The sequence below is a fragment of the Phenylobacterium sp. genome (assembly GCF_035309685.1).
Classification (GTDB): Bacteria; Pseudomonadota; Alphaproteobacteria; order Caulobacterales; family Caulobacteraceae; genus Phenylobacterium.
Map to the genome: position 1 here is coordinate 1 of NZ_DATGEX010000041.1, position 49,424 is coordinate 49,424.

Here is a 49,424-nt window from a genome sequence, read left to right on the forward strand (position 1 = left end):
CGGGCCAGCCTGCCGGTGCTGCTGCGCACCCTGGAGGACGTCGTCGCCGACGCCGCGGCGCTCCCCGGTCCTGAGCCGGCGGCGCTCCCGACCCTGCGCGAACTTCTGGCGCACATGGCGCCGGGATCGCCCGCAAAGACATCCCCGACGCGACCCAAGACGGACCTGCGCGTCAAACTCGCCGGCTCCGGCGCCGCCGTGACGCTTCAGCTGGCCCGGAGGCCCGCAAAGGTTCCCGCCGGCCTTGCTGTGCGCCGCGCGACAGGGCCTCCACGGTCGCCTGACGGCTGAGAGGTGAGCGCCCCGCTCCCGAATCCGCTCAGCCAGTCTGGACACGAAGACCACGAAGACCACGAAGGGGCCGCGCCACCCGCGAGCGCAGCGAGCTCTCTCGCCATGCCGATTTCAAGATTCGCCTGCGGCGGCTCCGCGGGCAGGACGCCTTCGTGTTCTTCGTGACCTTTGTGGTCTTCGTGTTCAAAGGCCTGAGCCTCCGCTTTCGCGGAGTCTCAAAGCGCGAACACGTTCGTGTGGTTCGTGGACTAATAAATGACCACGCTACGGATGCTCTCGCCGGCGTGCATCAGGTCGAAGGCGTCGTTGATCTTCTCCAGCGGCATGGTGTGGGTGATCATCGGGTCGATCTGGATCTTGCCGTCCATGTACCAGTCGACGATCTCCGGCACGTCGGTGCGCCCCCGCGCGCCGCCGAACGCGGTGCCCTTCCAGACGCGCCCGGTGACCAGCTGGAAGGGCCGCGTGGCGATCTCCTTGCCGGCCTCGGCCACGCCGATGATGATGCTCTCGCCCCAGCCGCGGTGGCAGGCCTCCAGCGCCTGGCGCATGACCGTGGTGTTGCCGGTGCAGTCGAAGGTGTAGTCGGCGCCGCCGTCGGTCAGCTGGACCAGATGCGCGACCAGATCGCCCTCCATCTCCTTCGGATTGACGAAGTGGGTCATGCCGAACCGCCGGCCCCAGTCCTCGCGCGCGGGATTGATGTCGACGCCGACGATCATCGAGGCCCCGACCATCCTGGCGCCCTGGATGACGTTGAGCCCAATGCCGCCCAGGCCAAAGACCACGACGTTGGCGCCCGGCTCGACGCCGGCGGTGTTGACGACCGCGCCGACCCCGGTGGTCACCCCGCAGCCGATGTAGCAGGCCTTGTCGAACGGCGCGTCGGCGCGGATCTTCGCCACCGCGATCTCCGGCAGCACCGTGTAGTTCGAGAAGGTTGAGCAGCCCATGTAGTGGAAGACGGTCTCGCCCTTGTAGGAGAACCGGCTGGTCCCGTCGGGCATCAGCCCCTTGCCCTGGGTCGCGCGGATCGCCGTGCAGAGGTTGGTCTTGCGCGACAGGCAGCTTTTGCACTGCCGGCATTCCGGCGTGTAGAGCGGGATCACGTGGTCGCCCGGCTTCACGCTGGTGACGCCCGGCCCCACCTCGACCACCACGCCCGCGCCCTCGTGGCCCAGGATCGCGGGGAACAGGCCCTCCGAATCCAGGCCGTCCAGGGTGTAGGCGTCGGTGTGGCAGATCCCCGTCGCCTTGATCTCCACCAGCACCTCGCCGGCCTTGGGCCCCTCCAGGTCCAGTTCGACGATTTCCAGCGGCCGCTTGGCCTCGAACGCAACGGCGGCACGGGTCTTCATTTAGGATCCTCTCAGGCTTGATTTGGCGGCGCGACCCTTTCCCATTCGCACGCGGTTGTGAAGGCCCAGAACCGGCCGGCGGGGCGGCTTATGGCGCCGCTTGCGCAACAGAGACGCCCGATCGGCGTTACGCCAGCATGAGCGAGCCGCAAGACCTCAACCCGGACGAGCGCAACATCCTGTTGACCGCCCTGCGCGCGCCGCTGTTCGACAGCGATCCGGGGGTGATGGGCGTGTGCCTTCGGCTCTGCGGCCGCAAGCTGCTGCAGCGGGCCGGCGGCGTGGCCGTCGCCAACGGCTGGCGAGGTTCGCCGCACGCCTTCGTGCTCACCCGCGAGGGCTGGAGCCTGGTGAACGCGGAACGCCGCCGCGTCCCGGTCCTGCGGACCGGCTGACGTCCAGAGCAAACGGAGACTTCATGACCCTGCGACCCCTGCGACCGGCCCTGGCGGCCTCGATCGCCGCGATCTGCGCCGCCGGCCTGTTGAGCGCCGGCTGCTCGAAGAAGGACGATGTCGCCGCCACGACGACAACCACCTCCACGACGGTCACGGGGCCGGCGAACACCGGCGGCGACGTGGTCGCCGGCGCGCTCAGCCCGGCCACGGCGGGCGGCGCCACCCAGGTTCCCAGCGCCGGCGGCGCCAGCGACCTTGGCCAGACCGCGGCCGTCTCGCCGCCGGCCAATTCGAACGGCACGACCCCGGCCAGTCCGGGCGTGGGCCTGGCCGGCGGCCTGGCGCCCGGCGTCGCAGCCCGTCAGGGGCTGACCAGCTCGGGAACCGGCGTCGCGGCCGCCACGACGAGCGGGGCGGTCCCCGCCGCGGCCGGCGCGACCAACGCCAGCGCCCGCGGCGCCGTCACGCCGGTGGGCGGCGTGCTCGGCCCGAGCGGCGCCGGCGCGGTTGGCGGCGCGGCTGGCGGCTCTGGAGCCGGCGCGGCGGTCGCGCCCGGGGCCGTGGCGAGCGGCGCGCCGCCCCGCGAATAAGGTTCTTTCACTTTTTCGGGAACAAGCCGGCGCGGTAGCGGTTGAAGGGTCTCACCTGGTCTTTTTCCCGAGGGAGCCACTCCATGACATCCATCACCTGGCGTTCGAGCCTGATCGCAACCGCTGCGGTGCTCGCCGCCTCCAGCTTCGCCCTGGGCGCCTGCACCAAGAAGGCCGACTCGCCGGACGCTTCCACGACCACGAGCACGACGTCGACCTCGACGGACGCCTCGGCCGCCACCTCCACCCCGCCGGCGACCGATCCGTCCGCCGCCCCGGCGCCCGGCACGCCTGGCACCACGACCACGACCAATCCGGACGGCTCGCAGGGGACCGCCCCGACCACGCCGCCGACCACGACGACCAAGTCGACCACCACCACGACCACGCCGCCGAAGTAGGCCGCGCGGCGCCAGATCAGGGGCCGGTCCGTTCCGCGGACCGGCCCTTTTTCGTTCGGCTTGGGCGCAGGGCGCCGGCGTTGTATGCCGCGCCCATGGCCTCGCCGGACCATCCGCCTGAAATCCTCGTCGACGCCCGCGGGCATCGCTGCCCGGTGCCGACGCTGCGGCTGCGCAAGGCGCTGGAGGCCGCGCCGGCCGGGACCGTCGTGCGGCTGCTGGCGGACGATCCGATGGCGCGGATCGACGTGCCGCACTTCACCGCCGAGATCGGCGCCGAGATCCTGAACCGGCGCGATCTGGAGGTCGGTTTCAGCTTTCTGGTTGTGAAGCGATAGGCCGCTCGCCGCGCTGGTCCGCCAGCGCCGGGCGGCCGGCATGTTCGTCGATCGCCAGTTCGATCTCGGTCGCCAGCGCGCCGCCGAAGAAGATCGCGTTCACGTTCCAGGAAAGCCAGATCAGGAAGACCACCACGGTGGCGATCGAGCCATAGGTCGCGCCAAGGCTGGCGATCTGCTCGACGTAGAAGGCGATGGCCCAGGACGCGAACAGGCAGAGCACCGCGGCGCTGAACCCGCCGGCCAGCGAGGCCCGCCAGTCCACCGGCCGGCTGGACATGGCCCAGCGGTAGATTAGGCTCATGCCGAGCGTCATCAGGCCGGTCGCCCAGGTCCATTCGCTGTAGAGCCAGGAGACGCCGCGCAACGGCCGCAGGTCGAACGCCGCGCCCATCACCCGCAGGCCGAAGAACAGCGCCGAGACGAATCCCAGCAGGGCGAAGGTCGCCACCAGCACCACCAGGGCCATGACGTTGAAGCCGACGAAGCCGCGTGGCTCGTCCTCATCATGGATGAACGACAATCCCGCCAGCATGGCCTTGAACCCGCGGTGCGAGGCGTAAAGGCCGATCAGCACGGCAAACGCGCCCTGGGCGGTCATCGCCACGTGCGGGGCGTGGGCCAGGCGCACCAGCTCCTGCTGCACGATGCTGCGCGCGCCCTCGGGAATCACCAGGGCCAGCAGCTCGCCCTCGCGCTCGGCCTGCAAGGGGCTCGACAGCAGGCTGTAGAGGGTCACCAGGATCGCCAGCGCCGGGAAGATCGCCAGCAGGCTGAAGAACGAGACGCCGCCGGTGTAGAGCATCACGTCGCGGCCCCAGAGCCGCGCCAGCGCCCGCCAGAGCGTAAGCACCCACAGCCGTGGGTCCCAAGGAACGGCCCGCAGTCGCGACATGATCCGGATGGCCGTCATCGGGCGGAAGGTGCTGAGGAATGGCGCCGTTCGCAAGGCGCGGCGTGCAACAATTCCGTTCGATCTGTCGGGTGCGGGCGCCATGGTTCGTCGTTACAGGCAGAAGCCGGGCGAAGCGCCCACGCCAGCGAACGGATGGAGCGAGAGCAATGCGGGTCATGGTGATCGTGAAGGCCAACCAGGACTCGGAGGCCGGCGGCCTGCCGACGCCCGAGTACATCGCGCGAATGGGCGCCTATAACGACGAACTGATCGCCGCGGGCGTCATGCTCGACGCGGGCGGCCTCGCCCCAAGCGCCCGCGGCGCGCGCGTCAGCCTGCGCCGGGGCCAAGCCACCGTCACCGACGGCCCCTTCACCGAAACCAAGGAGCTGCTGGGCGGCTATTGGATCTGGCAGGTGGCGTCGCTGCAGGAGGCCATCGACTGGGCGCGGAAGGCGCCGACGGATGGCGACCGGGAATTCAATCTCGAGCTCCGGCCGTTCATGGAGCCGGAAGACTTCGCCGAGGTCGCCTCGCCGGAACTGATCGCCCAGGAACAAGGATGGCGCGACGAGCAGGCCAGCAAGGCGCCCAGGGCGCCGGCCTGAACCTTCCCTGGAAACGCAGGACGCCGCCATCTGCCGAAGATGGCGGCGCCTGACGTCTGATCGGTCGCCGAAGGTTAGGCGGCGACGAGCATCGAGCGGCGGCGGCGCAGCAGAGCGCCGGCGCTGCCGAAGCCGATGATCATCAGCGCCCAGGAAGCCGGTTCCGGCACCCCGCCCGCGATCGGCGCGAAGTTCACCGTGCCGCCGAACGACGCCGCGGGACCGCCCGAACCCTTCACGATCAGCTCTTGCTGATGGCCCGAGGTCACGAACTGCGCCGTGATGCCCGCACTCGGGAGACCCGCCGGCGTCGGCCCGATCATCCCGCTCACGCCGTTGAACGTGAAGCCAGTGAACACAAGGTTGTTCTTCGTGTCGCTCGACGTCACGGACGAACCCACGGTGCCGGTCGGCAGCGTAAAGTTGAAGGTGTCGGTGAAATCGGTCGTCGACGGATTGTAGGACTGGGTCGAAACGCCCTGGCTCGATGAGCTGCCCCCGGCGACGCCGAGGCCGGTGTCGCCGATTACAACGGAGATCGCCCCCGTCGTGGTGTTGGTTGTCCAGGTGTCGATAAAGGTCGCCGCGCTCGCGGCGCCGGCGAACGCCAAGGCCGCGGCAACCGTCGCCACGCCGAGTTTGCTTCGAATGTTCATAGGCCCAGCCCTTCTGAGGTCACATCATCTGCACCGAAGCCGTTAGTGGCGCGGGTCAGCTGACCTAGAAACTGAGATCGCCCGGCACAGTTCCGCCCTATTTGAAATTTTTTCAGTATCGGGGATCTGCCCTACTTTGTTATGGCCACGCTTTCTGCTGCAACGCGTGCGCTCGCCCTCCCCTTACTCATTCAATGTAAGTCGGATAGGCGACAAAAGCTTTGCGTTACAGTAGAGCTTCGGCGCCAGATGAGGCTCAAATGGAAACGGCCCGCCACCGGTGAGGGTGGCGGGCCGCCGATGGGCGTGTCGTTCCATCAGATCGTTCGCCGCTTCGAGGGACGGGAGAGCGCGACGAACAACCTCGCGCAAGATTGTGACCCGGCGGCTGAACCCAACCTGAACGGGACCTTCAGGAAACAGGCGCCGCGGCCGGAGCGCTCGCGCCGTTCAGCGCGTCGACCTCACCCTTTGAGAAGCCCCAATCCAGCAGGGCCTCGCTGTTGTGCGCCCCGATCGCCGGGGGCGGCCCCTGGATCGCGCCGGGCGTGGCGGAGAAGCGCGGCGCGGGCGCGGGCTGCACGACCCCGGCGATCTCGACGAAGGTCTGGCGCGCGGCGTTGTGCGGATGTTTGGGCGCCTCGCCAAGGTCCAGGACCGGCGCGAAACAGACGTCGGTGCCATCCATGATCTCGCACCACTGCGCCTGAGTCTTGCCGGCGATCTTAGCGGCGAGCTTCTCGCGCAGCTGCGGCCAAGCCGAGCGGTCCATCTGGCGGGCGAACGCCGGATCGGCGATCCCGGTCTTCTCCAGCAGGAGCGCATAGAACTGCGGCTCGATGGAGCCGATGGATATCCATTTGCCGTCTGCGCACTGGTAGGTGTCGTAGAAGTGAGCGCCGCCGTCGAGTAGGTTGGAGCGCCGGGTCTCCTGCCACATGCCTGACGCCTTGAAGCCGTAGAACATGGCCATCAACGAGGCCGCGCCGTCGCTCATGGCGCAGTCAATCACCTGACCCTTGCCGGTCTCGCGAGCCTGGATCACGCCGGCCAGCAGGCCGAACGCCAGATAGAGCGCCCCGCCGCCGAAATCGCCCACCAGGTTCAGCGGCGGCACAGGCTTGTCGTCCGTGCCGATGGCGTGCAGGGCGCCGGTGATGGCGATGTAGTTCATGTCGTGGCCGGCGGCGTTGGCGTAGGGGCCGGTCTGGCCCCAGCCGGTCATGCGGCCGAACACCAGCTTCGGATTGCGCTTCAGGGCGACGTCGGGGCCCAGGCCCAGCCGCTCCATGACGCCCGGCCGGAAGCCTTCCAGGATCGCGTCCGCCCTTTCCATCAGCTTCAGGCAGGCCTCGATAGCCTCGGGCTGCTTCAGGTCCAGGGCGACCGAGCGGCGGCCGCGGGACGTGATGTCGGTCGGCGCGCCGCCGCGGCCACCACCCTTGCGATCGATCCGCACCACGTCCGCGCCAAGATCCGAGAGCAGCATGCCGCAGAACGGACCAGGTCCGATCCCGGCGAACTCCACCACCTTCAGCCCGGTCAGCGGTCCCTGGCGCATCGTCGTCACTCCCTATGGCTTACGTGCAAGTAAAGCGCCCTGCCCCTCAGTAAGCCAAGTGGGGGTAAGCCAAGTGGCCTAGCCGCCGCCCGGCAGGGTCTGACCGTCGTCGATGATGAACAGGCTGCCGGTGATCGCCTTGCCCGCTGGCCCCGCCAGCATCAGCAGGGCCGCGTCCAGGTCGCTCTCCTGCATCAACCGCCGGCGCGGGAAACGCTTCAGTTGCGCCGCGCCGCCTTCGGTCTCGAACCACTCATCGTTGATGCCGCTCAGGATATAGCCCGGACCGATGGCGTTGACCGCGATCCCGCGCCGGGCCCACTCGCGGGCCATAACCCGGGTCATCATCGCCACCGCCGCCTTCGAGGCGCAGTAGGCCGACAGCCCCGGCAGGTTGGTCTGGCCCGCCACCGAGCCGATGTTGACGATCCGCGCATCCCCGCGCTCCGCGACGCCGGAGTCCAGCATCAACCTGGCCGCCGCCTGGGCGGCGAAATAGACGCCGCGCACATTGATGTCGAAGGTCTCGTCGAACTTCTCGATAGTCATGTCGAGCGCCATGCCGTCACCGCCGACGCCGGCGTTGTTGATCAGGATCGAGATCGGCCCCAGCGCCGCCTGGATCGCGTCGAAGGCCGGCGCGATGCTCTTCGCGTCCGCGACATCCAGCCGCAGGCCGATGGCGCGATGGCCCTGCGAGGTCAGTTCAGCGGCAAGGGCTTCGACCTTGTCCAGGCGGCGCGCGGTCAGGGCCACAGCGGCGCCTTCCGACGCCAGGACCCGGGCGAAATGGGCGCCTAGGCCGGCTGACGCACCGGTGACAACTGCAACCTGACCTTGCAGACTTGCGCCCATATTCAACCCCCTTAACCTTTCCTGACCTGTCGCATCCTACGGTGTCCGTCTATCTTGCGGCGCCGAGTCCTGGTTCGGGGCCTGTTTTCGGGCCAAGTCGGTTTCATAGGAAGGAATTAGATGTCGTCGAGCGTTCAGGCACGCATCCTGATCGTCGCCCGCGACGACACCTTGGCGGGTCCGCTCGCCGAGGGTTTGGACCGGCTTGGCTGGAAGACCATCACTGCGCGCGGCCGCTTCGCCGCCGTCACCGCCATCGCCGACCTGCAGATCGAGGGCGCGATCATCGACCTGCGCGGTGTCGGCGAAGAGGCGCTGGGTCTCGCACGGCGGCTGAAGGCTGCCTGCGCGCCACGCAAGCTGCCGGTCATCGCGATCGGCGACCCCGACCCGATTCTGGAGACCTACGGCTTCGACGTGACGCTCGCCGCCCCGCTGCATCCGGCCCAGGCGGCCATGCGGCTGGAGACCCTGGTGCGCACCGCGGTGGCCGAGGAGGAGTTCGAGCTGCGGAGCGAGACCTTCGCGGAGGTCGGCCGCAAGTTCGACCCGCCGGAAACCGACGTCAGCCCCTACCGCGTGCTGGCCATCGGCGAGCCCGCGCCGCAGTTCCTGGCGCTCAACAATGCGCTGCTGCGCAATGGCGCCGACGTGGTGGGCGCCTTCACCGCCTACACCGCCTTCGACTACCTGCATGAGCGGATCTTCGACGCCGTGGTGCTGTGGGCCGGCGACAATCCGCAGGAGGCGCTTTCCATCGCCGCGGGCCTGCGGCGCAACACCCGCCTCTATCACACGCCTGCCCTGCTCTACATGCGCAAGGAAACCTACGTCACGACATCGGAGGCCTTCCACCGCGGCCTGTCGGATGTGGCCTCGCCCGAGACTCCGGAAAGTGAAACCGCCCGGCGGATCGTCGAGCTGGCCCGCAGCTACCGCCGCCAGATGGGCGTGCGCGCGGCGCTGGAGCAGGCGCGCACGTCCGGCCTGATGGACGCGGCCACCGGCCTCTTCACCCGCGAGATGTTCGCCGCCCATCTTGGCCGCCTGGCCCAGGCCGCCAAGCTCCGCAACCGCGCGCTCAGCGTCTGCGTGCTGAAGGTCGCCGACAAACCGGAGCTGAAGGCCGCCCGGGCCGGCGGCTGGCTCGACCGCGCCATTCCGCAGATCGGCTCGATGATCGGCCGGCTGGTGCGCGTCGAGGACACCGCAGCCCGCCTGGGCCCCGAGGTCTTCGCGCTCGCGCTCCCCAACACGCCCGGCGCCAACGGGCGCCTTGCCGGCGAGCGGATCGCCGCGGTCATCGGCTGTACGGCCTTCGAGGCCGGCGAGGGCAACACACCGTTCGTGGTGGAGTTCGACCTGGGTGTGGCCCCGGTGACCTCCGCCGAAACCGCCGGACGCGCGCTGGAGGAAGCTGCGGCGCACGCTCATGGCCTGAAGGCGAGCTGAATGCCTCCCACGTCCGCGAATGGGTCGCCCTGGGCGACGCTGATCCCGATCGCCATCGCCATGGCGGTGGTGATCCTGCGCAATTCCCGCGCGCGGCGCCTGCGGATCGAGGCGATGTGGATCGCGCCGGTGATCATCGTGGCGATGATCGGCGTGGCGCTTTGGGCCGAAAGCCGGGCGTCTGTGGCGCGCGGCGGCGCTGGTTTTGCGCTGACGCCCCTCAACATCGGGCTCGACATCGCCGGCGTCATCGCGGGCGCCCTGCTGGGCTGGTGGCGCGCCCGCTTCACCAGCATCACCATCGACCCGGCCACCCATGAACTGACCAGCCGCGCCTCGCCGCTCGGCATGGTGGTGATCCTGGGCATTCTGGTGATCCGCACCGCGGTGCGCACCTACGCCACTGGCGGCGCGCTCGGCGAATGGGCCGCGCCGGTCGCCGACGCGCTCCTGGTGATGTCGGTTGGTCTGGTCTGCGCCCAGCGGCTGGAAATCTACATCCGCGCCAATCGCCTGCTCAACGAAGCCGGCGCCGGCGGATCGCCGTCTTAGATCAGGCGCTGCGGGCGGCCGCTGGCGCTTCGTCGCGCGACGTGAGGATCTCGATCAACGCATCCACCAGGGCGTCCGGCTTGATCGGCTTGGCGAGGTGGAAGTCCGCGCCCGCGGCGCGTGAGGCGACCACGTGCTCGGCGAGCGCATCGGCGGTCAGGGCGACGATCGGCGTCCGTCCCGCGCCACGCTCGGCTTCGGCGGCGCGGATCGTCTGCGTCGCGGTCAGGCCGTCGACGTTGGGCATGTGCAGGTCCATCAGGATCAGGTCATAGCGCCCGGCCGCCTCGGCCTCGATCGCCTCCTTGCCATCGCCGACGATGATCAGATCGACGCCCAGCGGCTCCAGGATCAGGGCCACGACCCGCTGGTTGACGGGATGGTCCTCGGCCAACAGCACGCGGCAGCCGGCGAGCGCCGCGCCGGCATCGTCCTCCGGCTCCTGCGCGTCCTCCGACAACAGGCAGACGGCCGGCAAGGCCAGTTGGGCGAAGAAGGCTGAGCCGACGCCCGGCTGGGATTCCGCCCAGACGCGGCCCTGCATCAACTGCGAAAGCGAGGCGCAGATCGCCAGGCCCAGCCCCGTCCCGCCGAACCGCCGGGTGATCGAGACGTCCGCCTGCTCGAAACGCTGGAACAGCCGCTGGCCGACGTCGGGCGAGAAGCCGATGCCACTGTCGCGCACCGCGAACAGCACGCCATCGGCGTTGCGGCTCACTTCAAGCGCGACCTCGCCGCTGTCGGTGAACTTCACCGCATTGGAGAGGAAGTTGGAGAGGATCTGGGTGATCCGCAGCTCGTCGCCATGGACCCCCCCGGCCGCGCTCTCGTCCACGCGCCAGCGCAGGGTCAGGCCCTTGGCCTCGGCGGCGGCGCGGTGCAGCTCGGCCACGCGGCGCACGCAGACCTGCAGGTCGAACGGCGCCTCGTCCAGCGACAGCTGGCCGGCCTCGATCTTCGAGAAGTCGAGAATGTCGGTCAGCACCTGCTCCAGCAGTCGCCCGGAGGAGATGATCAGCGCGGCCATCTCCTTGTCCTCAGGCGTGGTTTGCCGCTCGGCCAGCAGGTGCGACAGCGCCACGACACCGTTCAGCGGCGTGCGCAGCTCGTGGCTCATGGTGGCGAGGAACGAGGACTTGGCCTGATTGGCCTGATGCAGTTCGGCGGTCCGCTCGCGCACCCGGTCCTCGAGGCCCGTGGTCAGTTCGTGCGAGCGGTCGCGCTCGGCGGCCAGCGCCCGGGCCAGATCGCCGATCTCGTCGGCCCGGCTCTCCAGGGCCGCAGACGCGTCGTCGGGATCGCCGGTCCCGGCGGCATCGGCGGCCAGCCGCTCCAGAGGCCGCACGAAAAGACTGCGCACCCAGGCCAGGATCAGGGCCGCCTGCGCCAGCGCGCCCAGGAGCCCGATGGCCAGTAGCGGCAGCGCCGACTGAGTCGCCGCGCGGGTCACCTCGGCCTTGGGCAGGCTCATCAGGAAGTACCAGCGGGCGTCGATGTGGCCATAGGCCATCAGGTTCTGACCGTCGGGGCTGTCGACCACGCCGAATTCGCGATGCTGCGCGCGGATCTGCTTGGCCACCTCGCGCAGGCCCAGCTTCGTCTCATAGGTGTGGATCGCCGGCGCGGTGACGTATTTCGAGGTCACGAAGCCCGGATAGGCGATCAGCGAGCCCTGCTCGTCGATGATCAGGTTGGTGGCGCCCGGCAGGGTCTCGCGCATGGCCGATAGGAAGTGCGAGCCCATCTGCATAGTGTCGGCCCAGGCCCCGACATAGCGGCCATGCAGATAGACCGGTGTCACGCAGGCCGAGACCATCGACTTGTGCGTGCGGTCGGTGAGCAGCGGGGTCAGCTTGGTGCAGCCGGTGGCGCCCTCGGCGGCCGCGCCCGGCAGGCTCATGGTCAGGAATTCCTTGGTCGCCAGATCCAGGCTCGCCGGCGCATCGTGGTTGTAGAACGATATCTTGTCCGGCAGGTCCGGCGCGAACATCACCATGCGGTTCGACGGGGACACGAAATAGAAGTTGCCGAAGGTCGCGCGGTCCGCCTCGCCGGTGGAGCGCACCACGTAGGTCACCGCCATCATCAGGCGTTTGTCTTCGTCGCTGACCGCCGCGCCCTTGCCCATGAACGAGGTCAGGCCATAGAGCCGGTCGCCGCCTGACGCGAGGCCTGTCGACAGCTCCGGGATGCTTCGCCGCGTGCCGTCGGCCTGCAGCGGGAAGAGCCGGTCGAAGTCGCGCACCGCCTGCTTCGGATCGGTGTGGTCGTAGCGTTCGATCAGGGCTTGGGAGGCCGAGCGGTGCTCGCCGCGCAGCTGGTCGAACATCGCCTGCTCGGACTTGGTCCGTTGCTTCACATAGAGCGACAGGTCATCGACCCGCATCTGCTCGGCCCGGTCGCGGAACATCACATAGGCCGCCACAGCGCCGGTCGCGGTGAAGGCGAGCGAGATCGCCAGCAGCCCGCCCAGCAGCTTTTGAGACAGCGACAGTGACTTCAATCGCAGTTGCAAACGAAGGGCCCCCGAGGACTTCCCCGTAATGCCGGCTAAGCTTTGTAGATTGATTTAACGCCGTGATCCGAAACGCGATTGCGACAATCCGTCCACGGCCGATCTAGGCCGCGAGCCGGGCCAGTTCGCTCAGTACCCGCTCGGCGGCGTTGAGCCGCTGCTCGGGAGTCTCCCACTCGCCCTTGACCACGACCTTGTTGTCGGGCCGCACCCGCCAGGCGACCTGGTTTTTCGCGACGAACTCAATGAGCGCGCCCGGGTTCTTGAAGTCGTCGTTGCGGAAGCTGACGACAGCGCCCTTCGGCCCGACATCGATCTTGGCGACATTGGCCTCGCGGCAGAGACCCTTGATGGCCACGACCTTCAGCAGTTGGCCAGCCTCCGGCGGCAAGGGGCCGAAGCGGTCGATCAGCTCGGCGGCGAGCGCCTCGCGGTCCTGCGCCTTCTCGGCGTCCGACAGGCGGCGATAAAGCGACAGGCGCACGTTGAGGTCCGGCACATAGTCTTCCGGGATCAGCACGGCCGCGCCGGTGTTGATCTGCGGCGACCAGCCCCGGTCGTTGTCCAGGCCCTCCTGGCCGGCGCGGGTCTTCAGCTCGTTGACCGCGTCCTCCAGCATCTGCTGGTAGAGTTCGACGCCGATCTCGCGGATGTGGCCGGACTGTTCCTCGCCGAGCAGGTTGCCGCCGCCGCGGATATCCAGGTCGTGGCTGGCGAGCTGGAAGCCGGCGCCGAGGCTGTCCAGCGACTGCAGCACCTTCAGCCGCCGCTCGGCCGAGAGCGTGATCTGCTTCTCCGCGGGCGTGGTCATGTAGGCGTAGGCGCGGCTCTTGGCCCGCCCGACCCGGCCGCGTAGCTGATAAAGCTGGGAGAGGCCGAACATGTCGGCGCGGTGAATGATCAGGGTGTTGGCGGTCGGGATATCCAGGCCGCTCTCGACGATCGTCGTCGACAGCAGGACGTCGTACTGGCCGTCGTAGAAAGCGCTCATCACCTCCTCGAGCTGGGTCGGCGCCATCTGGCCGTGGCCGACCACGAACTTCACCTCCGGCACCTGCTCGCGCAGGAAACGGGTCAGTTCCGGCAGGTCGGAGATGCGCGGGGCCACGTAATAGGCCTGGCCGCCGCGGTACTTTTCGCGCAGCAGGGCCTCGCGGACCACGACCGGGTCCCAGGGCGTGATGTAGGTGCGCACCGCCAGGCGGTCGACCGGCGGGGTGGCGATGATCGACATTTCCCGGATGCCGGAGAGCGACATCTGCAGGGTGCGCGGGATCGGCGTGGCGGTCAGCGTCAGCATGTGCACGTCGGCGCGAAGCTCCTTGAGCTTCTCCTTGTGCTTGACCCCGAAGTGCTGCTCCTCGTCGACGATCACCAGGCCGAGATTGCGGAAGCCCACCTGCTTCGAAAGCACCGCGTGGGTGCCGACGATGATCTCCACCTCGCCGTTCTTCAGCGCCTCGCGGGTCTCGGCGGCCTCCCTGGCCGGCACCAAGCGCGAGAGGCGGCGCACCTTCACCGGCCAGCCCTCGAAGCGCTCGCTGAAGGTCTTGAAGTGCTGGCGGGCGAGCAGGGTCGTCGGCGCGACGATGGCTACTTGCTGGCCGCACATGGCGACCACGAAAGCGGCACGCAGCGCCACCTCGGTCTTGCCGAAGCCGACGTCGCCGCAGATCAGCCGGTCCATTGGCTTGCCGGCGGTCAGGTCCTCCAACACGTCGCCGATGGCGATTAGTTGGTCCTCGGTCTCCTCGTAGGGGAACCGCGCGCAGAACTCGTCGAACACCCCGTGCGGCGGGTCCATCGGGTCGGTCGTCTTGGTCGCCCGCTCGGCGGCGATGCGGATCAGGCCCTCGGCCATCTCGCGCAGCCGCTCCTTGGCGCGCGCCTTACGGCCCTGCCAGGCGGCGCCGCCCAGCCGGTCGAGGATCACGCCCTCCGACTCCGCGCCGTAGCGGGTGAGCAGGTCGATGTTCTCCACCGGCAGGTAGAGCTTGCTGTCGCCGCCGTACTGCAGCTCCAGGCAGTCGTGCGGCGCGCCCTGGACATCGAGCGTCTTCAGCCCGTCGTAGCGACCGATGCCGTGGTCGATGTGCACCACCAGATCGCCCGGCGTCAGCCCGGAAGCCTCGGCCAGGAAGTTGGACGCGCGGCGCCGGCGCCTCGGCCGCGCCAGCCGGTCGCCCAGGATGTCGGTCTCGGAGATGACCGCCAGAGCATCGGTCTCGAACCCGGCCTCCAGCGGCAGGACGACGCGCTGCGGCGTCTTCGGACTCGCCGCCTTGGCCGCGTCCCAATAGGGCGCGAAGGGAACGTCCTTCAGGCCGTGATCGGCCAGCATCGAGCCCAGGCGGTCGGACGACCCCTCCGACCAGGAGGCGAACAGCACCCGCTTACCGCCGGCCGCCAGCGCCTGGGCGTGATGGGCGGTGGCCTCGAACAGGTTGACGCTGTCCTTCTGGCGCTCCGGCGCGAAGCTGCGCCCTGCCCTGGCCCCCATGTCGATGACCGTGTCGCCCTCGGCCTCGTTGAAGGACGAGAACCGCCGCGTGGCCCGCCTGGCGAGCTGCGCCTGCCACTCGTCGGCGGTCAGGTAGAGCCGGTGCGGTTCCAGCGGGTGATAGTGCACGCGCCGTTCGACCTGCGAACGGGCGTCATAGGCGTCGGCGATCAGCGCCAGGCGTTCGTCCCGCGCCTCCCGCGACAGGTGGTCCAGCGCGATCGCGGCGCCCGGCGGCAGATAGTCGAACAGGGTCGCCATCTGCGGATAGAACAGTGGCAGCCAGTGCTCCATGCCGGCGCGGCGGCCGCCTTCGGAGACGGTGGCGTAGAGCGGGTCGTCGCCGGCCGCGCCGAAGGTCTCCAGATAGCCAGCCCGGAACCGCGAGACCGCATCCTTGTCGAGCAGCACCTCGCTGACCGGCAACAGGCTGACGTCTTTCAGTTGTTTCGTTGACCGCTGCGTCTCGGGGTCGAAGGCGCGGATGGATTCCAGGGTGTCGCCGAACAGGTCCAGGCGCACCGGCTCGTCGGCCGAGGGCGGGAAGACATCGATCACCCCGCCGCGGATGGCGAATTCGCCCTTCTCCGAGACCGTCGAGGCGCGCTGATAGCCGTTGATCGCGAAATAGGTTTCCAGGTCGGAGATCTCGACCAGATTGCCGGTGCGCGCCGCATAGCTGGCCCGCTTCACCGAGGCCTGCGGCGGGACGCGCTGAACGAGCGACGGCACGGTGGTGACGAGCAGCCTGGGTGTCTTTTCGTCCGGCGCCTCGCAAAGCCGCGAGAGCGTCGTCATCCGCTGGGCCGCGATCCCCGCCGAGGGCCCGATCCGGTCGTAGGGCAGGCAGTCCCAGGCCGGGAAGGTCAGGACCTCGACCTCAGGCGCGAAAAAGCGGAAAGCGTCGGCGAAGGCCGAAAGCCTCGTCCCGTCGCGGGCGACGAACACCGTCAGGCCTTTGCGGGACCGCACGATGTCGGCCATCACCAGGGCGTCGAAGCCCTCCGGCGCGCCGACCAGGTCCAGGCGGCCGGGATCGTCGGCGACGCGGCGCATCTCGGCCGCGCTCACCGGTCGGGAGCCATCAGCCGCCAATGTCGTCGCCTCGTGCGACATGAACTTCCAGCCGGAAGGCCTTGATCTGGTTCATGGTGTCGGTGTCGTAGGCCGTCGGTGTCGGAAGCGTGCCGATGATCCAGGCGTAGACGTCCTGGTCGGCCTCATCCAGCAGGGCCTCGAACCAGTCGAGCTCGGCGGCGGTGAAGCTCGGGACGTGCCTGTCCGCGAACGGCCCCAGAATGAGGTCCGCTTCCCTGAAGCCCCGGCGCCATGCCCGGAACCTCAGCTTTTTCAGCCGGGCGTCGTCCGTGTCAGTCATGAAGAGGTCGCGGATATAGAGCGCGCGGCGCCCCTTTACTAGCCAAGGATTGGGCGCCGGTCGGCTATGCTGCAATCATGCGGCCCGAGATTCTGTTCCCGCTGTTTGCGCCCGTGGACACGCTGAAAGGCGTGGGCCCGCGCGTGGCGCCGCTGCTGGCCAAGCTGGCGGGGCCGATCGTGCGCGACGTGGCCTTCCTGATCCCGCATTCCCTGGTCCGCCGCACGCCGGCCACCCTCGCCTCGGCGATGGACGGCGAGGTGATGACCTTCGAGGTCACCATCGACGAGATCCAGAAGCCGCGCACCTCGGCTCAACCGCTGAAGATCCGGGTCAGCGACGCAACCGGCTTCCTGACTCTGGTGTTCTTCGGCCGCTTCGGGGACCAGATCGCCACCCGCCATCCGCTCGGCGCGAAACGGATCATCTCGGGCAAGGTCGAGGACGACAAGTTCGGCCGCCAGATGGTCCACCCCGACTATATGGTCGCCCCCGACAAGCGCGACGAAATCCCCCAGCTGGAGGCGATCTATCCGGCGACCGAAGGCCTGCCGGCGCGGCGGGTGCGGACCTTCGCGCTGGAGGCCTTGGAGAAGGCGCCCGAGTTGCCGGAATGGCAGGACCCGGCCTGGCTGCGGCAGGAGCGGTTCCCGCCCTGGCGCGAGGCGCTGGCCCGGCTGCACAATCCGGAGACCGAGGCCGACCTCGCGCCCACCAGCCCGCATGTGCGCCGCCTCGCCTATGACGAACTGCTGGCGCAGCAACTGGCGATGGCCCAGCGCAAGGCCGAGCGCCGCCGCGAACCCGCCGCCAGGATCACCGCCAGCGAAACCGCCGCCAAGATCCGGGCCGACCTGCCCTTCGCCTTCACCGGCGCTCAGGAGCGCGCGCTCGGCGAAATCCGCGCCGACCTTGCCGCAGGCGAGCGGATGAGCCGGCTGATCCAGGGCGACGTCGGCTCCGGCAAGACGGTGGTAGCCATGTGCGCCATGGCCGACGTGGCGGCCGGCGGCGGCCAGAGCGCCCTGATGGCGCCGACCGAAATCCTCGCGCGCCAGCACTACGAGACCATCTCCGGCCCCCTCACCGACCATGGCGTCGGCGTGATCCTGCTGACCGGCCGCGACAAGGGCGCGGGCCGGGCGGAGAAGCTGCGGGCGCTGGCGTCCGGCGCGGCGAAGGTCGCCGTCGGCACTCACGCCCTCTTCCAGGACGACGTGGCGTTCGAGAAGCTCCAGCTGGCCGTGGTCGACGAGCAGCACCGCTTTGGCGTCAACGAGCGCCAGCGGCTGCAGACCAAGGGGCACGCCGTCCACCTGCTGGCGATGTCCGCCACGCCGATCCCGCGCACGCTTGAACTGACTATGTATGGCGACCTCGACGTCAGCCGCATCGACGAGAAGCCGCCTGGCCGCACGCCGGTCGCCACCCGCGCTGCGCCGATGACCCGGGTCGCCGAGGTGGAGGCGCGGCTGCGCGAGGCGGTGGCCGGCGGCGCCCAGGCCTTCTGGATCTGCCCGCTGGTCTCGGAATCCGAGCTCATCGACCTGAAGGCCGCCGAGACCCGCGCGACCGAGCTCAAGGAGACCATCGGTCCGAGCGTCGGCCTGATCCACGGCAAGATGCCGCCCGCCGCAAAGGACGCGGTGATGGCTGAGTTCGCCGACGGCAAACTCTCCGTCCTGGTCGCCACCACGGTGGTCGAGGTCGGCGTCAATGTGCCCAACGCCACCATCATGGTCATCGAGCAGGCCGAGCGCTTCGGCCTGGCGCAGCTGCACCAGCTCCGCGGCCGCGTCGGCCGGGGCCGCCAGGAGAGCTCCTGCGTCCTGCTCTACGATCCGCCGCTGTCGGAGACCGCCCAGAAGCGGCTGGATATCCTTAGGCGCACCGACGACGGCTTCCTGATCGCCGAGACCGACCTGGAACTGCGCGGCGGCGGCGATGCGCTGGGCCTCAAGCAGTCCGGCTTCCCCGACTACGTCTTCGCCGACGTGCTGGGCCCGCACCGCGACCTGATCGCCGCCGCCGGCGACGACGCGCGGCTGATCGTGGGACGTGACCCGGAGTTGAAGAGCGAGCGCGGGAGGGCGCTGCAGGTGCTGCAGGAACTGTTCGACTGGAAGGCGGGGCTGGGGCTTCGCGACGCCGGCTAGCGGACCTTCACCATCCGCTTGCCGCGGTTCTCGCCGGCCAGCAGGCCGATCAGGGCGGCAGGCGTGTTCTCAAGGCCCTCGACGATATCCTCCTGCACCTTGAGCTGGCCCGAGGCGACCCAGGCCTGCAGGTCCTTCAGCGCCGCCTCGCGCTGGTCGTCGAAGTCCATGACCACAAAGCCGCGGAGCGTCAGGCGCTTGGTGACGATCAGGCCCGGGATGCCGCGCGGCCCGTGCGGCGGCGGCGCGCCGTCGTATTGCGACAGCGCCCCGCAACAGGCGATGCGGCCGAAGTTCTTCATGGCGAACAGCACGGCTTCGAAGACCGCGCCGCCGGTGTTGTCGAAATAGACGTCGACACCGTCCGGGACCTCGGCGCGCAGCAGGCGCTTGAACTCCGGCGACTTGTAATCGACCGCCGCGTCGAACCCGAGTTCGTCCACCAGCCAGCGGCCCTTCTCCTCGCCGCCGGCGATGCCGACCACGCGGCAGCCCTTGATCTTGGCGATCTGGCCGACGATCGAGCCCACCGAGCCCGCCGCAGCCGAGACCACGACGGTCTCGCCGGGCTTGGGCTTGCCGCACTCCAAGAGCCCGAAATAGGCCGTGAGCCCGGCGATGCCGTAGACGCTCATCAGGTGGGTCACGGGTTCCATGACCGGCAGCTTCTCCAACCGCTTGCCGGGCAGCACCGCAAAGTCCTGCCAGCCGGTGTCGGCGAAGATGGTGTCGCCAGGCTTGAGGTGGGCGACGTTCGACCGGACGACCTCGGCGAGCGCGCCGCCGGCCATCACCTGCCCACCCTCCAGCGCCGAGCGGTAGGTCGCGCCCTGCATCCAGGCGCGGTTGGCGGCGTCGAGCGAGATATAGCGGGTGCGCAGCAGCACCTCGCCCTCGCCCGGCGTCGGCACGGCGGCCTGCGAGAGCCTGAAATGCCCCGTCGCCAGCTTGTCGCCCTGCGGCAGGCGGTCCAGGACGATCTGACGGTTGACCTCGGCCATGGCGCGTCTCCCTCGCGTGTCGGCTCTACGAGGACGTCAGGCTCAGCGCTTGGTCAAGGCCGCGACAGTTGGGCGACCCTGGCCCGCGCGTCGGCCTCCAGGTCGGCGTAGAAGAGGTTGAAGCCCGGCGCCATGCGCTGTTCGGTCCAGGATCCGGAAGGCTGCAGCGACGCCGACCTGGGCGCTGAGACGCGCAGGATGCCGCCCTCGCACTGGGCCGAGACCTCGCGCGCCATGAAGGCCGGGCGCGCGCCCCATTCCAGGCCGGTGGCGTTGGCCGCGCCCAGGTGCATCCGCGCCGGCGCCGGCTCGTCGGTGGTGGAGCCCAGGATCGGGTTGAAGCAGAGCGCGGGGCCCCGCAGGTTCACCAATTCATCGCTCGGCCCCCAGACCAGGGCCCTGGACAACAGGATCTTGCCGCGGTCGATGTCGCTGGCCGGAACGCTGGTCCAGGCTGCGAGGCAGCCCGCCTGATCGCGCCGCGCGCAGGGCTCCAGCGCCGGATGGGTGGCCGGGACCACGGTCTCGATCAGATAGGCGCCGGCCAGCCGCGCGCGGAGCCCGGGATTCGGCGCGATCTCCTCGGCCACCAGCCGCGCGGCGAGCGTGCCGCCCTGCTCCACGCCGACGATCAGGAAGGGCCGCTGGCCGCCGTCATGATCGCGCCACCAGCGGAAGGCCTGCGCCACGTCGCCATAGGCGAACGCCCGCGCGTCCTTGGCGTCGTCCCGAAGGGTGAGCAGGCTGTAGAGGCCGGCCTGGCGGTAACGCGGCGCGAAAATCCGCCCGACGCGCACGAAGGGCCCGGCGTAGTTCGGCGCCATCACGCGGCGGAACAGCCGGTCGGACTTGGCGTCATCGATCGGGTCGTTCCACTGCCGGCCGCCTTCGTAGGTGGTCGGCGAGACGAAGAAGACGTCTGCGGGCGGATCGCTCGCCGCCGGGGCTTCGGGATGGGTGGGCGCCAGGCGCCAGGCCGTGGGCTGCGCATAGTCCGGCGCGGGCGGCGGCCTGTAGGTCTGGTAGGGGGTCTTGGGGTCCAGCTGCTCGCGGATCAGGTCGCCGCGCAGGAGCACGAAGGCCACCGCCAACAGGACCAGCAAGCCACCCAGGCCGATCACCGGCCAACGCCACGACCGGGGCCGGGCGTCCGCCATGGTCAGCGGTAGGGGTCGGGCTGGCTGAGGTAGGCGCCAACGTAGTCGGCGATTCCTTCTTCCAGCGGCGTCATGGGCTTGGCGTAGCCGGCGGCCTGCAGCCGCTCCATCTTCGCCTGCGTGAAATACTGGTACTTGTCGCGGATCGCCGGCGGCATGGGCGTGAAGTCGATCTGGGCGTTCTTGCCGGCGGCGGCGAAGACGGCGCGGGCCATGTCCTCGAAGGTCCGCGCCTGGCCGGAGCCGAGGTTGAAGACCCCGTTCACCTGCTCGTTTTCCGTCAGCCACTGGGTGATGTCGGCCACGTCGCGGACATAGACGAAATCGCGCTTCTGGCCGCCGTCCGGCACGCCCTCGCGATAGCTTTTGAAGAGCTGCACGCCATGACCGTCGCGCACGTGCGGCCAGATCTGCGACGCCACCGACTTCATCGACTTCTTGTGCTCTTCGTTGGGCCCATAGACGTTGAAGAACTTCAGGCCGACCCATTGCGGCGGGGCGTAGTCGCGGGCCGCCTGGCGCACCGCGAAGAGGTCGAACAGCGCCTTGGACCAGCCGTAGGTGTTCAGCGGCCGCAGGGCCGCCAGCGCCTCATAGCTGTTGTCGTCATCGAAGCCCTGCGCCGCCTCGCCATAGGTCGCCGCCGAGGAGGCGTAGATGAACCGCCGCTGGCGGTCGGCGCACCAGCGGAACAGGTCGCGGCTGAGCGTGAAGTTGGAGTGGACGATTTTGTCGGCGTCCGGCTCGGTGGTCGAGGAGACCGCCGCCATGTGGACCACCACCTCCACGTCGCGCCAGCGCTTCTCCAGCCAGTCGAACATGTCCTCCGGCGCCACGAAGTCGCCGATCGGGTGCTTGGCGATGTTGCGCCACTTGCCAAGCTCCGCCTCGCGCAGGCGGTCGCAGACCACCACGTCCAGCGTGCGGTCCTCGGCCAGCCTGGCCACGATGTTCGAGCCGATGAAGCCGGCCCCGCCGGTCACGAAGGCGATGCGGCGCTGGGTCATCGGCCGCCGACCTTCATCCGGGCGATGGCCGCGGTGGTGGAATAGCCCTCGACGATCGCCGCCAGCTTCACCTCGCCGCCCCAGCCTTTGACCAGGTCTCCGCCGACCACCTCGCTCTCGGCATAGTCGGCGCCCTTGATCAGCACGTCGGGACGGGCGGCCTCGATCAGTTTCAGCGGCGTGTCCTCTTCGAACGGCACGACCAAGTCGACGGAGCCCAGGCCGGCCAGCACCAGGGCGCGGCTTTCCAGGTCGTTGACCGGCCGGCCCTCGCCCTTCAGGGCGCGCACGCTGTCGTCGGAATTCAGGCCGACGATCAGCCGGTCGCACCAGGCCCGCGCCTGGGACAAATAGGCCACGTGACCCTTGTGCAGAATGTCGAAGCAGCCGTTGGTAAAGCCCACCTTCAGGCCCTTGGCGCGCCAGCGGGCGACCTCGTCGGCCATGCGCTGGGCGGTGGCGACCTTGGCCTCGGCCGGGGCCATGTGGGCCGAGAGCGCGGCTTCGACCATCTCCTCGGGCGAAACGGTGGCCGTGCCCACCTTGCCGACCGCCACGCCCGACGCCAGCTGGGCGAAGGCGATGGCGTCCTCGACCGGGACCTCGGCGGCCAGCGCCAGACCCAGCGCCGCCAGTGTCGTGTCGCCGGCCCCGGAGGCGTCGAACACCTCGCGCGGCGCGGTCGGGAAATGGCGCACAGGCTCGCCGCGCGCGGCGAACGAGATGCCCTTTGACGCGCGGGTCACCAGGATCGCCTTGGCCTCCCAGAGCTCCAGCGCCCGGGTGAGCGCGGCGGCCACCTGGTCGTCGGTCTCGGTCGGGAGGTCCGTGGCGTGGGCCAGTTCGGCGGCGTTGGGCTTGATCAGGTCGACCGCGCCGTAGTGGGCGAAGGAACGGGCCTTGGAATCCACCACCAGCTTGCCGCCTGACGCCGCGGCGGCCTCGCGGCAGGCGGCGATCACTGCCTCGGTGACGACGCCCTTGCCGTAGTCGGAGAGCAGGATGGCGCCGGCGTCCTTGGCCGCGTCGCGGATGGTGCGAACCAGGCGCTGTTCCACCTCGCCGTCCACCGGCCGGTTGGTCTCCAGGTCGACCCGCAGCACCTGTTGCGCGCCGGCTACAAAGCGGGTCTTCAGCGTTGTCGGACGTCCGCCATCGGTGACCAGATAGCCCTCGACGCCCGCCTCCTCCGACACCAGCCGCAAGGCCTGTTTGCCCTCGGCGTCGTCGCCGATCACGCCGACCAGCGAGACCTCGCCGCCCAGGGCCGCGACATTGCGGGCCACATTGCCGGACGCGCCCAGCATCATCAGCTCACGCGAGCGCGCCAGCACCGGCACCGGCGCTTCGGGCGACACGCGGCTGACATCGCCGTAGACGAAACGGTCGACCATCAGGTCGCCGACGCAGGCGACGCGCCGGCCGGGCGCCAGGCCCAGGAGATGCTGGAGCGCGGAAAGATCCATCGAGGTCAGGGTGTGCGGCGCGTTGGGAGCCGGGTCAAGCGGGCTGCACGACCGCGTGGATCGCCTTCAGTGTCGCCAGGAGCTCCTTGGCCCCAGCCAGCGGCAGGCAACTCGGGCCGTCGCAGAGCGCCTTGTCGGGCTCCGGATGGAATTCGAGGAACACCCCGTTCGCGCCGGCCGCGATCGCCGACCTGGCCAGCAACGGCACGCCGAACCGCCGCCCGCCGGTGGACGCGCTATTGCTCCGCGGGTCCGCGCCCGGCAGCTGCACCGCGTGCGTCGCGTCGATGGTCACCGGCGCGCCCAGGTCCTTCATCTCCTGGATGCCCAGCATGTCGACCACCAGGTTGTTGTAGCCGAACGACACGCCCCGCTCGCACAGGATGATGAAGTCGCGGCCGGTCGCCTCACGGACCTTGTCGAGGATGTTCTTGCAGTCCCAGGGCGCCAGGAACTGGCCCTTCTTCACATGCAGCAGGCCGCCGGCGGCGAGCGTCGCCCTGGCGGCGGCGATCACCAGGTCGGTCTGACGGCAGAGGAAGGCCGGGATCTGCACGATGTCGGACACCGCCGCCACGGCCTGCGCCTGATCGATCTCGTGCAGGTCGGTGACGATCGGCACGTCGAACCGGGCCTTCACCTTGGCCAGGATCGCCAGCCCCTTCTCCAGGCCGGGGCCTCGATAGCTGTGGATCGAGGATCGATTGGCCTTGTCGAAGCTGGCCTTGAACACATAGGGCAGGCCCAATTCCGCGCAGACGCCCTTCAGATGGGCCGCGATCTCCAGCGCCAGACCCTCGTCCTCCAGCACGTTCATGCCGGCCATGACCATCAGCGGCTGGCCATCGCCGATGGCCATATTCCAGCGGTCCAGGGTCAAGACGGCCATGCGGGGTCCTTAAGCGTTCGAGCGTTCGCGGGTAAGTGGCGCGCGCGGCGGGCCTTCACAAGTCTGAAATCCCGGGCTACCCGCGTCCACGCCACATGTTACGTCGTATCGTTAGGGCATCCGCCGGCTGTCGCCCGCGAAACCAGTGGTGATATGTTTTGTCCGTTAGCGTTCGGGGGGATGCGAGGATGAGTTTGGCCCAGACCGAGTCGCTGGCGGCGGTCGCCGGGGATCGGCGAGCCTTCCGCAGCTTACCGGCCCTCAAGGGCGCGCCCGCGGTGTTCCGCGCCGCTGTGCGGCTGATCGCCCGCAACTGGGCGATCGGGTCGATGACCTTCATCATGCCGTCCGGCCAGGAGCTGCACATCGCCGGCAGCGAACCCGGCCCCGACGCCCGGCTGACCATCCACGACTTCCGCTTCATCCGCCGCGCGCTCGCGGCCGGGGATATCGGCTTTGCCGAAGCCTATATGGCCGGCGAGTTCGACACCCCGGACCTGCCGGACCTGCTCTACGTCTTCGCCGCCAACTGGGACCGCCAGCACCATGTCACCATGGGCAACCCGCTGGCCTGGACCATCAACCGCATCCGCCACGCGCTGCGGCCCAACAGCAAGCAGGGTTCGAAGAAGAACATCCACGCCCACTACGACCTGGGGAACGCCTTCTACGACAAGTGGCTGGACCGGACGATGACCTATTCGTCGGCCAGGTTCGACAACCCAGGCCAGCCCCTGAGCGAGGCCCAGACCGCCAAGTACAGGGCGCTCGCCCGGAACATGGGCCTGCAATCCGGCCAGACGGTCCTGGAGATCGGCTGCGGCTGGGGCGGGTTCGCCGAATTCGCCGCCCGGGAGGTGGGCGCGAAGGTCACCGGCATCACCATCTCCGAGGAGCAGTACGCCTTTGCCAAACAACGCATCTTCGCGGCGGGCCTGAGCGAACGCGCCGACATCAGGCTGATCGACTACCGCGACGTCGACGGCCGCTTCGATCGCGTCGCCTCGATCGAGATGTTCGAGGCGGTGGGAGAACGCTACTGGCCGGCCTACTTCGGCAAGATCCACGAGGCGCTGGCGCCCGGCGGCCGCGCCGGCCTGCAGATCATCACGATCAAGGACCAGTATTTCGACGAGTACCGCAGCCGCGCGGATTTCATCCAGAAGTACGTCTTCCCGGGCGGCATGCTGCCCTCGGAAGAGCGGCTGAAGAAGGTGACCGACAAGGCCGGGTTCATCTGGACCGGAATCGACCGCTTCGGCCACGACTACGCCGACACGCTCGCGCAGTGGCACAAGAGCTTCGACGCGGCCTGGAATGATATCCGCCCGCTCGGTTTCGACGAGCGGTTCCGCAAGCTGTGGAAGTTCTATCTCAGCTACTGCGAGGCCGGCTTCCGCACCGAGCGCACCAGCGTCGTGCAGCTTTCGCTCGCGAAAGCCTAGCTTCCGCCTCTTCTGCTGGGCGGCGCCTGCGCTTAAGTAGCGGCGATGAACATAGCCTCCGCCAACGTCGCGCCCGCCAAGGTGGCGTCCAACGTCCTCGACGCCATCGGCGCCACGCCGCTCATCCGGCTCAATCACGCGAGCGCGCTGACCGGTTGCGAGATCCTCGGCAAGGCCGAGTTCATGAACCCCGGGGCCTCGGTCAAGGACCGCGCGGCGCTGTTCATGGTCCGCGACGCCGAGGCCAGGGGCCTGATCCGGCCCGGCGGGCGGATCGTCGAGGGGACGGCCGGCAACACCGGCATCGGCCTGGCCATGGTCGCCAAGGCCTTGGGCTATCGCTGCACCATCGTCATCCCCAACAACCAGAGCCAGGAAAAGAAGGACGCCATCCGCCTCTATGGCGCCGAACTGGTGGAGGTCGATCCGGTCCCCTATGCCAACGAAATGAATTATGTGAAGGTCTCCCATCGCTTGGCGGAGAAACTTAACGCTGAGGAGCCGGCCGGCGCGCTCTGGGCCAACCAGTTCGACAACGTCGCCAACCGCGAGGCGCACGCGCAGACCACCGGACCCGAGATCTGGGAGCAGACCGGCGGCAAGGTCGACGGCTTCATCTGCGCCATCGGTTCGGGCGGCACCCTGGCCGGCGTCGCCCAGGCGCTGCGCGTCCGCAACCCCGCCGTCGCCATCGGCCTGGCCGACCCCGACGGCTCGGCGCTCTACAGCTACTACACGACCGGCGAACTGAAGGCGGAAGGAACGTCGCTCACCGAGGGCATCGGCCAGGGCCGCATCACCGCCAACTTCGCCGACCTCAAGCTCGACCACGCCTACCGAATCCCCGACAGCGAACTCTTGCCCGTGCTCTACGAACTCCTGGAGCACGAGGGGCTGCTGATGGGCGGCTCGACCGGGATCAATGTCGCCGGCGCCATCCGCATGGCGCGCGACCTCGGCCCCGGCAAGACCATCGTCACCATGCTCTGCGACGGCGGCCAGCGGTACCAGTCCAAGGTCTTCAACCCCGAGTTCCTGCGGGCCCGCGGCCTGCCGACGCCGCCGTGGATGTGATGAGCGATCCCCTCGTCTCCACCGGATGGCTGGCCGAGCGCCTCGGCTCCAACGAGATCGCCATCGTCGATGCGACCTGGTTCATGCCCGGCGACGGCAAGCTCGGCCGCGACGCCTATGCCGCCAGTCACATCCCGGGCGCGGTCTTCTTCGACATCGACAACATCGCCGACCACGCCACCGACCTGCCGCACATGCTGCCGGCGCCGGACGCCTTTGCTCAGGCCGCAGGCGCGCTTGGCCTGCGCCGCGACCTCATCACTGTCGTCTACGATGGCCAGGGGATCTTCTCCGCCCCGCGGGTCTGGTGGACGCTGCGGATCATGGGCTTTCCGGAGGTCTTCGTGCTGGACGGCGGCCTGCCGAAGTGGCGCGCCGAGGGCCGGCCGCTCGAAACCGCCCTGCCCCATCCCGCGCCGACCACCCTCGAACCGGCCTTCGACCCGAGTCTCGTCCGCGACCTTGAAGGCATGCGCGCCACGCTGGCCGCCCACGACGCCCAGGTGATCGACGCCCGCGCCGGTCCCCGGTTCCGTGGCGAGGTTCCCGAGCCCCGCGCGGGCCTCCGCAGCGGCCACATGCCTGGAGCCCTCAACCTCGCCTGGAACGGTCTGCTCAACCCCGACGGCACCATGAAGGCAGCCTCCCACCTCCGCGCCGCCTTCCAGGCCTCCGGGACCGATCTCGACGGCCCCATCGTCACGACCTGCGGGTCCGGCGTCAGCGCCTCGGTGCTGGCGCTGGCTCTGGCGCGGCTGGGGCGCGAGGACGTGGCGGTCTACGACGGCTCCTGGACCGAGTGGGCCGGGCGCGCCGATACGCCCATCGTCACCGGGCCTTAGCCCTATCTGAAAGGCGGCGCGTAGAGCAGGCCCGGCTTAGGCGCGTTCCACAGTGCGTTCAGCCCGCGGTCCAGCTTCAGTGACGAACTCGAACCCACGTCGCGCTGGAAGATCTCATCATAGGCGCCGACCTGACGGATCACCTGGTAGGCCCAATCCTTGTTGAGGTTGAGGAGCGCTCCATAGCTGCCCTCCGCGCCCAGCAGCCGGCGCACCTCCGGATTTTGCGAATTTCGCCGGGCCTCGTCGACGTTCCTGGAATTGAGCTTCAGCTCCTCGCCCAGTATCGCCGCATAGACCGTCCAGCGGACGATGTCGGCCCAGACCGGGTCGTTCTGCCGGACCACCGGGCCCAGCGGCTCCTTGGAGATCACGTCGGGCAGGATCACGTGCGAGCCCGGATTGGCGAGCACCGAGCGCGAGCCGGCCAGGGCCGAGATGTCGGCGGTGAAGGCGTCGCAGCCGCCGTTCTCATAGAGCTTGCGCGCCTCGGCCTCCGAGGCGACCACCACCGGCTTGTAGGCGATGCCCTTGCCGCGGAAGAAGTCGGCGAGATTGCCCTCGCTGGCGGTGCCCGCCTGGACGCAGATTCGTGCGCCCGACAGCTCCTGGGCGCTGGCCAGGCCGAGCGCCTTGGGCGCCAGGAACCCCTGCCCGTCGAAATAGGTGGTGGCGGCGAAGTCGAGGCCCAGCCCGGTGTCGCGCGAAAACGACCAGGAGGTGTTGCGGGACAGCAGGTCGATCTCGCCCTTCTGCAGGGCGCTGAAGCGGTCCTGGGCGCTGATCGCGCTGAAGCGCACCTTGTCGGCGTCGCCCAGCACCGCGGCCGCCACCGCCCGGCAGATGTCGACATCGAAGCCGCGCCACTGGCCGCGAAAATCCGGATAGGCGAAGCCCGGCAGGCCGGGGTTCACGCCGCAGGCGACGTAGCCGCGCTTGCGCACCGCGGTCAGCACCTTGCTGGGGGTGGCCTTGTAGTGGGTCGCGGGGCTCGTGGCGTCCTTGACGCTGGGGACAGGCGTGGGCACGGGCTTCGAGCCGCCGTCGCAGGCGCTCAGGCTCAGGATCGCGAGCATCGCTGCGGCCAGCCGCCGGATCATCCCTGCTCCTCGAACGAGCCCAACTTGAAAGAGCGCCACCCGCGGGCTCTAAGTGCGCCACTTTCCGTACTCCGGGCACTCTCGCCCCTTAAGCCCAGGCCCCGCAACCCGTATGCCCACCAAGTCCACGCGTACCGACACCCGCCTGATCCGCGCCGGCCATGGCGCCGGGCGCGCGGCCAAGACGGTCGGACCCGCCGTGCAGAAAGGCTCCACGGTCCTGTTGCCGGATGCGGCCAGCCTCTATCCGACCGACGACCGGCTGACCTATGGCCGCCAGGGCCTGTCCGCGCAGTTCGCCCTGCAGGCCGCCCTGGCGGAGTTGGAGAACGCCAAGGCGGTCACCCTCTATCCATCGGGCCTGGCGGCGCTCACCGGCGCCTTGCTCGCCATCCTCAAGGCCGGCGACGAGGTGCTGGTCACCGATGTGATCTACAAGCCTACGCGGCGTTTCTGCGACCACGTCCTGAAGCGCTTCGGGATCTCGGTCCGCTATTTCGATCCGCTGCAAAGCCCGGAGGACCTGGTCGGCGGCGCCTCCGACGCCGTGCGCCTGATCCTGATGGAGTCGCCGGGCTCGCTCAGCTTCGAGATGCAGGACATGACCCGGGTCGCCGAGCTGGCCCGGGCGCGGGGCATCCTGACCGTCGCCGACAACACCTGGGGCGCGGGCTATCTCTACCGGCCCCTGGACCACGGGATCGACATCTCGGTGCAGGCGCTCACCAAGTACGTCGCCGGCCATTCCGATGTCTTCATGGGTTCGGCCGCGGTGAACAGCGCCAAGCTCGCCCGTGAACTGGACGACGGCATCCACAACCTGGGCTGGGCGGTGGCGGGCGACGAGGCCTATCAGGTGCTGCGCGGCCTGCGCACGCTCCCGACGCGGCTGGCCCGGCACGGCGAGAGCGCCTTGGCGGTCGCCGCCTGGCTGCGCGAACGGCCTGAGGTCGTCGAGGTCTTCCACCCCGCGCTCCCTGGCGCGCGCGGTCACGAGCTTTGGGCGCGCGACTTCACCGGCGCCTGCGGCCTCTTCGGCTTTGCGCTGAAGCCCGCGCCGACGGCGGCGGTGGATGCGTTCCTGGACGAGCTTTCCCTGTTCGGCCTGGGCTTCTCCTGGGGCGGGTTCGAGAGCCTGGCGATCTCCTGCGACGCCCAGCTCAAGGTCCGCAAGTTCCACCCCGACTACGGCGGTCCCCTGATCCGCCTGCACATCGGGCTGGAAGACCCCGCCGACCTGATCGCGAACCTGCAAGCCGGCCTCGCGGCCTATGCGGCCAAGGCCGGGTGAGCCTGATGAACGCCGCCGACCTGGATCGCTTCATCGCGCAAGAGCAGCTGCCGGAAAGCTTCCGCCGCACCGCCGAGCTGGTTTGCGAGCCGCTGGCGGCGCGGGCGCAGCGCCGCCGGATCGACCGCAAGCGGTGCGCGGTCATCGGCCTTTGCGGCGCGCAGGGCTCGGGCAAGACGACCGTGGCCAGGTTCACCGCTCAGCTGCTCGCCGATCGCGGCCTAAAGGCCGTGGCGCTGTCGCTGGACGACTTCTACCTGACCCACGAAGCCCGCCAACGGCTGGCGAAGGAGGTGCATCCGCTGTTGGCCACCCGGGGTCCGCCGGGCACACATGACGTCGGCATGGCCGGCGCGGCGATGGATGCCCTGCGCACGCGCGGCAAGGCTGCGCTGCCCCGCTTCGACAAGGCGAGCGACACCCGCAGCCCCCGCAACACCTGGCAGACCGTCGCCTCGCCGGTGGACGTGATCCTCCTGGAGGGCTGGTGCGTCGGCGCGGTCAGCCAGGGTGAGGCGGCGCTGGCCACGCCGGTCAACGACCTGGAGCGCGACGAGGACCCCAAGGGGATCTGGCGCCACTACGTCAACGACCAGCTCGACGGGCCCTACAAGGCGCTGTTCGCCCGCCTGCACGACCTGGTGTTGCTGGAGGCTCCGAGCTTCGACGTGGTGGCCGGCTGGCGCGCCGAGCAGGAGGCCAAGCTTCGGGCCAAGGGCGGCGGCATGGACGACGCCCAGATCGCCCGTTTCGTGGCCTATTACGAACGCCTGACCCGCTGGATCCTGGCCGAAATGCCGGGCCGCGCCGACTGGGTTGTAACACTCGACACAGAGCGAAATCCCTATGCCTGATTGTCGAGCTATTTCCGGCGCAGGAGGAATGGGATGAAAGCAGCCTTGCTCGCCGCCGCGATCGCCCTACTGGCCGGCGCCGCCGCGGCCCAGACGCCGGCGCCCCCGCCGACGCAGATTCCCGGCGCCGAGGCGCCCTCGGCGCACGTCGCGGCCGCCAGACCGAAGGCCGGCGGCGAGACGGTGAGCGGCGTCACGGTCATGCCCTTGCCCACGAAAGCCTGCGCGGCGCGAGACAAGGACTGTATCGCCATGGTGGTGGCGGAGCTGAAGCAGCGCTTTCCGGAGGAACTGAAGCGGTTCTGCTTCGAGGAGCACACCAAGCAGGCCCGGACCCAGTTCGTGAACGACCAGCTGCTCGACTCCCTCAACAGCAACAATCCGCCGCCGCCGACGTCCTTCCAAGTCAGCCCGGTGATCAAGACCGCCTGCGCCACGGACAAGAAGTAGGCCGGGGATCCGGCCCCGTCATAGCCGCGGCCTGGGACCGGAATGGCGCGCCCTGCAGGACTCGAACCTGCAACCGCTCGCTTAGAAGGCGAGTGCTCTATCCGGTTGAGCTAAGGGCGCTGAGCTTCAGCGTCAGTGCGTCCACGGGACCTTGCGGCCGAACGCGAAGTTGTCGGCATAGGCCTTGATGATCCGTTTCGCGGGCTTGGGGTCGATCAGCTGGAAGGCGATGCCGTGCTGGTCGGCATAGCGGACCGCCTCTTCCTTGGTCTCGAAGGAAAGCCGCACCTGGCCCTCGGTGTCCGCCGTCTGGGTCCAGCCCATCAACGGATCCTGCCGTCTGGCGTCCTTCGGCTCGAACTCCAGCACCCAGGCGGCCGATTTGGCCTTGCCGGACTGCATGGCGGTCTTGGACGGACGGAAGATGCGCGCGAGCATGGACTTGGGACCTCAATATCTTTGGCCGACGCTGGTCGGGGCGAGAGGATTTGAACCTCCGACCCTCTGCTCCCAAAGCAGATGCGCTACCAGGCTGCGCTACACCCCGAGGGCGCCGGCGGGCATGCGATATAAGCGTTTTCCACTTTGGGCAACGAAAGCCGCCGACTTAGGTTGGCCATCATGGGAGGCTTTGGGCCATGCTGACGCTCTATTACGCGCCCGGCGCCAGCTCGATGGCGCCCCACATCGCCCTCTTCGAGGTCGGCGCGGCCTTCGAGGGCCGGCCCCTGTCCTTCAAGCGCAACGAGAACAAGACGCCTGCGTATCTGGCGATCAATCCGCTCGGCCAGGCGCCGACCCTGGTGATCGACGGCCGCCCGCTGACCGAGGTGGCCGGCATCCTGTTCTATCTCGCCAAGGCCTACCCGCAGGCCCGGCTGCTGCCCGACGACGCCGAGGGCCAGGCGCGCGTGGTCTCCTGGATGTCCTACATCGCCGCCACCGTGCATCCGGCCCGCCGCCAGGGGCTGGACCACGCCCGCAAGGTCTACGCCCAGGCCGACGCCCGGCTGGGGGCCAGGGACTGGGCCGTCGGAGATGCCTATTCCATCGCCGACATCCACCTGTTCCGGCTGTTCTGGCGATTCATGGGCTCGCTGAACCCGCCGGCCGAGGAGTTCCCCAACCTGATGCGCCTGCACGACGCGATGCTGCAGCGACCCGCCGTCCAGCGGACCCTGGAGGCCGAGGCCGCCGCCGGCTATGAACTGCCCTAGCGGACCGGCTCGCCCATCAGCTTGAAGATTCCCGAGCAGCGAACCACGTCGTGCCCGCCGACATAGGCGCGGCCCTCGGCGAAGGCGACGTCGCGGGTGGCGCGGGTCAGCCTGGCCTCGCCCATCACCCAGTCGCCGACCCGGGCCATGTGCAGGAAGTCTATGGAGAGGTGGATGGTGACGGCCCGCTGCTGGGTTCCGCGCCAGACCGCGCCGGCCAGCACGCCATCCATGAAGGCCGACAGCATGCCCCCGTGCACCAGGCCGACGCCGTTGGCATGGCGCTTCTGGGCATAGAAGCACTGCTCCATCAGCGGCCCGTCGCCCGCCCGATGCAGATAAGGCCCGTTCAGGGTCGAAAACCCGCCACGCCCGGTCGACGGCTCATAGCCTTCCGGCGGCGCGGGCGTGGGCGCGTCTTCCGCGCTCAACGGGCGATCCCCTTGGCCGGCAGCAGGCGAACCTCATAGAGGTGCGGCCAGTCCTTGCCGGTGACGAACAGCCGGTCGTGCTCGGCGTCATAGGCGATGCCATTGGGCACGGCGTCCGGATTGCCGGTCCCGTTGCTCTCCGGCAGGGCCGAGAGGTCGATCCAGGCCTTCACCTTGCCGGTCTTCGGATCGATCCGCGCGATCAGCCTGGTCTGCCAGATGTTGGCCAGGATCTCGCCCTTCACCCACTCCAGCTCGTTGAGATTGGCGACCGGGCGGCCGTCGGCGGTGACCTCAAGCTGGCGCACCTCCTTGAAGCTCACCGGATCGCGGAAGCGCAGCACCGGGGTGCCGTCGCTCATGATCAGGTGGGTCCCGTCCTGCGTCAGCGCCCAGCCCTCGCCCGTGTAATGGAAGGTCTTCCTGGGCTTCAGCGTCTTCAGGTCCCAGCGAAAGCCCGTCTTGTCCTGCCAGGTCAGGCTGACGATCTCCGAGCCCCAGTTGACGATGCCTTCGCCAAACAGGTTGGGCGCGATCGTCTGGGATTGCAGCACCGCGCCGTCCTGCAGCCGCACGCGGCGCACGTTCGACTGGCCCGGGATGCCGGTGCTCTCGTAGAGGTCGCCGTGCAGGTAGAAGAGGCCCTCAGTGAAGGCGCCCGGATCGTGCGGATAGACGTGTACGATCGCGACCCCGCCAACCGGGATCGCGGCAGCAACCGGCAAGGCCGCGCAGGCCAGCAACACGCCGAGGCCCAGTCTTCCAAGGATCGATAGCAAGCCGCACTCCCGAGGCTGGGCGATGGCTTTCCTTTAGGAGCAGCGGTTCGTGCGGCGCAAGGCCGTCAGTCGAGTTCGGGGATCTCAATCTCGGCGACCACCAGCCCCTTGGGGCCCTCGGCGAAGCGGACCATCACCACCTCGCCCGGCTGCAGGTCTTCCATCCCTGAGCGGCGCAGGGTCTCGATGTGGACGAAGATGTCGCCCGGCTCCCCGTCCCGCACCACGAAGCCGTAGCCCTTGGTGCGGTTGAACCACTTCACCGTCGCCCGCTCCAGCGGACCGGTCGCCGGCGGCGCGCGCCGGGGCGCCGGGCGGCCGGCGTATTCGCCGCGCAGGAAGGCTTCCCGGTCGCCGCGGAAGGCGGTGTCGCGCGGACGCCGCTCGGCCGGCGGCGGCGCGGCGCTCTCGTCCAGCTCCACGACCTCTGCCACCTGCCAGCCCTTCGGCCGGCGGACCACGTCGCAGGTAATGATCGAGCCTTCCAATGCGTGTTCGCGCCCGGAACTGCGCAAACTGGTCACATGCAGCAAGACGTCTTTGAGATCGGTCTGGCTCGGATCGTCCGGGACGATGAATCCATAGCCCTTGCCGGCGTCGAACCACTTGACCCGACCGCTAATGCGCACGGCCTCGCCCTGCGCATCCACTTGCTCCAATTCGTAACCAGCCATATGCCCCTCGGCCCGTTACTCCCCGATCCCGACAATCGGACTGAGCCAACTATAACACTGTTCTGGTAACTATGTGGCCGTCAACGCTGAAAATGCACGCGTGAGGGGAATTGAGGGGGCCTGGCCCGGCTCGGGGCGAATTCGCTGGCAGTCCCTAGGGGAGTCGAACCCCTCTCTCCAGGTTGAAAACCTGGCGTCCTAACCGATAGACGAAGGGACCGCGTAAGCGCGAAGGGCGGCTCTATATCCGCCTTCCCCCAGCGGTGCAAGAAGCCGTGGAGAGGGGTTTTGAGCGGCCCCTAAATCCTGCGGGGATCGGCGACGTCCTCGATCTCCAATTCCACCCCCTGGCGGCCCTGCCAATCGTCCGGCTTCAGCTTGCCGGCCACGTGGATCGCGCCGCCTTCAGTCATCAACCTGGCGCCGGTCTCCGAGCCTTCCACCCGCCAGGCCACCGCCTTCAGCCGCCCGCCCGAGCCGTCGGTGAGCGTCACGCGCACATGGCCGCCGCGCAGCGCCATCGGCCGCTCGACGCGCACGTCGGCCAGCGCGAAGCTGGGCTCGACATTGCCCGGTCCGAAGGGCGCCATGCGCTGGAAATCCTGCCACAGCGCCCGGTCGCACCCGCGCGTCGCGACGAGTGCGTCGATCTCCAGCGCGTCCTCCGCCGCGGCGATCTCCGTCTCCGCCGCCAGGCGTTCGCAGAGGAAGGCGCGCAGTTCGGGAATCGTGTCCGGCCGCACCGACAGGCCCGCCGCCATGGCGTGCCCGCCGCCCGCCAGCAGCAGGCCCTCGTCATAGGCCGCCTGGACGGCTCGTCCCAGGTTCACGCCGGGCTGCGACCGGCCGGAGCCCTTGCCGACGTTGGCCGCCCGGTCGACGCCGACGACGATCACCGGCTTGCGGTACTTCTCGCGCAGGCGCCCGGCGACGATGCCGATGACGCCGGCGTGCCAGTCGTCCTGCGCCACCAGCAGCATGGGGGCGTCCGGCGCGTTGCTCTCGCGCTCGATATGGGCGATGGCGGCCTCGGTGACCTCGCGCTCGACCTCCTTGCGGGACGCGTTCAGCCCGTCCAACTCCTCGGCCAGCGCGCCCGCCTCCTCGGCGTCATCGGTGGAGAGCAGCCGCGCGCCGAGGTCGGCGCGCCCGATCCTTCCGCCCGCGTTGATCCGCGGCCCCAGGATGAAGCCCACATGGAAGACCGACGACGGGCCCTGACTTTTCGCGACCTCCATCAGCGCCTTCAGGCCCGGATTGCGCCAGGCCGACATCACCTTCAGCCCCTGCGCCGCCAGTGCCCGGTTGAAGCCGCGCAGTTCGGTGACGTCGCAAATGGCCCCCATGGCGGCCAGATCGAGCCATTGGCGCAGGTCGGGCTCGGCCCGGCCGCCGAACAGCCCCCGCCTGCGCGCCTCGCGGTTCAGCGCGGCCAGCAGGACGAAGGTGACGCCGGCCGCCGCCAGATGCCCCTGCCCCGACGCGTCGTCCGGGCGGTTGGGGTTCACCAGGGCGGCTACGTGGGGGATTTCCTTGTCGCGCATCAGGTGGTGGTCGATGACCACGACCTCCAGGCCGATCTCGACGGCGCAGGCCAGCGCATCGTGCGCCGCGGCCCCGCAGTCGACGGTGATCACCAGCTCCGCGCCCTCGTCCTTCAGCCGCCGAAACGCCGCCGGCGATGGGCCATAGCCCTCCAGGATACGGTCCGGCACATAGATCGGCAGATCGTGGCCCAACGCCCGGAACCAGCGCACCAGCTGGGCGGCGGACGAGGCGCCGTCGACATCGTAGTCGGCGAACACCACCAGTGGTCGCTTGCGCTCCAACGCGTCCACCAGGATCGCGGCGGCGCGGTCCATGTCGGTGAAGCTCGACGGATCGGGAAACAGCGCCTTCAGCGTCGGGTTCAGATAGGTCTCGGCGGCCTCGGCGGTGACGCCCCGCGCCGCCAGGGCGCGCGCCAGCGGCTCGGAGAGGCCGTGGCTCAGCTGATGGCGGCGCACCAGCTCCGCATCGGCCGCCCGCTCACGCCAGAGCCGCCCGGAGAGCGAGCGGGTGACGCCCAGATAGCCCAGAGGTGCGCTTCCGTCCGGCAATCGCCGCTCCCGTTTCCCCGCCAGCCCACTATCGGTCCGCGACCGACGAGTCGCCAGCGGCGAGGCGGACTTACGCACAGGCTTGCGTCAAAATCGGACGGAGCCATGGTGCGCGACCGAGCCGCGCCCATATAGCGGGTGTCCCGGGAGACTTCAGATGACCGATATCGCTGAGGCCGGCGCCTACGCGCTTGGCGACCGCACCGTCCGCCGCATGGGCTATGGCGCGATGCAGTTGGCCGGCCCGGGCGTGTTCGGCCCGCCCAAGGACCATGCCGAGGCGCTGGCGGTGCTGCGAGAGGCCGTCGCCCAGGGCGTCAATCACATCGACACCAGCGACTTCTATGGCCCCCGCGTCACCAACCAGATCATCCGCGAGGCGCTGCACCCCTATCCGAAGGAGCTGGTGATCGTCACCAAGCTCGGCGCGGTGCGCGGCGCCGACGCCTCGTGGAACCCGGCGCTTTCGCCGGCGGACCTGACCCAGGGCCTGCACGACAACCTGCGCAATCTGGGCGTCGAGGCCATGGAGGTCGTCAACCTGCGGGTCGGCGGCATCCATGGACCGGTGGAGGCTTCGCTGGAGCCGCAGTTCACCGCCCTGGCTGAACTGCAGCAAAAGGGCCTGATCCGCCACCTGGGCCTGAGCAACGTGACCTCGGCCCAGGTTGCGGAATGCCGCGCCATCGCCCCGGTGGTCTGCGTGCAGAACTTGTACAACGTGGCCCAGCGCGGCGACGACGCCCTGATCGACGAGCTCGCGGGCCTCGGCATCGCCTATGTGCCCTTCTTCCCCTTGGGCGGCTTCTTCCCGTTGCAGGCCGAGACCCTGTCGCAGGTGGCCACCGACCTGGGCGCCACGCCGCTGCAGGTCGCGCTCGCCTGGCTGTTGCAGCGGTCGCCGAACATACTGCTGATCCCCGGCACCTCCTCCCGCGCGCACCTGGCCGAGAACCTCGCCGCCGCGGCGCTCAAGCTGCCGGCGGACGCGCTCGCCAAGCTGGAAACCCTCGGAGCTTCCTAGGGACGGGCCGGCCAGCTTGACAGCAGCGCTGGCGTCCGTTGCGCTCAGCGCCGATGCCGCGGTACCGCACCACCATCGCCAAGGACGCTCAGGGCCGCGTCTACCTGCCCGTGCCCTTCGATCCGGACGCGCAGTGGGGCGCGAAACCGCGCCATCATGTGCGCGGCGTTATCGGACCCGCCAAGTTCCGCGGGCCGTTGGCTGAGTTCGACGGCGGCTGGGGCCTGCCGCTGGGCCCGGCCTGGCGACGCGACTGCGAGGTCCGCATCGGCGACGCGGTCGAGGTGCTGATGGACGCCGAGGGGCCACAGGCGGAGAGCCTGGCGCCGGACGTCGCCGCCGCTCTGGCCGCCGACCCCCAGGCCGCCGCCTTCTTCCACGGCCTCGCCACCTTCTACCGCAAGGGCTACCTGCGCTGGATCGACGCCACCAAGCGCCGCCCGGACGTCCGCACCGCGCGGATCGCCGAAATGATTGAGCTCCTGAAGGCCGGGCGGAAAACGCGCCCCGCGCCGAAGACCTAGGCCCGACGCCCGCGCCTACTTGCCGTGATAGGCGGCCAGTTCGTCGTGTGCGATCTGCTGCAGGGCGGTCGCCTGGGGCGGTGAGATGCCCAGTTCCTGCGCCGCGGTCTCGCGGGCGCCGAGCGACGCCGGATCCTTGCCGGTCAGCCGCCCGAAGACGATCAGCGCCTCGAGATAATAACCGTAGGCGCTGGCGTGATAGCTGTCCCACGCCCACAGATTGACCTTGCCGGCCGAGATCCCGTCATAGGGATTGGGGTCGGCGAAGCCCACCGCGATCGCCCGGTTCCAGGCGTCCCCCACCGGCGCCACGCCGCGCACGTAGGGCGAAGCCGCCGCGGCCGCGTCATAGGCCTTGCGGATGTCGCGCCCCATCGCCTCGATCGGCTGGCCATGCCAGTGGCCGGCCTCCGGATAGGTCTGGTCGGCGCGCGACCAGGTGGCCGTGATCAGGATGTCGACCTTCGGATTGCGCGCGTGCAGCACCTTGGCCATCTGGCCCACGGTGTCGACCAGCAGGGCCGGATCGCCCGGCTTGGCGGCGTCGAGGGTGCTGAGGCCGTGCATCACCACGTGGTCCCAGGCCTTGTCGAGCAATGGCAGCTTCTGCTTGAGGTGAAAATCGAGGCCCTGGCCGGGCGCGGTTTCCAGGCTGACCACGTAATCGAGACCCGCCTCGTTGGCGAACAGCTTGAACAGCGCCGGGACGCCGCCGACCCCGCCGCCGTTCAGGTCGGTGACGCTGCCGCTGCGGTACTTCCAGACCGGCGAATTGGCGCCGTAGGTGAAGCTGTTGCCGATGAAGAGCACTGTCTCGGCCGCCCGCGCCAGGCTGGCGCTCATCGTCAGGGCGAGCGCCGTCAGCGCCGCGAGCGCCCACCGCAATCCTGCTTTCACGCCAGTCATGCCTATTCCCCCGACTCTGGCCGCCTAGACCGGCCGTTTCATCCGCACTTCGCGCGCCGTCCGCGTCGCCGAGTTGAGAACCAGCGTGTGGGTGTGGACGAAGCCGCCCTCCAGCTTCACCCCGTCCAGCAGGGCGCCGTTGGTCACTCCGGTCGCCGCGAAGATGGCATCGGCGCGGACCATCTCGTGCAGGTCGTATTTGCGGTCGAGATCGGTGATGCCCACGCGGGCCGCCCGCGCGCGCTCGTCGGCGTTGCGGAACACCAGGCGGCCCTGGAACTGGCCGCCGACGCACTTCAGCGCCGCGCAGGCCAGCACGCCTTCCGGCGCGCCGCCCTGGCCGACATAGAGGTCGACGCCGGTGGAAGGATCGGCGGTGTTCATCACGCCCGCCACATCGCCATCGGTGATCAGATAAATGCGGCAGCCGACGGAACGCAGGCTGGCGATGATCTCGGCATGGCGCGGCCGGTCGAGCACGCAGACCGTCAGCTCCTCGGGTGGCACGCCCTTGGCCTTGGCCAGCGCCTTGACGTTATCGGCCGGCGACTTGTCCAGGTCGATCACGCCCGCCGGATAGCCCGGCCCGCAGGCGATCTTGTCCATATAGGTGTCGGGCGCGTTCAGCATGGTGCCCTTTGGCGCCCAGGCCATCACCGCCAGCGCATTGGCCATGGCCTTGGCGGTCAGCGTCGTGCCTTCCAGCGGATCGAGCGCGATGTCGATCTTGTGCTTGCCGGAGGGCTTGCCGACCTTTTCGCCGATGTAGAGCATCGGCGCCTCGTCGCGCTCGCCCTCGCCGATGACGATCTCGCCGTCGATCTCCAGGTCGTTCAGCGCCGTGCGCATGGCGTCGACGGCGGCCTGGTCGGCGGCCTTCTCGTCGCCGCGGCCAACCATCTGCCAGGCGGCGATGGCGGCGATCTCGGTGACGCGGACCGCGTCCAGCACCAGGCTGCGGTCGAGGACTTCGGAACTCATCTTCTCAGCGTCTCCGGATATTTCTTCTTAGATGGCGTCTTCTAGATTCTGGCGATGCGTAGCAGGCGCGGACGGTCCAGCACAGCCGGGAGACCCGCGATACGCTCGATCGCGGCCTTCAGCACGGATTCAGCCACCGCATGGGTGGTCAGAACGATGGGCACGCCGCCCTTGAGGGAGTCGGGGGCGTTTTCCACCGGCTTCTGCAGAAAGCTCTCGATGGAAACGCCGGCCTCGGCGAGGGTCTCGGAGACCGCGGCGATCACGCCGGGCTCGTCCTTCACCGACAGCCGCAGATAGGCGCGGCCGATGCTCTTCGACGGATCGACCGGCGTGAACGGTGAGAGCTTCTCCGCCGGGGCCTGGAAGACGGGCCTCACCGCGCCCGCCATCACGTCGGCGATGTCGGCGGCGACGGCGGCGGCCGTGGGGCCGGAGCCCGCGCCCGGTCCCTGAACGAAGATGCGTCCGGTCCGCACGCCCTCGATGAAGAGCGCGTTCAGCGCCCCGCCGGCCTGGGCCAGCGGATGGGCCAGCGGCGCCAGCGACGGATGCACCCGCACCAGCACGCCATCCGGCGAGCGGTCGGCGGACGCCACCAGCTTGATGCGGTAGCCGAGATCGCGGCAGAGCTGGATGTCCAGCAGTTCGACGCCGGCGATGCCCTCGATCTCGGCGGCGGCGTAGTTGGGGGCGCAGCCGAAGGCCAGCGCCGCCAGGATCGAGATCTTGTGAGCCGCGTCGAACCCGCCCACGTCCATGGTCGGATCGGCCTCGGCGTAGCCCAGCCGCTGGGCCTCGGCCAACACGTCGGCGAAGGAGCGGCCGGTCGCCTCCATCTCGGTCAGGATGTAGTTGCAGGTGCCGTTGAGGATGCCGGCGATCGAGCGGATCTCGTCGCCCACCAGCGCCTCGCGGACCATCTTCACCGCCGGGACGCCGCCCATCACCGCCGCCTCGAACAGCAGCGGCACGCCCTGCCTCTCGGCGAGCACGGCAAGCTCGGCCCCGTGTTCGGCGATCAGCGCCTTGTTGGCGGTCACGACCGGCTTGCCGGCCTTCAGCGCCGCCTCCACCGCAGCCTTGGCCGGGCCGTCGGAGCCGCCGATGAGTTCGACGAAGATGTCGGTCTCCGGCGAGGTCGCCAGCGCCACCGGATCGTCGAACCAGGGCAGTTTGGCGATATCGAAAGGCCGGGGCCGCGAGCGCGAACGGGCCGAAACGCCGGTGATGACCGCCTTGCCGCCCGCCGGCGCGAATCCCGGGTGCTCGGCCAGAAAGGTCAGCAGGCCCGCGCCGACAGTCCCCAGACCGGCGACCCCGACCCGCCAGGTTTTCGGCTGAGCCATCCTACTGCGCCGCCAGGGTGTTGTGGGCGCGCGCCAGGATCTCGTCGGACTGGCTGAGGAACTTCTTCACGTTGCGCGCCGCCTGACGGATGCGGTGCTCGTTTTCGACCAGGCCCACGCGCACGAAACCCTCGCCGTATTCGCCAAAGCCCACGCCTGGCGCCACGGCGACGCCCGCCTCCTCGATCAGGAGCTTGGAGAACAGCAGGCTGCCGGCCTCCTTGAACTGTTCCGGCACCGGCGCCCAGGCGAACATCGAGGCGGCCGGGGACGGGATTTCCCAGCCGGCCCGCTTCATGGTCTCCACCAGCACGTCGCGGCGGGACTTGTAGATCGCCCGGATCTCGTCGACGCAGTCCTGCGGCCCGTTCAGCGCGGTCGCCGCCGCCACCTGGATCGGGGTGTAGGCGCCGTAGTCGAGGTAGGACTTCACCCGCGCCAGCGCCGCGCAGATCCGTTCGTTCCCCACCACCATACCGACGCGCCAGCCGGCCATGGCGTAGGTCTTCGACAGCGAATTGACCTCGACGGCGATGTCCTTGGCGCCCTCGACCTGCAGCACCGAGGGCGGTGGGTTGTCGTCGAAATAGATCTCCGAATAGGCGATGTCGCTGATCACCAGCATGTCGTGCTTCTTGGCCAGCGCGATGACGTCCTTGTAGAAGTCCAGGTCGACGCACTGGGCCGTCGGGTTCGACGGATAGCTCAGGATCAGGACGGTCGGCGGCGGCGCGGAGTGCTTCACCGCCCGGCTGACGCCCGCCAGATAGTCCTCCGGCGACAGCGCCGGCACGTGACGGATCACCCCGCCGGCCATGATGAAGCCGTAGGCGTGGATCGGGTACGCCGGGTTCGGGCAGACGATCACGTCGCCCGGCGCGGTCAGGGCCTGGGCGAGGTTGGCGAACCCTTCCTTGGAGCCCAGCGTCGCGATCACCTCGGTGTCGGGGTTCAGCTTCACCCCGAAGCGGCGGTCGTAGTAGCCGGCCATGGCGCGCCTGAGGCCCACGATGCCCTTCGACGCGGAATAGCGGCCCGCCTTGGGGTCGCGGGCGGTCTCGATCAGCTTGTCGACGATGTGCTTGGGCGTCGGCATGTCGGGATTGCCCATGCCGAAGTCGATGATGTCGGTCCCCTGCGCGCGCAGGCGGGCCTTGATGCGGTTCACCTCCTCGAGGACGTAGGGCGGGAGGCGGCGGATGCGATGGAAATCGGGGGTCATTTGAAAGGTCTTGCGCCGCGAGGGCCCAAATGCGGCTTTTCGAAAAGGCGGAGGACGGGTCTTGGTAGTCTCCGGGCGGGAGCCAGCCAAGCCATGGTTCGATGAATTTTCAGCCTCCGCGGGGCGTTATCTCTTCACCGGCGGAGGCGGGGTAGCTCGCGCCTTCTGGTCCTTGGCGAAGGCCTCGGTGTCGCCGGGAACCACCGCCGGCAGCTCGGGGCCGGCGTCGATGCGCGCCTTGGCGACGAAATCGCCGGTGTCGTTGATCGTCCAGGTGCTGTCGGCGGTGGCCGCGATCAGGGTCTGGGCGTCCGCCTCGATCTTCGCCGCGGCCTGGCCGTACTGCTTGTGCGGGCGCACATCGTTGGGAACCTTAGGGAAGGCGGCGAAGGTCGGATAGGCCGCGCCCGGCCGCACGGTCTTGGCCACTTCCGGCGCGATCGGCGACCGCGGATCGACCTGGGCGTCACGGAACGGGTGCACGCAGGCGCTAACGAGGCCGCAAACACCTACGCTCAGCAGGACGCGCGCAGCGGTTCCGCAGCGGAAGGCGTTCACAAAAGGGCTCGACCGGGTCAGCATTTTCCGATCCGGTCTTATGCGATGATCGAGACAGGCGAAAGAGCGCGTGCGCTTTCGCCGCCCGGAGGACCACCCCATGAGCGAGCGAACCTCGCCGGCCAAGGCCGCTAAAGCCGCCAAGGACGGCAAGGCTGTCCCGGGCAAGACGAAGGACAAATCCAAGGCCAAGGCGGTCGCGAAAGCCAAGACCAAGGCGAAGACCGTCAGGGCCGCCGCGCCCTCGCCCGCGCCAGCCCCCGCGCCAGCGTCGGCCCCGGCCGCAGCGGCCTTCTCCGCCGGCGCCATGCCCGGCCTCGACATCCCCGCCATGACCGCCGAACAGCGGGCGGTGGTGGAAAAGCTCTCCATGAACCTCGCCCGCGCGGCGCTCACCGCCCAGGGCGCGATCGCCGAGATGGCGCTGCGGCAGGCCGACCGGCCGGCCGCGCTCTCGCCCGACCCGTTCCACGTGGCCCCGGCGCTGACCGAGGTGATGGGCCGGCTCGCCGCCCAGCCGGACCGGCTGATGCGCGCCCAGGCCGACCTGTTCTCGCGCTATCTCGACCTCTGGCAGAACACCGCGCGGCGGATGGGCGGCGAGACGCCCTTGCCCGTCGCCGAACCGGCCCGCGGCGACAAACGATTCGCCGACCCGGACTGGGCGGAAAACCCGGTCTTCGACGTGATCAAGCAATCCTATCTGCTGACCGCCAACTGGATGAACGGCCTGGTCGCCGAGGTGGACGACGTCGACCCGATGACCAAGCGGCGGGTCGAGTTCTTCATGAAGATGCTCACCGACGCCTTTTCGCCGTCGAACTTCCTGGCCTCCAATCCGGCGGCCTTGCGCGAGGTGATGGCCACCGGCGGCGAGAGCCTGGTGAAGGGCATGGAGAACTTCGCCGCCGACCTCGACCGCGGCGGCGGCCAGCTCTCCATCGCCCAGACCGACTACGAGATGTTCAAGATCGGCGAGAACGTCGCAACCGCGCCCGGCAAGGTCGTGTTCCGCAACGAAATCATTGAGCTGCTGCAATTTTCTCCCACGACGGAGAGCGTCTGCGAGATCCCGCTGGTGATCTTCCCGCCGTGGATCAACAAGTTCTACATCCTCGACCTGCGGCCCGAGAACTCGATGATCCGCTGGTTGTCGGCCCAGGGCATCACCGTCTTTGTGGCCTCGTGGGTGAACCCGACCGCCGAGCTCTCCGACCGCACCTTCGAGGACTACATGCGCGAGGGCATCTATGCCGGAACGCAGGCGGCGATGGACCAGTGCGGGGTCTCACAGGTCAACACCGTCGGCTATTGCATCGGCGGCACCCTGCTCTCCTCGACGCTCGCCCACATGGCGGCCAAGGGCGACGACCGGATCGCATCCGCCACCTTCTTCGCCGCCCAACAGGATTTCGCGGAAGCCGGCGACCTCCTGCTCTTCACCAACGATGACTGGCTCTCGACCCTCGAACAGAAAATGGACGAAGGCGGCGGCGTGCTGTCGGGCCAGACCATGGCCGACACGTTCAATTCGCTGCGCGCCAACGACCTGATCTGGTCGTTCTTCGTGAACAACTACCTGCTCGGCAAGGAGCCCAAGCCCTTCGACCTGCTGTTCTGGAACTCCGACCAGACGCGGATGCCCAAGACGCTCCACATGTACTACCTGCGCAAATTCTACGGCGAAAACGCGCTGGCGAAGGGCGATCTGGTGCTCGACAACGTCAAGCTCGACCTTGGGAAGGTGAAGACGCCGATCTATGTGCAGTCCTCCAAGGAGGACCACATCGCGCCCGCCCGTTCGGTCTACAAGGGCGCCAAGCTGTTTGGCGGGCCGGTGAACTTCACCCTGGCGGGATCGGGGCACATCGCCGGCGTGATCAACGCGCCCGCGGCCCACAAGTACCAGCACTGGACCAACCCCGCGCTCCCCGCCACGCTCGAGCAATGGCAGGCGGGCGCGGCCGAGACACCCGGCTCGTGGTGGCCGCATTGGATCGAGTGGCTGAAGGCCAGGTCCGGCAAGCAGGTCCCGGCCCGCGACCCCGCCAAGGGCAAGCTGAAGCCGCTGGGCGACGCGCCGGGGACCTATGTGAAGGTGCGGAGCTGACCTCCCCTTTGGAGGGAGGGATGTTACGTTACTAAGGTTTAATGCCAGCTACCTTGCACCGCCCAATACCTTGCCATAGGTTCTGGACTTGCAAGGAGGCGCCGACGTGCCGGAAGCCATCGACATTCAGCTGAAGAAAGGGGCGCTCGAGCTTTGCGTGCTCGCCCTCCTCTCGCAGCACGACAGCTACGCCTATGAGATCGCCAGCCAGCTCTCCGACTCGATCGGCATGGGCGAAGGCACGATCTATCCCCTGATGCGCCGCCTGCAGATGGACCGGCTGGTCGAGACCTATCTGGTCGAGAGCCCGACCGGCCCGTCGCGCAAGTATTACCGGCTGACCACGGCCGGAAAGGCGAGCTTCGCCTCGCAGAAATCCGCCTGGAGCGCGTTCTCCGGTGCGGTGGAAACCATTCTTGGAGGGGCGAAATGACCCGGCAGGCGTTCATGGCCCGGTTGATGGAAGGCCTTCGCGGCCTGCCGCCGATGGCCCAGGCCGACATCATCGCGGACTACAACAACCACTTCAACGAAGGCGCCGCCGCCGGCCGCAGCGAGGCCGACGTGGCCGCGGCGCTGGGCGACCCCAGCCGGCTGGCCCGCGAGCTGCGCGCCGAAGCGGGCCTGCGCCGCTGGGAAGCCGAGCGCAGCGCGTCCGCCGGCGCCTCGGCGGTGTTCGCGGTGCTGGGCCTGGGCGCCATCGACATCCTGATCCTGCTGCCGATCCTGATGGGCGTGGGCAGCGCGATCTTCGGCATTGGCGTCGCGGTGCTGGCGGTGTTCTTCGCCGGCGGCGTGGTCTTCGCGGCCGGGCCCTTCATGGGTCTCCCCGGCGGTGTGACCGCGACCATGCTGGCGGGCGTCGGCCTGATGGCCGGCGCGGCCTCCGGCGGCGCGGTGCTGGCCATCGTCACCACGGGCCTGGTCAATGCGCTGGTCTGGTACGGCCGCCTTCACTACCGGCTGCTGACGCCGGCCCTTGAACCGCAAGTCCACGGAGCCCTCTAATGATCCGCGTGCTCGTCATGATCGCCGTGGCCGGCTTCCTGGTCTCGGTCGTCTCGCTGTCCTCGGCCGTCGCGATCGGCGGTCCGGACCTGTTCACCGACGGCGTCTGGAGTCGCTGGTTCGACGGCAACGCACGCTGGGGCTGGAACGACGACTGGGGCGACCGCCACTGGCGCCACGGCCGCGACAGCGGCCCGCAGACCACCCGCGACCTGGCCTGGAGCGGCGGCGACACGCTGGAGGTCGATGTGCCGGCCGACGTCCGCTACACCCAGGCGCCCGGCGCCGGGAAGGTGACCGTCAGCGGCCCGGAACGCGAAGTCGCCGATGTGGAGGTCGAGGACGGCCACATCCGCTTCATGCGCCACGGCCACCACCACTGGGGCGACCTCAGCATCGTGGTCAGCGCCCCGGCCGTCAGCCACTTCGCCATCGATAGCAACGGCAGCCTCGCCATCGAGAACTACAAGCAGGACCGGCTGAGCCTGGACATCTCCGGCAGCGCCAACGTCACCGCCAAGGGCGAGGCCAAGGGCGTGGAACTGGCCATCGCCGGCTCCGGCGCGACCGACCTGACGGACCTCAAGGTCTCCGACGCCGACGTCACGGTGGCCGGCTCCGGCGAAGCGACGCTGGGCCCCACGGGCGTCGCCAATGTCGATATCTCAGGTTCGGGCGATGTCACCCTGCTGAACCATCCGACGAAGCTGGAAAGCAACGTCTCGGGCTCCGGCAGCATCCACCAGAAGGATGGCGTCACCGCCTCCGGCGCGGCGCCGGCGGCGCCCGCTTCGCCTCGGCCGCCAAAACCGCCCAGGCCGCCTAAGCCGGTATGAACTTGAGCGCGACGCCGTTGTTGCAGTAGCGCAGGCCGGTGGGCTTGGGGCCATCGTTGAAGACGTGCCCGTGGTGGCCCAGGCACTGGGCGCAGTGGTACTCGGTGCGCGGCACGCCGATGGCCAGGTCGACCTTCTTCAGAAGCGCGCCCGGGATGTAGGTGTAGAAGCTGGGCCAGCCGGTGCCGCTCTCGAACTTCCAGTCCGACTTGAAGATGGGCAGGCCGCAGCCCAGGCACGCGAAGGTTCCCTTCCGGTGCTCGTTCAGCATCGGGCCGTCGCTGCCCGGCGGCTCGGTGTCCTCGTGGCGCAGCACCTCGTAGGACTTGGGCGGCAGGCGCAGCTTCCACTCGCTGTCGCTGATCTTGCGGAACGGCGAGGCGGCGTAGGGATCCTCGGCCGCGAGGGCGAGGCCCGGGACGGCCGCGGCGCCGGCGGTGAGCGCGGTGGCCATCAGGAAACCGCGGCGGGAGAGAGGGGCGTGAATCGGGGTGCTCATGCCTGGATTACGTGGCGCCATGGGCAAAAGTTACAAGTCCCGATCGATCTTCAGCGCGCGATCACAGGCCCGCGCCTTCCTCCAGGCCGAGCATCAGGTTGAGGTTCTGCACCGCCGCGCCGGACGCGCCCTTGCCGAGATTGTCCAGCAGGGCGACGAGACGCGCCTGGCTCCCGTCGGCGCTGCCGAAGACGAAGAGCTTCATGCGGTTGGTGCCGTTCAGCGCCTCGGGATCGAGCGCCGCCACATAGCCGCCGGCCCCGGCGCGGGTCTTCTGCAGTTCGGCGCATTCCGGCCCGCTCGCCACCTCCACGAACCGCTCGCCGGCGTAGTAGGCCTGCAGCGCCACATGCAGGTCGGCCGGCGACGGCTTGCCGGGCAGCGCCCAGAGCTGCAGCGGGACCTCGACGATCATCCCCTGGGCGAAGCGGCCGACCGAAGGCGCGAACACCGGCGTGTGGTCGAGGCCCGCGTGGACCTTCATCTCCGGCAGGTGCTTGTGCGCCAGGTTCAGGCCGTAGACGCGGAAGGCGTCGCTCGTGCCGGCGGGCGTCGCGCCCTCGAACTCCGCGATCAGCCCCTTGCCGCCGCCGGAATAGCCAGAGACGGCGTTGACGCTCAACGGGAAGTCCGGCGGGATCAGACCGCCGGCGACGAGCGGCCGCACCAGGCCGATGAAGCCGGTCGGATAGCACCCGGGGTTCGCCACCCGCGTGGAGCCGGCGATCGCCGCCCGCTGGTCCTTGTCCAGTTCGGCGAAGCCATAGGCCCAGCCGGACTGCGTCCGGTGCGCGGTCGAGGCGTCGACGATCCGCACGCTGTTCGACTTTGCCAGCGACACGGCTTCCCGCGCCGCGTCGTCCGGCAGACAGAGCACGACGGCGTCGGCCGCGTTCAGCAGCTCGGCGCGCGCGCCGGGGTCCTTGCGCCGCGCCGGATCGATGGACAGCACTTCCAGGTCGCTGCGGCCGGCCAGCCGCTCGCGGATCTGCAAGCCTGTCGTGCCGGCTTCGCCATCGATGAAGACTGTGTGGGGCATTGCGGAATGATCCAGACAAAGAGAAAGGGCGCCTCGGTTTCCCGAAGCGCCCTTCCGAAACGCGAGTTTTCGCGCGCGGCTTTTTAGCGCTTCGAGAACTGGAAGCTGCGTCGGGCCTTGGCCTTGCCGTACTTCTTGCGCTCCACCACGCGGCTGTCGCGGGTGAGCAGGCCGTGCGGCTTCAGCACCGCGCGGAGCTCCGGCTCATAGTAGGTCAGGGCCTTGGAGATGCCGTGACGGATCGCGCCGGCCTGGCCGGAGAGGCCCGAACCCTGCACGGAAACGATCACGTCGAACTGGCCGGCGCGGTCGGAGAGCTCCAGCGGCTGGGCGATCATCATCCGCAGCACGGGGCGGGCGAAATAGATCTCCTGGTCGCGGCCGTTGATGGTGATCTTGCCCTTGCCGGGCTTGATCCAGACGCGGGCGATGGCGTTCTTCCGCTTGCCGGTCGCGTAGGAGCGGCCCTGGGCGTCGACCTTACGCTCGTGGACAACGGTGTCCGCGGCTTGCGTGCCGAGGCCCTTGAGGGCGTCGAAGCCGGTCGCCTTGGGGGCTTCCGCGGCTTCGGCGACGGGGGTGTTTTCTTCCGACATGCTCACGCGCTCCGCACGTTCTTGGCGTTCAGATCGGCGAACGCGATGGTCTCAGGGTTCTGGGCGGCGTGCGGATGCTCGGGCGCGTTGTAGATGCGCAGGTGCGTCAGCTGCTTGCGGGCCAGCGGGCTTTCCTTGGGCAGCATGCGCTCGACGGCCTTTTCCAGAACCCGCTCCGGGAAGCGGCCGTTCAGGATCGCGCCGGCGGTGCGTTGCTTGACGCCGCCCGGGTGGCCGGTGTGCCAGTAGTAGATCTTGTCCTCGAGCTTCTTGCCCGTGAACTTCACCTTGTCGGCGTTGATCACCACGACCACGTCGCCGCAGTCGACGTTGGGGGTGTAGTCGGGCCGATGCTTGCCGCGAAGACGGTTGGCGATGAAGGTCGCGAGGCGGCCGACCACGGCGTTCTCGGCGTCGATCACGATCCACTTCTTCTCGACCTCGGCGGGCTTCAGCGAAGCCGTGGTCTTCATCATGGGAAATCTCATC

General features: G+C 69.1%; 50 protein-coding genes and 3 tRNA genes. 22 read left to right on the forward strand and 31 right to left on the reverse strand.

Annotated features, from left to right (window positions below):
• Window positions 1–291, forward strand: a 291-nt coding sequence (locus tag VKQ35_RS13025) for a hypothetical protein (protein WP_324362259.1), incomplete at its 5' end; no start/stop codon positions are given.
• 251 nt (window positions 292–542) lie between these two features.
• On the opposite strand, the gene VKQ35_RS13030 is transcribed toward VKQ35_RS13025, so the two are convergent.
• Window positions 543–1,652 (reverse strand): S-(hydroxymethyl)glutathione dehydrogenase/class III alcohol dehydrogenase, encoded by a 1,110-nt coding sequence (locus VKQ35_RS13030; RefSeq protein WP_324362261.1) that lies wholly within the window; start codon window positions 1,650–1,652, stop codon window positions 543–545.
• Between the two features lie 137 nt (window positions 1,653–1,789).
• Here VKQ35_RS13030 and VKQ35_RS13035 point away from each other — a divergent pair, with 137 nt between their 5' ends.
• From VKQ35_RS13035 to VKQ35_RS13050, 4 genes are all read left to right on the forward strand, one after another.
• The gene (locus VKQ35_RS13035; RefSeq protein ID WP_324362263.1) at window positions 1,790–2,047 is read left to right on the forward strand and encodes a hypothetical protein; all 258 of its coding nucleotides are present in this window, start codon (window positions 1,790–1,792) and stop codon (window positions 2,045–2,047) included.
• Between the two features lie 23 nt (window positions 2,048–2,070).
• Window positions 2,071–2,640, forward strand: a complete 570-nt coding sequence (locus VKQ35_RS13040; RefSeq protein WP_324362265.1) for a hypothetical protein — start codon at window positions 2,071–2,073, stop codon at window positions 2,638–2,640.
• An 83-nt stretch (window positions 2,641–2,723) separates the two neighbouring features.
• Window positions 2,724–3,041 carry a hypothetical protein gene (locus VKQ35_RS13045; protein ID WP_324362267.1) on the forward strand — a complete coding sequence of 106 codons (318 nt, stop codon included), beginning with the start codon at window positions 2,724–2,726 and terminating at the stop codon, window positions 3,039–3,041.
• A gap of 95 nt (window positions 3,042–3,136) precedes the next feature.
• Window positions 3,137–3,379, forward strand: coding sequence for a sulfurtransferase TusA family protein (locus VKQ35_RS13050; RefSeq protein ID WP_324362269.1), 243 nt, complete (start codon window positions 3,137–3,139; stop codon window positions 3,377–3,379).
• Here VKQ35_RS13050 and VKQ35_RS13055 read toward each other — a convergent pair.
• Window positions 3,354–4,274, reverse strand: coding sequence for a YihY/virulence factor BrkB family protein (locus VKQ35_RS13055; protein WP_324362271.1), 921 nt, complete (start codon window positions 4,272–4,274; stop codon window positions 3,354–3,356). The two genes, VKQ35_RS13050 and VKQ35_RS13055, sit on opposite strands and share 26 nt — an antisense overlap.
• A gap of 167 nt (window positions 4,275–4,441) precedes the next feature.
• Here VKQ35_RS13055 and VKQ35_RS13060 point away from each other — a divergent pair, with 167 nt between their 5' ends.
• On the forward strand, window positions 4,442–4,882 hold the full coding sequence (locus VKQ35_RS13060) for a YciI family protein (protein ID WP_324362273.1): 441 nt from the start codon (window positions 4,442–4,444) through the stop codon (window positions 4,880–4,882).
• A 74-nt stretch (window positions 4,883–4,956) separates the two neighbouring features.
• Here VKQ35_RS13060 and VKQ35_RS13065 read toward each other — a convergent pair whose 3' ends face one another.
• The 3 genes from VKQ35_RS13065 to VKQ35_RS13075 form a co-directional block, all read right to left on the reverse strand.
• Entirely contained in the window at window positions 4,957–5,538 is a 582-nt protein-coding gene (locus tag VKQ35_RS13065) for an FxDxF family PEP-CTERM protein (protein ID WP_324362275.1), read from the reverse strand.
• 412 nt (window positions 5,539–5,950) lie between these two features.
• Window positions 5,951–7,099 (reverse strand): CaiB/BaiF CoA-transferase family protein, encoded by a 1,149-nt coding sequence (locus tag VKQ35_RS13070; RefSeq protein WP_324362277.1) that lies wholly within the window; start codon window positions 7,097–7,099, stop codon window positions 5,951–5,953.
• Between the two features lie 78 nt (window positions 7,100–7,177).
• Entirely contained in the window at window positions 7,178–7,954 is a 777-nt protein-coding gene (locus tag VKQ35_RS13075; protein WP_324362278.1) for an SDR family NAD(P)-dependent oxidoreductase, read from the reverse strand.
• A 120-nt stretch (window positions 7,955–8,074) separates the two neighbouring features.
• On the opposite strand from VKQ35_RS13075, the gene VKQ35_RS13080 reads away from it, so the two are divergent.
• Complete coding sequence (locus VKQ35_RS13080) at window positions 8,075–9,406, forward strand: diguanylate cyclase domain-containing protein (protein ID WP_324362280.1); 1,332 nt, start codon at window positions 8,075–8,077, stop codon at window positions 9,404–9,406.
• Window positions 9,407–9,958, forward strand: a complete 552-nt coding sequence (locus VKQ35_RS13085) for a hypothetical protein (RefSeq protein WP_324362282.1) — start codon at window positions 9,407–9,409, stop codon at window positions 9,956–9,958.
• Between the two features lies 1 nt (window position 9,959).
• Here the strand turns inward: VKQ35_RS13085 and VKQ35_RS13090 are convergent, their stop codons facing one another.
• The 3 genes from VKQ35_RS13090 to VKQ35_RS13100 form a co-directional block, all read right to left on the reverse strand.
• Window positions 9,960–12,473, reverse strand: coding sequence for an ATP-binding protein (locus tag VKQ35_RS13090; protein WP_324362284.1), 2,514 nt, complete (start codon window positions 12,471–12,473; stop codon window positions 9,960–9,962).
• Between the two features lie 103 nt (window positions 12,474–12,576).
• The gene (mfd, locus tag VKQ35_RS13095) at window positions 12,577–16,029 is read right to left on the reverse strand and encodes a transcription-repair coupling factor (RefSeq protein ID WP_414692343.1); all 3,453 of its coding nucleotides are present in this window, start codon (window positions 16,027–16,029) and stop codon (window positions 12,577–12,579) included.
• A 28-nt stretch (window positions 16,030–16,057) separates the two neighbouring features.
• Entirely contained in the window at window positions 16,058–16,351 is a 294-nt protein-coding gene (locus VKQ35_RS13100; protein ID WP_324362288.1) for a succinate dehydrogenase assembly factor 2, read from the reverse strand.
• Between the two features lie 77 nt (window positions 16,352–16,428).
• Here VKQ35_RS13100 and recG point away from each other — a divergent pair, with 77 nt between their 5' ends.
• A complete protein-coding gene (recG, locus tag VKQ35_RS13105; RefSeq protein WP_324362290.1) occupies window positions 16,429–18,507 on the forward strand; it encodes an ATP-dependent DNA helicase RecG in 2,079 nt (692 codons plus the stop codon).
• Here recG and VKQ35_RS13110 read toward each other — a convergent pair.
• Genes VKQ35_RS13110 through kdsA form a run of 5 tightly spaced genes read right to left on the reverse strand, consistent with a single transcriptional unit; the run spans window position 18,504 to window position 24,027 of the window.
• Window positions 18,504–19,508 (reverse strand): NADP-dependent oxidoreductase, encoded by a 1,005-nt coding sequence (locus VKQ35_RS13110; RefSeq protein ID WP_324362292.1) that lies wholly within the window; start codon window positions 19,506–19,508, stop codon window positions 18,504–18,506. The two genes, recG and VKQ35_RS13110, sit on opposite strands and share 4 nt — an antisense overlap.
• 53 nt (window positions 19,509–19,561) lie before the next feature.
• The gene (locus VKQ35_RS13115) at window positions 19,562–20,629 is read right to left on the reverse strand and encodes a DUF3089 domain-containing protein (protein ID WP_324362294.1); all 1,068 of its coding nucleotides are present in this window, start codon (window positions 20,627–20,629) and stop codon (window positions 19,562–19,564) included.
• 38 nt (window positions 20,630–20,667) lie between these two features.
• Window positions 20,668–21,672: an ADP-glyceromanno-heptose 6-epimerase gene (gene rfaD / locus VKQ35_RS13120; protein ID WP_324362296.1), complete on the reverse strand. Its 1,005-nt coding sequence runs from the start codon at window positions 21,670–21,672 to the stop codon at window positions 20,668–20,670.
• Complete coding sequence (gene rfaE2 / locus VKQ35_RS13125) at window positions 21,669–23,138, reverse strand: D-glycero-beta-D-manno-heptose 1-phosphate adenylyltransferase (protein ID WP_324362298.1); 1,470 nt, start codon at window positions 23,136–23,138, stop codon at window positions 21,669–21,671. Before rfaE2 ends, rfaD begins: the two co-directional genes overlap by 4 nt.
• Window positions 23,139–23,172: 34 nt before the next feature.
• Complete coding sequence (gene kdsA / locus VKQ35_RS13130; RefSeq protein ID WP_324362300.1) at window positions 23,173–24,027, reverse strand: 3-deoxy-8-phosphooctulonate synthase; 855 nt, start codon at window positions 24,025–24,027, stop codon at window positions 23,173–23,175.
• Between the two features lie 188 nt (window positions 24,028–24,215).
• Between kdsA and VKQ35_RS13135 the strand changes: the two genes are divergently transcribed.
• The 3 genes from VKQ35_RS13135 to sseA are packed head-to-tail and all read left to right on the forward strand — an operon-like array spanning window position 24,216 to window position 27,388.
• The gene (locus VKQ35_RS13135; RefSeq protein ID WP_324362302.1) at window positions 24,216–25,472 is read left to right on the forward strand and encodes a cyclopropane-fatty-acyl-phospholipid synthase family protein; all 1,257 of its coding nucleotides are present in this window, start codon (window positions 24,216–24,218) and stop codon (window positions 25,470–25,472) included.
• A 45-nt stretch (window positions 25,473–25,517) separates the two neighbouring features.
• Window positions 25,518–26,546 (forward strand): cysteine synthase A, encoded by a 1,029-nt coding sequence (locus tag VKQ35_RS13140; protein ID WP_324362304.1) that lies wholly within the window; start codon window positions 25,518–25,520, stop codon window positions 26,544–26,546.
• Window positions 26,546–27,388 (forward strand): 3-mercaptopyruvate sulfurtransferase, encoded by an 843-nt coding sequence (sseA, locus tag VKQ35_RS13145; RefSeq protein ID WP_324362305.1) that lies wholly within the window; start codon window positions 26,546–26,548, stop codon window positions 27,386–27,388. Before VKQ35_RS13140 ends, sseA begins: the two co-directional genes overlap by 1 nt.
• Window positions 27,389–27,390: 2 nt before the next feature.
• On the opposite strand, the gene VKQ35_RS13150 is transcribed toward sseA, so the two are convergent.
• Window positions 27,391–28,488, reverse strand: coding sequence for an amino acid ABC transporter substrate-binding protein (locus tag VKQ35_RS13150; protein WP_324362306.1), 1,098 nt, complete (start codon window positions 28,486–28,488; stop codon window positions 27,391–27,393).
• Window positions 28,489–28,600: 112 nt separating this feature from the next.
• Here VKQ35_RS13150 and metC point away from each other — a divergent pair, with 112 nt between their 5' ends.
• Genes metC through VKQ35_RS13165 form a run of 3 tightly spaced genes read left to right on the forward strand, consistent with a single transcriptional unit; the run spans window position 28,601 to window position 31,083 of the window.
• The gene (gene metC, locus VKQ35_RS13155; RefSeq protein WP_324362307.1) at window positions 28,601–29,779 is read left to right on the forward strand and encodes a cystathionine beta-lyase; all 1,179 of its coding nucleotides are present in this window, start codon (window positions 28,601–28,603) and stop codon (window positions 29,777–29,779) included.
• Between the two features lie 5 nt (window positions 29,780–29,784).
• Window positions 29,785–30,633, forward strand: coding sequence for a kinase (locus tag VKQ35_RS13160; RefSeq protein WP_324362308.1), 849 nt, complete (start codon window positions 29,785–29,787; stop codon window positions 30,631–30,633).
• A 33-nt stretch (window positions 30,634–30,666) separates the two neighbouring features.
• Window positions 30,667–31,083 carry a hypothetical protein gene (locus tag VKQ35_RS13165; RefSeq protein ID WP_324362309.1) on the forward strand — a complete coding sequence of 139 codons (417 nt, stop codon included), beginning with the start codon at window positions 30,667–30,669 and terminating at the stop codon, window positions 31,081–31,083.
• Window positions 31,084–31,126: 43 nt separating this feature from the next.
• Here the strand turns inward: VKQ35_RS13165 and VKQ35_RS13170 are convergent.
• From VKQ35_RS13170 to VKQ35_RS13180, 3 genes are all read right to left on the reverse strand, one after another.
• Window positions 31,127–31,203, reverse strand: a tRNA-Arg gene (locus VKQ35_RS13170).
• 12 nt (window positions 31,204–31,215) lie between these two features.
• Window positions 31,216–31,521 (reverse strand): ETC complex I subunit, encoded by a 306-nt coding sequence (locus tag VKQ35_RS13175; RefSeq protein ID WP_324362310.1) that lies wholly within the window; start codon window positions 31,519–31,521, stop codon window positions 31,216–31,218.
• A gap of 32 nt (window positions 31,522–31,553) precedes the next feature.
• Window positions 31,554–31,630, reverse strand: a tRNA-Pro gene (locus tag VKQ35_RS13180).
• A gap of 91 nt (window positions 31,631–31,721) precedes the next feature.
• Here VKQ35_RS13180 and VKQ35_RS13185 point away from each other — a divergent pair.
• On the forward strand, window positions 31,722–32,300 hold the full coding sequence (locus VKQ35_RS13185; protein ID WP_324362311.1) for a glutathione S-transferase family protein: 579 nt from the start codon (window positions 31,722–31,724) through the stop codon (window positions 32,298–32,300).
• Here VKQ35_RS13185 and VKQ35_RS13190 read toward each other — a convergent pair.
• The 5 genes from VKQ35_RS13190 to recJ all read right to left on the reverse strand — a co-directional run bounded on the left by VKQ35_RS13190 (window position 32,297) and on the right by recJ (window position 36,283).
• Window positions 32,297–32,731, reverse strand: a complete 435-nt coding sequence (locus VKQ35_RS13190; RefSeq protein ID WP_324362312.1) for a PaaI family thioesterase — start codon at window positions 32,729–32,731, stop codon at window positions 32,297–32,299. The genes VKQ35_RS13185 and VKQ35_RS13190 overlap by 4 nt on opposite strands.
• The gene (locus tag VKQ35_RS13195) at window positions 32,728–33,510 is read right to left on the reverse strand and encodes a glutaminyl-peptide cyclotransferase (protein ID WP_324362313.1); all 783 of its coding nucleotides are present in this window, start codon (window positions 33,508–33,510) and stop codon (window positions 32,728–32,730) included. Before VKQ35_RS13195 ends, VKQ35_RS13190 begins: the two co-directional genes overlap by 4 nt.
• 65 nt (window positions 33,511–33,575) lie before the next feature.
• Window positions 33,576–34,184, reverse strand: coding sequence for a cold-shock protein (locus VKQ35_RS13200; protein WP_324362314.1), 609 nt, complete (start codon window positions 34,182–34,184; stop codon window positions 33,576–33,578).
• A gap of 145 nt (window positions 34,185–34,329) precedes the next feature.
• Window positions 34,330–34,404 (reverse strand) — tRNA-Glu (locus tag VKQ35_RS13205).
• Between the two features lie 79 nt (window positions 34,405–34,483).
• Window positions 34,484–36,283: a single-stranded-DNA-specific exonuclease RecJ gene (recJ, locus tag VKQ35_RS13210; RefSeq protein ID WP_324362315.1), complete on the reverse strand. Its 1,800-nt coding sequence runs from the start codon at window positions 36,281–36,283 to the stop codon at window positions 34,484–34,486.
• A gap of 157 nt (window positions 36,284–36,440) precedes the next feature.
• Between recJ and VKQ35_RS13215 the strand changes: the two genes are divergently transcribed.
• Together VKQ35_RS13215 and VKQ35_RS13220 are read left to right on the forward strand one after the other, a co-directional pair.
• Window positions 36,441–37,307 carry an oxidoreductase gene (locus VKQ35_RS13215; RefSeq protein ID WP_324362317.1) on the forward strand — a complete coding sequence of 289 codons (867 nt, stop codon included), beginning with the start codon at window positions 36,441–36,443 and terminating at the stop codon, window positions 37,305–37,307.
• Window positions 37,308–37,360: 53 nt separating this feature from the next.
• Window positions 37,361–37,831 carry a YdeI/OmpD-associated family protein gene (locus tag VKQ35_RS13220; RefSeq protein WP_324362318.1) on the forward strand — a complete coding sequence of 157 codons (471 nt, stop codon included), beginning with the start codon at window positions 37,361–37,363 and terminating at the stop codon, window positions 37,829–37,831.
• Window positions 37,832–37,846: 15 nt separating this feature from the next.
• Here the strand turns inward: VKQ35_RS13220 and VKQ35_RS13225 are convergent, their stop codons facing one another.
• The 5 genes from VKQ35_RS13225 to VKQ35_RS13245 form a co-directional block, all read right to left on the reverse strand.
• A complete protein-coding gene (locus tag VKQ35_RS13225) occupies window positions 37,847–38,737 on the reverse strand; it encodes an SGNH/GDSL hydrolase family protein (RefSeq protein ID WP_324362320.1) in 891 nt (296 codons plus the stop codon).
• Between the two features lie 24 nt (window positions 38,738–38,761).
• The gene (gene glpX, locus VKQ35_RS13230) at window positions 38,762–39,718 is read right to left on the reverse strand and encodes a class II fructose-bisphosphatase (RefSeq protein ID WP_324362322.1); all 957 of its coding nucleotides are present in this window, start codon (window positions 39,716–39,718) and stop codon (window positions 38,762–38,764) included.
• A 41-nt stretch (window positions 39,719–39,759) separates the two neighbouring features.
• Window positions 39,760–41,067 carry a homoserine dehydrogenase gene (locus tag VKQ35_RS13235; protein ID WP_324362324.1) on the reverse strand — a complete coding sequence of 436 codons (1,308 nt, stop codon included), beginning with the start codon at window positions 41,065–41,067 and terminating at the stop codon, window positions 39,760–39,762.
• A 1-nt stretch (window position 41,068) separates the two neighbouring features.
• Entirely contained in the window at window positions 41,069–42,289 is a 1,221-nt protein-coding gene (locus VKQ35_RS13240; RefSeq protein WP_324362326.1) for an LL-diaminopimelate aminotransferase, read from the reverse strand.
• Window positions 42,290–42,415: 126 nt separating this feature from the next.
• Complete coding sequence (locus VKQ35_RS13245; protein WP_324362328.1) at window positions 42,416–42,772, reverse strand: hypothetical protein; 357 nt, start codon at window positions 42,770–42,772, stop codon at window positions 42,416–42,418.
• Window positions 42,773–43,154: 382 nt separating this feature from the next.
• On the opposite strand from VKQ35_RS13245, the gene phaC reads away from it, so the two are divergent.
• The 4 genes from phaC to VKQ35_RS13265 all read left to right on the forward strand — a co-directional run bounded on the left by phaC (window position 43,155) and on the right by VKQ35_RS13265 (window position 46,801).
• Window positions 43,155–44,957, forward strand: a complete 1,803-nt coding sequence (gene phaC, locus VKQ35_RS13250) for a class I poly(R)-hydroxyalkanoic acid synthase (RefSeq protein ID WP_324362342.1) — start codon at window positions 43,155–43,157, stop codon at window positions 44,955–44,957.
• A gap of 106 nt (window positions 44,958–45,063) precedes the next feature.
• A complete protein-coding gene (locus VKQ35_RS13255) occupies window positions 45,064–45,390 on the forward strand; it encodes a PadR family transcriptional regulator (RefSeq protein WP_324362330.1) in 327 nt (108 codons plus the stop codon).
• A complete protein-coding gene (locus tag VKQ35_RS13260) occupies window positions 45,387–45,965 on the forward strand; it encodes a DUF1700 domain-containing protein (protein ID WP_324362332.1) in 579 nt (192 codons plus the stop codon). Before VKQ35_RS13255 ends, VKQ35_RS13260 begins: the two co-directional genes overlap by 4 nt.
• Window positions 45,965–46,801: a GIN domain-containing protein gene (locus VKQ35_RS13265; protein ID WP_324362334.1), complete on the forward strand. Its 837-nt coding sequence runs from the start codon at window positions 45,965–45,967 to the stop codon at window positions 46,799–46,801. Before VKQ35_RS13260 ends, VKQ35_RS13265 begins: the two co-directional genes overlap by 1 nt.
• Here the strand turns inward: VKQ35_RS13265 and msrB are convergent.
• The 4 genes from msrB to rplM form a co-directional block, all read right to left on the reverse strand.
• A complete protein-coding gene (gene msrB / locus VKQ35_RS13270) occupies window positions 46,788–47,300 on the reverse strand; it encodes a peptide-methionine (R)-S-oxide reductase MsrB (protein ID WP_324362336.1) in 513 nt (170 codons plus the stop codon). The two genes, VKQ35_RS13265 and msrB, sit on opposite strands and share 14 nt — an antisense overlap.
• A 61-nt stretch (window positions 47,301–47,361) precedes the next feature.
• The gene (argC, locus tag VKQ35_RS13275; protein ID WP_324362338.1) at window positions 47,362–48,339 is read right to left on the reverse strand and encodes an N-acetyl-gamma-glutamyl-phosphate reductase; all 978 of its coding nucleotides are present in this window, start codon (window positions 48,337–48,339) and stop codon (window positions 47,362–47,364) included.
• An 83-nt stretch (window positions 48,340–48,422) separates the two neighbouring features.
• Complete coding sequence (gene rpsI / locus VKQ35_RS13280; protein WP_324362340.1) at window positions 48,423–48,935, reverse strand: 30S ribosomal protein S9; 513 nt, start codon at window positions 48,933–48,935, stop codon at window positions 48,423–48,425.
• A 2-nt stretch (window positions 48,936–48,937) separates the two neighbouring features.
• Window positions 48,938–49,411: a 50S ribosomal protein L13 gene (rplM, locus tag VKQ35_RS13285; RefSeq protein ID WP_324362344.1), complete on the reverse strand. Its 474-nt coding sequence runs from the start codon at window positions 49,409–49,411 to the stop codon at window positions 48,938–48,940.
• Between the last annotated feature and the right edge of the window lie 13 nt (window positions 49,412–49,424).

What these genes read in the sequence shown, in the direction of transcription:
- VKQ35_RS13030 (WP_324362261.1), bottom strand. Translation starts at nt 1,652, where the DNA reads ATGAAGACCCGTGCCGCCGTTGCGTTCGAGGCCAAGCGGCCGCTGGAA.
- VKQ35_RS13035 (WP_324362263.1), top strand. Translation starts at nt 1,790, where the DNA reads ATGAGCGAGCCGCAAGACCTCAACCCGGACGAGCGCAACATCCTGTTG.
- VKQ35_RS13040 (WP_324362265.1), top strand. Translation starts at nt 2,071, where the DNA reads ATGACCCTGCGACCCCTGCGACCGGCCCTGGCGGCCTCGATCGCCGCG.
- VKQ35_RS13045 (WP_324362267.1), top strand. Translation starts at nt 2,724, where the DNA reads ATGACATCCATCACCTGGCGTTCGAGCCTGATCGCAACCGCTGCGGTG.
- VKQ35_RS13050 (WP_324362269.1), top strand. Translation starts at nt 3,137, where the DNA reads ATGGCCTCGCCGGACCATCCGCCTGAAATCCTCGTCGACGCCCGCGGG.
- VKQ35_RS13055 (WP_324362271.1), bottom strand. Translation starts at nt 4,274, where the DNA reads ATGTCGCGACTGCGGGCCGTTCCTTGGGACCCACGGCTGTGGGTGCTT.
- VKQ35_RS13060 (WP_324362273.1), top strand. Translation starts at nt 4,442, where the DNA reads ATGCGGGTCATGGTGATCGTGAAGGCCAACCAGGACTCGGAGGCCGGC.
- VKQ35_RS13065 (WP_324362275.1), bottom strand. Translation starts at nt 5,538, where the DNA reads ATGAACATTCGAAGCAAACTCGGCGTGGCGACGGTTGCCGCGGCCTTG.
- VKQ35_RS13070 (WP_324362277.1), bottom strand. Translation starts at nt 7,099, where the DNA reads ATGCGCCAGGGACCGCTGACCGGGCTGAAGGTGGTGGAGTTCGCCGGG.
- VKQ35_RS13075 (WP_324362278.1), bottom strand. Translation starts at nt 7,954, where the DNA reads ATGGGCGCAAGTCTGCAAGGTCAGGTTGCAGTTGTCACCGGTGCGTCA.
- VKQ35_RS13080 (WP_324362280.1), top strand. Translation starts at nt 8,075, where the DNA reads ATGTCGTCGAGCGTTCAGGCACGCATCCTGATCGTCGCCCGCGACGAC.
- VKQ35_RS13085 (WP_324362282.1), top strand. Translation starts at nt 9,407, where the DNA reads ATGCCTCCCACGTCCGCGAATGGGTCGCCCTGGGCGACGCTGATCCCG.
- mfd (WP_414692343.1), bottom strand. Translation starts at nt 16,029, where the DNA reads ATGCGCCGCGTCGCCGACGATCCCGGCCGCCTGGACCTGGTCGGCGCG.
- VKQ35_RS13100 (WP_324362288.1), bottom strand. Translation starts at nt 16,351, where the DNA reads ATGACTGACACGGACGACGCCCGGCTGAAAAAGCTGAGGTTCCGGGCA.
- recG (WP_324362290.1), top strand. Translation starts at nt 16,429, where the DNA reads ATGCGGCCCGAGATTCTGTTCCCGCTGTTTGCGCCCGTGGACACGCTG.
- VKQ35_RS13110 (WP_324362292.1), bottom strand. Translation starts at nt 19,508, where the DNA reads ATGGCCGAGGTCAACCGTCAGATCGTCCTGGACCGCCTGCCGCAGGGC.
- rfaD (WP_324362296.1), bottom strand. Translation starts at nt 21,672, where the DNA reads ATGACCCAGCGCCGCATCGCCTTCGTGACCGGCGGGGCCGGCTTCATC.
- rfaE2 (WP_324362298.1), bottom strand. Translation starts at nt 23,138, where the DNA reads ATGGATCTTTCCGCGCTCCAGCATCTCCTGGGCCTGGCGCCCGGCCGG.
- kdsA (WP_324362300.1), bottom strand. Translation starts at nt 24,027, where the DNA reads ATGGCCGTCTTGACCCTGGACCGCTGGAATATGGCCATCGGCGATGGC.
- VKQ35_RS13135 (WP_324362302.1), top strand. Translation starts at nt 24,216, where the DNA reads ATGAGTTTGGCCCAGACCGAGTCGCTGGCGGCGGTCGCCGGGGATCGG.
- VKQ35_RS13140 (WP_324362304.1), top strand. Translation starts at nt 25,518, where the DNA reads ATGAACATAGCCTCCGCCAACGTCGCGCCCGCCAAGGTGGCGTCCAAC.
- sseA (WP_324362305.1), top strand. Translation starts at nt 26,546, where the DNA reads ATGAGCGATCCCCTCGTCTCCACCGGATGGCTGGCCGAGCGCCTCGGC.
- VKQ35_RS13150 (WP_324362306.1), bottom strand. Translation starts at nt 28,488, where the DNA reads ATGATCCGGCGGCTGGCCGCAGCGATGCTCGCGATCCTGAGCCTGAGC.
- metC (WP_324362307.1), top strand. Translation starts at nt 28,601, where the DNA reads ATGCCCACCAAGTCCACGCGTACCGACACCCGCCTGATCCGCGCCGGC.
- VKQ35_RS13160 (WP_324362308.1), top strand. Translation starts at nt 29,785, where the DNA reads ATGAACGCCGCCGACCTGGATCGCTTCATCGCGCAAGAGCAGCTGCCG.
- VKQ35_RS13165 (WP_324362309.1), top strand. Translation starts at nt 30,667, where the DNA reads ATGAAAGCAGCCTTGCTCGCCGCCGCGATCGCCCTACTGGCCGGCGCC.
- VKQ35_RS13175 (WP_324362310.1), bottom strand. Translation starts at nt 31,521, where the DNA reads ATGCTCGCGCGCATCTTCCGTCCGTCCAAGACCGCCATGCAGTCCGGC.
- VKQ35_RS13185 (WP_324362311.1), top strand. Translation starts at nt 31,722, where the DNA reads ATGCTGACGCTCTATTACGCGCCCGGCGCCAGCTCGATGGCGCCCCAC.
- VKQ35_RS13200 (WP_324362314.1), bottom strand. Translation starts at nt 34,184, where the DNA reads ATGGCTGGTTACGAATTGGAGCAAGTGGATGCGCAGGGCGAGGCCGTG.
- VKQ35_RS13215 (WP_324362317.1), top strand. Translation starts at nt 36,441, where the DNA reads ATGACCGATATCGCTGAGGCCGGCGCCTACGCGCTTGGCGACCGCACC.
- VKQ35_RS13220 (WP_324362318.1), top strand. Translation starts at nt 37,361, where the DNA reads ATGCCGCGGTACCGCACCACCATCGCCAAGGACGCTCAGGGCCGCGTC.
- VKQ35_RS13225 (WP_324362320.1), bottom strand. Translation starts at nt 38,737, where the DNA reads ATGACTGGCGTGAAAGCAGGATTGCGGTGGGCGCTCGCGGCGCTGACG.
- glpX (WP_324362322.1), bottom strand. Translation starts at nt 39,718, where the DNA reads ATGAGTTCCGAAGTCCTCGACCGCAGCCTGGTGCTGGACGCGGTCCGC.
- VKQ35_RS13235 (WP_324362324.1), bottom strand. Translation starts at nt 41,067, where the DNA reads ATGGCTCAGCCGAAAACCTGGCGGGTCGGGGTCGCCGGTCTGGGGACT.
- VKQ35_RS13240 (WP_324362326.1), bottom strand. Translation starts at nt 42,289, where the DNA reads ATGACCCCCGATTTCCATCGCATCCGCCGCCTCCCGCCCTACGTCCTC.
- phaC (WP_324362342.1), top strand. Translation starts at nt 43,155, where the DNA reads ATGCCCGGCCTCGACATCCCCGCCATGACCGCCGAACAGCGGGCGGTG.
- VKQ35_RS13260 (WP_324362332.1), top strand. Translation starts at nt 45,387, where the DNA reads ATGACCCGGCAGGCGTTCATGGCCCGGTTGATGGAAGGCCTTCGCGGC.
- VKQ35_RS13265 (WP_324362334.1), top strand. Translation starts at nt 45,965, where the DNA reads ATGATCCGCGTGCTCGTCATGATCGCCGTGGCCGGCTTCCTGGTCTCG.
- msrB (WP_324362336.1), bottom strand. Translation starts at nt 47,300, where the DNA reads ATGAGCACCCCGATTCACGCCCCTCTCTCCCGCCGCGGTTTCCTGATG.
- argC (WP_324362338.1), bottom strand. Translation starts at nt 48,339, where the DNA reads ATGCCCCACACAGTCTTCATCGATGGCGAAGCCGGCACGACAGGCTTG.
- rpsI (WP_324362340.1), bottom strand. Translation starts at nt 48,935, where the DNA reads ATGTCGGAAGAAAACACCCCCGTCGCCGAAGCCGCGGAAGCCCCCAAG.
- rplM (WP_324362344.1), bottom strand. Translation starts at nt 49,411, where the DNA reads ATGATGAAGACCACGGCTTCGCTGAAGCCCGCCGAGGTCGAGAAGAAG.